Annotated in this window: 43 protein-coding genes and 1 pseudogene; 14 read left to right on the forward strand and 30 right to left on the reverse strand. The window is 69.7% G+C overall.

All coding sequences use genetic code 11. From position 1 onward, the window contains the following. From RN901_RS06390 to RN901_RS06420, 7 genes and pseudogenes are all read left to right on the forward strand, one after another. Positions 1–312 (forward strand): annotated as a pseudogene (locus RN901_RS06390) (hypothetical protein); the annotation flags it as partial. Next, positions 309–1,754 carry an amidophosphoribosyltransferase gene (gene purF, locus RN901_RS06395; protein WP_310757118.1) on the forward strand — a complete coding sequence of 482 codons (1,446 nt, stop codon included), beginning with the start codon at positions 309–311 and terminating at the stop codon, positions 1,752–1,754. The pseudogene RN901_RS06390 and the gene purF, both read left to right, overlap by 4 nt. Continuing rightward, on the forward strand, positions 1,754–3,334 hold the full coding sequence (locus tag RN901_RS06400) for a bifunctional UDP-sugar hydrolase/5'-nucleotidase (RefSeq protein WP_310757120.1): 1,581 nt from the start codon (positions 1,754–1,756) through the stop codon (positions 3,332–3,334). The genes purF and RN901_RS06400 overlap by 1 nt, the downstream gene beginning before the upstream one ends. 156 nt (positions 3,335–3,490) lie before the next feature. Beyond that, positions 3,491–4,585 (forward strand): efflux RND transporter periplasmic adaptor subunit, encoded by a 1,095-nt coding sequence (locus tag RN901_RS06405; protein WP_310757122.1) that lies wholly within the window; start codon positions 3,491–3,493, stop codon positions 4,583–4,585. A gap of 45 nt (positions 4,586–4,630) precedes the next feature. Beyond that, complete coding sequence (locus tag RN901_RS06410; protein ID WP_310757124.1) at positions 4,631–5,863, forward strand: ABC transporter permease; 1,233 nt, start codon at positions 4,631–4,633, stop codon at positions 5,861–5,863. Positions 5,864–5,866: 3 nt separating this feature from the next. Then, positions 5,867–7,111, forward strand: a complete 1,245-nt coding sequence (locus tag RN901_RS06415) for an ABC transporter permease (protein WP_310757126.1) — start codon at positions 5,867–5,869, stop codon at positions 7,109–7,111. 187 nt (positions 7,112–7,298) lie between these two features. Beyond that, entirely contained in the window at positions 7,299–10,112 is a 2,814-nt protein-coding gene (locus tag RN901_RS06420; protein WP_310757128.1) for a carboxypeptidase regulatory-like domain-containing protein, read from the forward strand. A gap of 114 nt (positions 10,113–10,226) precedes the next feature. Here RN901_RS06420 and fbp read toward each other — a convergent pair whose 3' ends face one another. The 8 genes from fbp to alr all read right to left on the reverse strand — a co-directional run bounded on the left by fbp (position 10,227) and on the right by alr (position 19,572). Beyond that, positions 10,227–11,228 (reverse strand): class 1 fructose-bisphosphatase, encoded by a 1,002-nt coding sequence (fbp, locus tag RN901_RS06425; protein WP_310757130.1) that lies wholly within the window; start codon positions 11,226–11,228, stop codon positions 10,227–10,229. An 89-nt stretch (positions 11,229–11,317) separates the two neighbouring features. After that, positions 11,318–13,687 (reverse strand): DNA internalization-related competence protein ComEC/Rec2, encoded by a 2,370-nt coding sequence (locus RN901_RS06430; RefSeq protein WP_310757132.1) that lies wholly within the window; start codon positions 13,685–13,687, stop codon positions 11,318–11,320. Between the two features lie 116 nt (positions 13,688–13,803). Continuing rightward, on the reverse strand, positions 13,804–14,157 hold the full coding sequence (locus RN901_RS06435; RefSeq protein ID WP_310757134.1) for a hypothetical protein: 354 nt from the start codon (positions 14,155–14,157) through the stop codon (positions 13,804–13,806). Next, positions 14,151–15,530, reverse strand: coding sequence for a tRNA (N6-isopentenyl adenosine(37)-C2)-methylthiotransferase MiaB (gene miaB / locus RN901_RS06440; RefSeq protein WP_310757136.1), 1,380 nt, complete (start codon positions 15,528–15,530; stop codon positions 14,151–14,153). The genes RN901_RS06435 and miaB overlap by 7 nt, the downstream gene beginning before the upstream one ends. A gap of 7 nt (positions 15,531–15,537) precedes the next feature. Then, on the reverse strand, positions 15,538–16,728 hold the full coding sequence (locus tag RN901_RS06445; RefSeq protein ID WP_310757138.1) for a hypothetical protein: 1,191 nt from the start codon (positions 16,726–16,728) through the stop codon (positions 15,538–15,540). After that, entirely contained in the window at positions 16,728–17,960 is a 1,233-nt protein-coding gene (locus tag RN901_RS06450; RefSeq protein ID WP_310757140.1) for a hypothetical protein, read from the reverse strand. The genes RN901_RS06445 and RN901_RS06450 overlap by 1 nt, the downstream gene beginning before the upstream one ends. Beyond that, on the reverse strand, positions 17,957–18,403 hold the full coding sequence (cdd, locus tag RN901_RS06455; protein ID WP_310757142.1) for a cytidine deaminase: 447 nt from the start codon (positions 18,401–18,403) through the stop codon (positions 17,957–17,959). Before cdd ends, RN901_RS06450 begins: the two co-directional genes overlap by 4 nt. Continuing rightward, positions 18,400–19,572: an alanine racemase gene (gene alr, locus RN901_RS06460; protein WP_310757144.1), complete on the reverse strand. Its 1,173-nt coding sequence runs from the start codon at positions 19,570–19,572 to the stop codon at positions 18,400–18,402. The genes cdd and alr overlap by 4 nt, the downstream gene beginning before the upstream one ends. A 59-nt stretch (positions 19,573–19,631) precedes the next feature. Here alr and mazG point away from each other — a divergent pair, with 59 nt between their 5' ends. Beyond that, on the forward strand, positions 19,632–20,480 hold the full coding sequence (gene mazG / locus RN901_RS06465) for a nucleoside triphosphate pyrophosphohydrolase (RefSeq protein ID WP_310757146.1): 849 nt from the start codon (positions 19,632–19,634) through the stop codon (positions 20,478–20,480). 14 nt (positions 20,481–20,494) lie between these two features. Here the strand turns inward: mazG and RN901_RS06470 are convergent, their stop codons facing one another. The 10 genes from RN901_RS06470 to RN901_RS06515 all read right to left on the reverse strand — a co-directional run bounded on the left by RN901_RS06470 (position 20,495) and on the right by RN901_RS06515 (position 29,384). Next, positions 20,495–21,214: a gamma-glutamylcyclotransferase family protein gene (locus RN901_RS06470; protein WP_310757148.1), complete on the reverse strand. Its 720-nt coding sequence runs from the start codon at positions 21,212–21,214 to the stop codon at positions 20,495–20,497. Next, on the reverse strand, positions 21,211–22,125 hold the full coding sequence (locus RN901_RS06475; RefSeq protein WP_310757150.1) for an alpha/beta hydrolase: 915 nt from the start codon (positions 22,123–22,125) through the stop codon (positions 21,211–21,213). Before RN901_RS06475 ends, RN901_RS06470 begins: the two co-directional genes overlap by 4 nt. 41 nt (positions 22,126–22,166) lie before the next feature. Further along, positions 22,167–22,637 carry an MOSC domain-containing protein gene (locus tag RN901_RS06480; RefSeq protein ID WP_310757152.1) on the reverse strand — a complete coding sequence of 157 codons (471 nt, stop codon included), beginning with the start codon at positions 22,635–22,637 and terminating at the stop codon, positions 22,167–22,169. Beyond that, positions 22,630–23,304 carry a hypothetical protein gene (locus tag RN901_RS06485; protein WP_310757154.1) on the reverse strand — a complete coding sequence of 225 codons (675 nt, stop codon included), beginning with the start codon at positions 23,302–23,304 and terminating at the stop codon, positions 22,630–22,632. Before RN901_RS06485 ends, RN901_RS06480 begins: the two co-directional genes overlap by 8 nt. Before the next feature lie 75 nt (positions 23,305–23,379). Then, positions 23,380–24,219 (reverse strand): metallophosphoesterase, encoded by an 840-nt coding sequence (locus RN901_RS06490; RefSeq protein WP_310757156.1) that lies wholly within the window; start codon positions 24,217–24,219, stop codon positions 23,380–23,382. A 35-nt stretch (positions 24,220–24,254) separates the two neighbouring features. Continuing rightward, a complete protein-coding gene (locus RN901_RS06495) occupies positions 24,255–26,048 on the reverse strand; it encodes a DUF885 domain-containing protein (protein WP_310757158.1) in 1,794 nt (597 codons plus the stop codon). Then, positions 26,045–26,704 carry a hypothetical protein gene (locus RN901_RS06500; protein WP_310757159.1) on the reverse strand — a complete coding sequence of 220 codons (660 nt, stop codon included), beginning with the start codon at positions 26,702–26,704 and terminating at the stop codon, positions 26,045–26,047. Before RN901_RS06500 ends, RN901_RS06495 begins: the two co-directional genes overlap by 4 nt. Beyond that, a complete protein-coding gene (locus RN901_RS06505) occupies positions 26,701–27,651 on the reverse strand; it encodes a pyridoxal-phosphate dependent enzyme (protein ID WP_310757161.1) in 951 nt (316 codons plus the stop codon). Before RN901_RS06505 ends, RN901_RS06500 begins: the two co-directional genes overlap by 4 nt. After that, on the reverse strand, positions 27,648–28,850 hold the full coding sequence (locus RN901_RS06510; protein WP_310757164.1) for an aminotransferase class I/II-fold pyridoxal phosphate-dependent enzyme: 1,203 nt from the start codon (positions 28,848–28,850) through the stop codon (positions 27,648–27,650). The genes RN901_RS06505 and RN901_RS06510 overlap by 4 nt, the downstream gene beginning before the upstream one ends. Before the next feature lie 54 nt (positions 28,851–28,904). Then, entirely contained in the window at positions 28,905–29,384 is a 480-nt protein-coding gene (locus tag RN901_RS06515) for a DUF4440 domain-containing protein (RefSeq protein ID WP_310757166.1), read from the reverse strand. 149 nt (positions 29,385–29,533) lie between these two features. Here RN901_RS06515 and RN901_RS06520 point away from each other — a divergent pair, with 149 nt between their 5' ends. After that, complete coding sequence (locus tag RN901_RS06520) at positions 29,534–30,166, forward strand: DUF2911 domain-containing protein (RefSeq protein WP_310757168.1); 633 nt, start codon at positions 29,534–29,536, stop codon at positions 30,164–30,166. A gap of 91 nt (positions 30,167–30,257) precedes the next feature. Here the strand turns inward: RN901_RS06520 and RN901_RS06525 are convergent, their stop codons facing one another. Continuing rightward, on the reverse strand, positions 30,258–32,357 hold the full coding sequence (locus RN901_RS06525) for a S9 family peptidase (protein ID WP_310757169.1): 2,100 nt from the start codon (positions 32,355–32,357) through the stop codon (positions 30,258–30,260). A gap of 167 nt (positions 32,358–32,524) precedes the next feature. Between RN901_RS06525 and RN901_RS06530 the strand changes: the two genes are divergently transcribed. After that, positions 32,525–33,034 carry a hypothetical protein gene (locus RN901_RS06530; protein WP_310757171.1) on the forward strand — a complete coding sequence of 170 codons (510 nt, stop codon included), beginning with the start codon at positions 32,525–32,527 and terminating at the stop codon, positions 33,032–33,034. A gap of 70 nt (positions 33,035–33,104) precedes the next feature. On the opposite strand, the gene RN901_RS06535 is transcribed toward RN901_RS06530, so the two are convergent. The 5 genes from RN901_RS06535 to RN901_RS06555 form a co-directional block, all read right to left on the reverse strand. Continuing rightward, positions 33,105–33,314 (reverse strand): cold shock domain-containing protein, encoded by a 210-nt coding sequence (locus RN901_RS06535; protein WP_310757173.1) that lies wholly within the window; start codon positions 33,312–33,314, stop codon positions 33,105–33,107. 264 nt (positions 33,315–33,578) lie between these two features. Further along, entirely contained in the window at positions 33,579–34,079 is a 501-nt protein-coding gene (locus RN901_RS06540) for an N-acetyltransferase family protein (protein WP_345782359.1), read from the reverse strand. A gap of 14 nt (positions 34,080–34,093) precedes the next feature. After that, positions 34,094–34,654: a TlpA disulfide reductase family protein gene (locus RN901_RS06545; protein WP_310757175.1), complete on the reverse strand. Its 561-nt coding sequence runs from the start codon at positions 34,652–34,654 to the stop codon at positions 34,094–34,096. Continuing rightward, a complete protein-coding gene (locus RN901_RS06550) occupies positions 34,651–35,319 on the reverse strand; it encodes a hypothetical protein (RefSeq protein WP_310757177.1) in 669 nt (222 codons plus the stop codon). The genes RN901_RS06545 and RN901_RS06550 overlap by 4 nt, the downstream gene beginning before the upstream one ends. Further along, the gene (locus RN901_RS06555) at positions 35,316–36,761 is read right to left on the reverse strand and encodes a M24 family metallopeptidase (RefSeq protein ID WP_310757179.1); all 1,446 of its coding nucleotides are present in this window, start codon (positions 36,759–36,761) and stop codon (positions 35,316–35,318) included. Before RN901_RS06555 ends, RN901_RS06550 begins: the two co-directional genes overlap by 4 nt. A 141-nt stretch (positions 36,762–36,902) precedes the next feature. On the opposite strand from RN901_RS06555, the gene RN901_RS06560 reads away from it, so the two are divergent. Next, positions 36,903–37,169, forward strand: a complete 267-nt coding sequence (locus tag RN901_RS06560) for a hypothetical protein (protein WP_310757181.1) — start codon at positions 36,903–36,905, stop codon at positions 37,167–37,169. A gap of 6 nt (positions 37,170–37,175) precedes the next feature. On the opposite strand, the gene RN901_RS06565 is transcribed toward RN901_RS06560, so the two are convergent. The 6 genes from RN901_RS06565 to RN901_RS06590 are packed head-to-tail and all read right to left on the reverse strand — an operon-like array spanning position 37,176 to position 43,955. Then, the gene (locus RN901_RS06565) at positions 37,176–37,580 is read right to left on the reverse strand and encodes a DUF1761 domain-containing protein (RefSeq protein WP_310757183.1); all 405 of its coding nucleotides are present in this window, start codon (positions 37,578–37,580) and stop codon (positions 37,176–37,178) included. Between the two features lie 3 nt (positions 37,581–37,583). Continuing rightward, positions 37,584–39,560: a CocE/NonD family hydrolase gene (locus tag RN901_RS06570; RefSeq protein WP_310757185.1), complete on the reverse strand. Its 1,977-nt coding sequence runs from the start codon at positions 39,558–39,560 to the stop codon at positions 37,584–37,586. Next, positions 39,557–40,960: an MmgE/PrpD family protein gene (locus RN901_RS06575; RefSeq protein ID WP_310757187.1), complete on the reverse strand. Its 1,404-nt coding sequence runs from the start codon at positions 40,958–40,960 to the stop codon at positions 39,557–39,559. The genes RN901_RS06570 and RN901_RS06575 overlap by 4 nt, the downstream gene beginning before the upstream one ends. Further along, positions 40,957–42,519 (reverse strand): tripartite tricarboxylate transporter permease, encoded by a 1,563-nt coding sequence (locus tag RN901_RS06580; RefSeq protein WP_310757188.1) that lies wholly within the window; start codon positions 42,517–42,519, stop codon positions 40,957–40,959. The genes RN901_RS06575 and RN901_RS06580 overlap by 4 nt, the downstream gene beginning before the upstream one ends. Positions 42,520–42,529: 10 nt before the next feature. Next, entirely contained in the window at positions 42,530–43,027 is a 498-nt protein-coding gene (locus RN901_RS06585) for a tripartite tricarboxylate transporter TctB family protein (protein WP_310757190.1), read from the reverse strand. Beyond that, positions 43,020–43,955: a tripartite tricarboxylate transporter substrate binding protein gene (locus tag RN901_RS06590; RefSeq protein WP_310757200.1), complete on the reverse strand. Its 936-nt coding sequence runs from the start codon at positions 43,953–43,955 to the stop codon at positions 43,020–43,022. Before RN901_RS06590 ends, RN901_RS06585 begins: the two co-directional genes overlap by 8 nt. Positions 43,956–44,099: 144 nt before the next feature. Between RN901_RS06590 and RN901_RS06595 the strand changes: the two genes are divergently transcribed. The 3 genes from RN901_RS06595 to RN901_RS06605 all read left to right on the forward strand — a co-directional run. Beyond that, on the forward strand, positions 44,100–44,954 hold the full coding sequence (locus tag RN901_RS06595) for an MBL fold metallo-hydrolase (protein ID WP_310757192.1): 855 nt from the start codon (positions 44,100–44,102) through the stop codon (positions 44,952–44,954). Between the two features lie 13 nt (positions 44,955–44,967). Continuing rightward, positions 44,968–45,708 carry an MBL fold metallo-hydrolase gene (locus RN901_RS06600; RefSeq protein WP_310757194.1) on the forward strand — a complete coding sequence of 247 codons (741 nt, stop codon included), beginning with the start codon at positions 44,968–44,970 and terminating at the stop codon, positions 45,706–45,708. Positions 45,709–47,173: 1,465 nt separating this feature from the next. Then, a partial coding sequence (locus tag RN901_RS06605) for a hypothetical protein (protein ID WP_310757196.1) occupies positions 47,174–48,063 on the forward strand: 890 nt, incomplete at its 3' end.

Consider the following 48,063-nt stretch of genomic DNA (forward strand, 5'->3'; position numbering starts at 1 on the left):
CCGCTCGGCTGCACGGTCGATCTCGACGCGGCGCCCGCCGGGGCGGACGTGTCGGCCGCGGCGCGCTGGTTCGGCGAGTCGCACTCGCGCGTCGTGCTGACGTGCCGGCCCGGCGCGGGCGAGCGGATCGCCGCGCACGGCCAGCGTCACGGCGTGCCCGTGGCGCGCGCAGGCACCGTGGACGGGCCGGACAGCCCGTGCCGGCTGACCGGCGCCGGCCATGCGATCGCCCCGCCGGCCGCCGAGTTGGCGCGGATCTACGAGGAGGCGATCCCGCGCCGCATGAGCGAGGAGGCGGGAATCACGTCATGAGGAGACTCCCGACGAGTGGCGCCCGGGGCGCGGGGCGCGGGGCGTTCGAGCTGGACAAGCCGCGCGAGGAGTGCGGCATCGTGGCGGTCAGCGGCTCGGACGCCGCCGCCGAGCTCGCGTTTCTGTCGATGTACGCGCTCCAGCACCGCGGACAGGAGTCCGCCGGCATCGTCACGGTCGACGGGTCCGGCATGTCGAGGGTCCACAAGGGCATGGGCCTCGTGGCGGACGTCTTCGACGACGACGTGCTCGCCACCCTCGAGGGATCGCTCTCCGTCGGGCACGTCCGCTATTCGACGGCGGGCGGATCCAGCCTCCGCAACGCGCAGCCGCTCCTCGTGCAGTACGAGGACAAGCCGCTCGCGCTCGCGCACAACGGCAACCTCACGAACGCGAACCAGCTCAAGCGCTCGCTCGCCCGCGACGGTTCGATCTTCCAGACGGATGCGGACTCGGAGGTCATCGTCCACCTCATCGCCCGCTCGCGGCACCGCGACCTGGACGGCAAGATCGACGACGCGCTCTCGCAACTGGTCGGCGCCTTCTCCCTCCTCCTCTGCATCGGCGACACGGTATACGCGACTCGCGATGCGCGAGGCTTCCGGCCCATGGTGATGGGCAGGCGGGGCGAAGCCGTCGTCTTCGCATCCGAAACGTGCGCGCTCGACATCATCGGGGCCGCCTACGTGCGCGACGTGGAACCGGGCGAGGTGCTGAAGGTCCGCGACGGCCACGTGGAATCGCTCCGGCCGTTGCCTCCGGCCGAGCCCAGCGCCTGCCTGTTCGAACTCGTGTACTTCGCGCGTCCCGATTCGCGCGTGTGGGGGTGCAGCGTGGACGAGGCGAGGCGGGCGTTCGGCCGCCAGCTCGCCCACGAGCACCCGGCGGAGGCCGATTGCGTGTTCGCGGTGCCCGACTCGTCGAACTCGGCGGCGCTCGGGTACTCGGAGGTCAGCGGCCTCCCGTTCGAACTCGCGCTCATCCGCAACCACTACGTGGGACGAACCTTTATCCATCCGACGCAGACGGGGCGCGATTTCAAGGTGAGGGTGAAGTACAACCCCGTGCGCGAACTCGTCGACGGCAAGCGCATCGTCGTCGTGGACGACTCGCTCGTCCGGGGTACGACGAGCAGCGGCCTCGTCCGGCTCCTCCGGGACTCGGGGGCGCGGGAGGTGCATTTCCGGGTCGCGTCCCCGCCGGTGCGTTCCCCCTGCTACTACGGCATCGACATGCCGACGAAAGAGGAACTCATCGGCTCCAGCCATACGGTCGAGGAGATCCGGCAACACCTGAAGGTCGAATCGCTCGGCTACCTCAGCATGGAGGGCATGCGCGACGCGGTCACGGATCACGGTCCCTTCTGCGACGCCTGTTGGACCGGCAACTACGCCGCGCCGCTCGTCGACATGGAACGATCGCAGGCGTTGCAGACGGTCTGATGCCGCGCCATCCCGCCGCCCGTTCCAGGTCTGCCCTCGCGGCCCTTCTCTGCGCGGGCATCGCGGCTGTCGCGGCGTGCGCTCCCGCGGACCCGACGGCGTGCGCGCTGATCTTCTCCACGAACGACGCGCACGGACGGCTGCTGCCCGCCGCGCAGAGCTGGTCGGACGGACGCCCGGTCGGCGGATCCGCCGCGCTCGCCGCCTACGTCTCGCGGGAGCGCTCCGCGACGCCCGAGTGTCCCCTCTTCGTCGTCTCCGGCGGCGACATCATGCAGGGCACGCCGATCTCGAACTTCACGGATGGGCGCTCGATGATCGAGGCGATGAACGGGATCGGCTACGATGCCGTCTCGATCGGGAACCACGAGTTCGACTGGGGCGTCGACGTCCTCATGGAGCGCGTGGCCGATGCGGACTTCGCCATGCTCGGCGCGAACATCTACCTCAAGGACACCGACCGGCACCCCGAGTGGGTCCGGCCCTGGACGATCGTCGAGAGGGACGGCGTGCGGGTCGGCTTCATCGGCGCGACGACGACGTCCACGCCGGTCGTCGCCCGGCCCTCCCTCGTCGCGGACTTCGACTTCCGGCCGATCTCGGATGCGCTCGACCGCTACATCCCGGAGGTGCGGGCCGCCGGCGTGGACTTCGTGGTCGCGGTCATGCACGAAGGCGCCTTCTGCGACATCGGTGCGGAGGATGAGCCGGGGGGCGCGTGCCGGGGCCCGGCCCTGGACGCACTGACCGTGACGACGGAACGCTTCGACTACGCGGTCACGGGACATACGCACTCGCGCGTGGAGACCGAGATTCAGGGCGTTCCCGTCATCCAGTCGTACTCGAACACGACGGCGTACGGACTCGGACGCATCGACCGGAGCGTGGAAGGGGCCGTAAGCGCGCAACGCCTCGGCATTCGACAGGCGTGGGCGGACGAGGTCGCGGCGGACCCGGACGTCGAGCGGCTGGTCGCCGCCTACAGCGCCGAGATCGCGGCCATCGTCGACCGCGTCATCGTGGACCTCCCCGAGGCGCTGTCCGCCCCGCGGGACGGCGACTTCCCGCTCGGCCGAATCGTGGCGGACGCGCAGCGACAGGCGAGCGGGGCCGATGTCGCCCTCATGAACAACGGCGGCATCCGCCGGTCCCTCCCGGCCGGACCGATCACCTTCGCCGATCTCTTCGAACTCCAGCCCTTCAACAACATGCTGGTCCGCCACACGATGACCGGCGCGCAGCTTCTGCGGACGCTCGAGCACTCCGCCCGGGACGGTGACGTCGACCTGCACGCGAGCGGCATCACCGTCCGCTACGACCCGGACGCCCCGCTGGGTGAGCGGATTCTCGACGTGACGCTCGACGACGGATCGCCGCTCAGGCCGGAGGGCCGTTACGTCGTGACGGCCAACGATTTCATCGCGACCGGGGGCGGTGGCTACACCGTGTTCGCCGAAGCCGAAGTCATCGACCCCCTGGAAGTCGCGGATCTGGAGGCGCTCGTCGCCTACCTGGAGGCACAACCGCAACCCCTGCCCATCCCGCGCGCCCCCCGCTGGATCGAATCCCGCACGCCCTAGCCCGTTAGCCGTCCGCCATCCCCTCCGACAGGGCGGCGGCGGACGAAACCAAACGCCGGTCGCTCCGTAGGCCCACCCGTAGGGCCGTCCCCGCTCCGCGGCCGGCTGGGCGGACGGCCGACCTGTTTCAATCCCGGCGGAGGAGCGCGGGTTCGCATGAAGCGAGGCACGAAGATACTGGCCTCCACAGTCCTGATCGGCGGGCTGGGAGCGACGGCGTTCGCGGTGTCGAGCGCCGGCGGCAGCGAAGATGGCGAGACCGGCACCGTCGCCGTGGAGCGCGGCGAGATCGTGGACCGGGCGCTCGCCGTGGGACGCATCGAGCCGTTGGTCGAAGTGAGCGTGAAGTCGCAACTAGCGGGCGTCGTGCGGCAGATGTTCAAGGAGCCCGGCGAGTACGTCCAGCGCGGCCAGCCCCTCCTCGAGGTCCAGCCCAACCCCACGCCGATCGAACTCGTGGAGGCGCGGCGCAACGTGGAACTGCGGGAGATCGAACTCCAGCAGCTCGAGCGGCAGCGCGACCGGCTCACCGCGCTGCGCGGCCGCGGATTCGTGTCCGAGGAGGAATACGAGACCGTGGCCCGCCAGCATGACGAGGCTGCGCTCCAGGTCCAGATCGCGACCGAGCGGCTGGCCCTCCTCTCCGAGGGCCGCGTGACGATCGGCGACGAGGCCGTCGAGACAGTCATCACCTCCCCGATCCAGGGGTTCATCCTCGAGAAGATGGTGGAAATCGGGGATCCCGTCGTCCCGCTGACGACGTTCCAGGAAGGGACCGCCCTCATGACGATGGCGGAGATGGACGAACTGCTCTTCCGCGGCACGGTGGACGAGATCGACGTGGGGCGGCTGACCGAGGGCATGCCGGTGGAGATCACGATCGGTGCGCTCCCGGACGCGCGCATCGAAGGACGACTGTCGAAGATCTCGCTCAAGGGCCGCGACGAGGAAAACGCCACCCTCTTCCCGGTCGAGATCGCGGTGCTTCCGCTGGACGGCGCGGCGCTGCGGGCGGGTTATTCCGCCAACGCGCACGTGATCATCGAGCGCCGTTCGGACGTGCTCGTCATCCCCGAGCGCCTGGTCCGGTTCGAGGACGAGCGCACGCTCGTCACGGTCCGGCTGGGACCCGAGGAGACGGAGGAACGCGAGATCCGCACCGGGCTGAGCGACGGGATCAGCGTCGAGGTGCTGGACGGCCTGGCGGAGGGCGAGCGCGTGCTGGAGCCCCCGCGGCGCGAGATCACCTAGTGCACGACGTCAGCCGCCGGTGACGGTGCGCGAGGCCGGCGCCCGGTGAGGTTGCTCGACGCTGCGCGGCAGTTGTGGGCCGATCTCTCGGCCCAGCGCGTCAGGACCACGCTCACAGTGCTCGGCATCACCTGGGGCACCGTAGCGGTCGTCGTGCTGCTCGCCTTCTCCGTCGGGCTCGAACGGCAGACGATCAAACGGTTCCACGGACTCGGCGACCGGATCGTCATCCTCTTCGGCGGACGCACGACGATGCCTCACGCGGGGTTCAGGGAGGGGCGGTCGATCCGGCTGCGAGAGGCGGACGCGGAGATGCTCGCCCGGCGGATCCCCGACATCACGATGATCAGCCCGGAGTACTCGACGCGGGCGGCGCCGGTCCGCTACGGCCGCAACGGCGTGAACCCGAACATCACCGGGATCTACCCCATCTACGGCGAGATGCGGAATATCATCCCCCTCCCCGGCGGCCGCTTCATCAACGAGCGCGACCAGCGGGAGCGGCGACGCGTCGTGTTTCTCGGAGACGAGGTCGCCCGCGTCCTGTTCGGGGACGCCGACCCCGTCGGCGAGCAGGTCCGGATCGGAGATTCGCCCTTCACCGTGATCGGCGTGCTCCAGCCCAAGGTTCAGAACTCGTCCTACAACTCGAGGGACGAGGACCGCGTGTTCATCCCGGCCGGCACGCACGCGGCCCTGTTCGGCTCGCGCTTCGTCTCCAACCTCGTCTACCGGACCGCGGACGCGTCGCGGACGGAGGACGTGGAGGCGCGGGTCTACGAGGTCCTTGGAGCGAAGTACCGCTTCAACCCCGCGGACGACGATGCGCTGGCCGTATGGGACACGGCCGAGTGGGAACGGATGTTCGGGTTCCTCTTCCTCGGGTTCAAGATCTTCTTCGCGATCGTCGGCAGCTTCACGCTCAGCGTGGGCGGGATCGGGGTCGCGAACATCATGTACATCGTGGTGCGCGAGCGGACGAACGAGATCGGGATCAAGCGCTCGCTCGGCGCCACCCGGCGATCCATCCTGTGGCAGTTCCTCACCGAGAGCATGCTCATCGTCGTCGTGGGCGCGGCGCTCGGCGTCGTCGTCTCCCTCGGAGTCGTGAAGGTCATGTCGCTGGTCCCGATGCAGGAGTTCGTCGGGACGCCGACAATCTCGCTGCAGGTGGCCGGGGTGACCCTTGCGCTCCTCGCGTTCATCGCGATGCTGGCCGGGTTCTTCCCCGCCCGCCGCGCGGCGGCGCTCGACCCCGTCGAATGTCTCCGGGACTGACCCATGTGGAAGATCCTCCTCGAAGAGTTCCTCGGCGACCTGCGGGCCCAGAAGACGCGCGCTTTCCTCACGATCTTCGCCGTGGTGTGGGGGACGATCTCGATCGTCCTCCTGCTCGCCTTCGGGCAGGGGCTTCGAAACCAGTTCTCCGTGGGGCTGCTCAACGCCGGCGAACGCATCTTCATGGTCTACGGCGGCCAGACGAGCATGGAGCACGAGGGGCTGTCGAAGGGACGGCGGATCCGGCTGCGGGAGGAAGATCTCGACCTGCTGTTGCGCGCGGTGCCGGAGTTCGAGATGGGCAGTCCCTCCTACGGCCGGGGCCGGACGCACCTGAAGGTGGAGGAGAGCCAGACGACGACGTACATGGAGGGCGTGAACCCGGTCTTCTCCGAGTTGCGGCGCATGTTCCCCGCCCCCGGCGGCCGGTTCATCAACCAGCGCGACATCGACGAGAAGCGGCGCGTGCTCTTCCTCGGAGACGGGATCGCCGGACGCCTGTTCGGCGACGCGCCGCCGGTGGGGCGCACGGTGACGCTGGACGGGCTTCCGTTCCGCGTCATCGGCGTGATGGAGTCGAAGTTCCAGGACTCGAGCAACAACGGACCGGACGAGGACCGCGCCGTGATCCCGGCCTCCACGTTCCGGAGCATCTACGGCCAGGAGTTCGTGAACCACCTGCTCCTGCGGCCTCGCGACGTGAAGGACGCGGCGGTGGCCAAGCGGGAGTTGTACCGGGTGCTCGGCGGCCGCTACCGGTTCGCCGCGGCGGACGAGCGGGCGCTCGCGATCTGGGACTTCATCGAGGATGAGAAGATCGTGGGCCAGATCGGGCTCGGGATTCAGATTTTCCTCGGACTGGTGGGCGCGTTCACCCTGATCGTGGCCGGAGTCGGAGTCGCGAACATCATGTACGTCGTGGTGCGGGAACGGACGCGGGAGATCGGCGTCAAGCTCGCCGTCGGCGCGCGGAAACGGCACATCGTGAGCCAGTTCCTCTTCGAAGCGATCCTCATCGCCGTCGGCGGGGGTCTCGCGGGGCTCGGCATCGCCGCGCTCCTCGTGACGGGCATCGACGCGCTGCCGATCGATGATCCCGCGCTGCAATACATCGTGAATCCGAAGCTCTCCGCCCCCATCGCCGCTGTGTGCGCGGGGATCCTCATGGCGATCGGCCTGGTGGCCGGCATCCTCCCGGCCCGCAGGGCCGCCCGCCTCGACCCGGTGGAGTCGCTGAGGTACGAATAGACGCCCGTTTTTCCGTTTGCGAACCGTTACGCGGAAGCCCGGTCGTGGTTACATTTGTTCGCAACGCTTCGGAGGGTCGCGGGAGTACCCTTCGGCAGCGATGTGTCCGGCGCTCGCGCCTCAGCCACGAGTCATGCAAAGCACCGATAAACCGCATGCAACGCACCCATGAATCGGAGGATAGCAGATGTCACGCGGAATTCGTCTGAAGGCGCTCTGCGCCGCGCTCTTTGTCCTCTCCGCCGCCGGTCTGGCGGCACAGGAGACCGCGACCGTCACGGGCCGGGTGACCGATGACCTGGGGGCCGGCGTCGCCGGTGCGCAGGTGGTCGTCACGCACGACCTGACCGGGGTTCAGACGGGAGCGCTGTCGGGCGGCGACGGCGCGTACCAGGTGGAGGGCGTTCGTCCCGGCGGGCCGTACACCGTCACGGTGACCCTGATCGGATACGGACGCGAGTCCGAGACCGAAGTCTCGCTGGCGGCCGGCCAGTCGCTGGCGCTGGACTTCAGCCTGAGCCAGGAGGCGATCGCCCTCGATGCCCTCGAGGTCTTCGCCACCCGGGCGCAGGACAGGCAGACGCCGGTGGCGTTCACCAACGTGAGCAAGACGCAGATCCAGAACCAGTTGGGCTCCAGGGACCTTCCGCTGGTGCTGAACGTGACCCCCAGCGTCTACGCGACCCAGCAGGGGGGCGGCGCCGGCGACGCGCGCATCAACGTGCGCGGCTTCAACCAGCGCAACACCGCCGTGATGATCAACGGCGTGCCCGTCAACGACATGGAGAACGGGTGGGTCTACTGGTCCAACTGGGACGGCCTGGGCGATGCCGCGACCAGCATCCAGCTCCAGCGCGGCCTCTCGGCGGTCAACCTGGCCACGCCGTCGATCGGTGGCACGATCAACGTCATCACCGACCCCGCGGCCGAGGGTGCGGGTCTCACGTACAAGCAGGAGTTCGGGCTCGGCAGCCTGAACGACGACGGCGGCTGGGGGCTCGGCGGCAACATGCTGAAGGAGACCGTGGTCGTGAACACGGGTCCCATGGGAGCGTTCGCCGCCACGGGTTCCGTCGTTCGCAAGACCGGGGGCGGGATGTACAGGGGCTTCACGGGAGGCGACGCCACGTGGACCGACGCCTGGGCCTACTACCTGGCCACGTCGTTCCAGGTGAACTCCAACAACCGGCTCGAGGCCTACGCGGTCGGTGCGCCGCAGCGACACGGCCAGAACATCTACAAGCTCAACCTGGCCAGCCTCGACCCGGACTACGCGCGCACGCTCGACGGATTCGACGCCGGGGCGTTCGAAAAGTTCCCCGAGGTGGGCAGGGGCCGGAGCCCCAACGTGGCCCCGGTGAGCAGCAGCTATGGCGGGAGCCAGTACAACAGCACGGGCCCGGACTCGGGACGGAGAGGCCGCTTCAGCGACAGCTTTCTCAACGAGCGCGAGAACTACTTCCACAAGCCGCAGGTCAACCTGAACTGGTACTCCTACTTCGGGGATGGACTGAGCCTGACCACCGTGGGGTATTTCTCCGGCGGCGCCGGAGGAGGTACGGGTACCATCGGGTCGTTGAGATGGAACTTCGATTACGGCCAGCGCATCCCGGACTGGGATGCCACCATCGCGAGGAATCGGGATGAAGCCGACGGATCCCGGGGCATCCTTCGCAACTCGGTGAACAACCAGTCGACCTGGGGCGCCATCTCCAAGCTCCGGAAGACCTTCGACGGGGGCCTGACCACCGAGATCGGCGTCGACTGGCGCACGGCCAACATCGCGCACTACCGGGAGGTGCGCGACCTGCTGGGCGGCACCCATTTCGAGTGCTCCGGCAGAAACCGCTGCACCCCCTCCGACTTCTGGTCCGAAGCGGAGCACAACCGCAATCTCGGCGACAAGATCCACTATCACAACGAGAACACGGTGGACTGGCTGGGCGCCTACGCACAGGCCGAGAAGACCTCCCGCGGGGGGTCACTCTACGGCATGGTCGGATGGGCCCAGAATTCCTACACCTTCGTGGACTTCTTCAAGTCCGACCCTCGCGGCGGAAACCTCCAACTCGAGAGCGGCAATCTCAGGGGCTATCAGATCAAGGGTGGCGCGGTTCGCAATCTCAGCGCCGAGTGGTCCGTGTTCGGGAACGCGGGCGTCGTTTCCAAGGTGCCGATCTTCGACGGCGTGATCGACGACAACAACGGCACGCTTCACGACGATCCGCAGAACGAGGATTTCCTCTCGTTCGAGGTGGGAACACAGTTTCGTTCCACCACCCGCCAGGTCTCGCTGGACGTCAACCTCTACCACACCACCTGGAAGAATCGGACCCAGAGGGGCTTCGTCCGGGACCTGGGCGGCATCGAGGGCGTGGATGGGCTGGTGACCCTGCTGGGGGTGGACGCGCGGCACATGGGCATCGAAGCCGAGGGGGCCTGGCAGCCGAGCAACTTCGTGCGCTTCGACGGCGCGCTCTCGGTCGGCAACTGGACGTATCTGGAGGACGCCACCGGCTTCTACCGCGCCGACGACCGAACCACCGAGTCGGTGTACGTCGACTTCTACATCGAAGGCCTCAAGGTGGCCGACGCGCCTCAGCGGCAACTGGCCCTCAGCGCGTCGGTCTATCCGTCGGACGGCGCCCACGTGTCGCTGGTGGGCAAGTTCTTCGGCAACCACTACGCGGCGTTCAATCACCTGAACCGCAGCGATCCGGCCGAGAGGGGCATCCAGTCCTGGCAGCCCCCGGGCTATTCGGTCCTCGACCTGCACCTCTCGTATGCGCTCGGCGACATCATCCCGATCGCCGGTGGGGCGGGCGTGCGCGTCTTCGCCAACGTGTACAACCTCCTCGACGCGACCTACATCCAGGATGCCACCGACGCCTCGCAGTTCAACAGCTACTTCGAGGACGGCGACGTTCACGATGCGGACTCGGCCGAGGTCTTCCTCGGCTATCCGCGGAACCTGAACGTGGGGTTCCAGGTCACCTTCTAGGGGAGGCGATCCGGGATACCCACGGATTCCGGGAACGGCATCGCGGAAACAAACGGCCCCGCTGGCGGATGCCGGCGGGGCCGATCGCTATGGGGGGCGGTCCCGCCGTCGGGATCAGTCCTCGGCCAGGTAGCGCCCCGCCATCTCCACGAGGTCGGAAGCGCCCAGGAAGGTCGGCACGCGGTGGTGCAGGCCCTCGGGCTCGATGTCGAGGATGCGCCGCCGGCCATCGGTGGCCCGGCCGCCCGCCTGCTCGCAGATCATGGCCATCGGGGCGACCTCGTACAGCAGGCGCAGCTTCCCCTCCGGCTTGGCGACGGTCCCCGGGTACATGAAGATCCCGCCGCGCAGGAGCGTGCGGTGGAAGTCCGCGACCATGGACCCGACATAGCGCGCCGAAAATGACGGCGCGTCGGGGGGAGGCTGCCGGAGGCGCTCCACGAGCCGCTGCTGACCCGGCGTCCACTTGTCGAAATAGGCTTCGTTGATGCTGTAGATGTTCTTGCCGGGCGAGGGGATGCGCAGGTTCCGGTACGAGAGGAGGAACTCGCCGATCCCGGGGTCGAGCGTGAAGCCGTGGACGCCCGCCCCGGTCGTGAAGACGAGCATGGTGGAGGAGCCGTAGAGGACGTAGCCCGCCGCGACCTGTTCGGATCCCGGCTGAAGCAGGTCGCGCCTCCGCACCTTGGTCCCGTCGCTCCGCTTGCGGTAGACGGAGAAGATGGTCCCCACGGAGATGTTCACGTCGATGTTCGAACTTCCGTCGAGCGGGTCGAACGCGATGATGTACGGTCCGGGGTCGCGCGATTCGGGGACATGGACGAACCCCTCCTCTTCCTCGGACACCATGCCGCTCAGGCTGCCGCAGCGCCGCAACAGGTTCAGCAGGACGTCGTTCGCGTAGTCGTCCAGCTTCTGCACTTCCTCGCCGTGCACGTTCGTGCTCCCGATCACGCCGAGGATGTCGATGAGGCCGGCGCGGTTCACGGCTGCGGAGATGACCTTCGCGGCGAGGCTGATCTGGAGCAGGATGTCGGTGAGCGCGCCCGTGGCCTGAGGGTATTCGCGCTCCTGTTCGGCGATGAAGTGCTCTACGGTGACGATGGATCCGGTCAAGGTGGCTCCGCGGAAGTCGGGGGGTGGGCCAGCAGTCGCGGGGCTTTTGCCACGGACGGCTAGAGCTTACGGAGGGGCGGTTTTTCGCGTCAAGGCGCGTCCGCGATCCTCCAGCCGCGTGCGTCGATCTCGACGCACAGGGGGCCGTCGAGATCCGTCCGCCACACCCGCGGCACCCGGGCGGAGTCGAGTCGCGCCAGCGTCACGGCGTGCGGGTGTCCGTGCCGGTTCCGAATCCCTGCCGAAATCACCGCGATGTCCGGTTGCGTCGCCTCCAGCCATTCAAGGGAACTGGAGGTCCGGCTGCCGTGGTGGCCGAGCTTGAGGAGGTCCGTCTCCGGTCCGCGCGGCGCAAGGCGTTCCAGGATCTCGCGCTCCACCTCGATGCCGGCGTCGCCGGTGTTCACGTAGCGGAAGTCGCCGACTGTGAGACGGAAGGAGAGGGAGCCCTCGTTCGCGTCCGAGCCGGCCGGGCCCTCAGGCCAGAGAATCTCGAGTTCGACATCGTCGATGCGGAGGCGGTCGCCGGCGCGCGGCGCGTGCCAGGAGGCGCCTTCCTCCTGAAGCCGTTCGAGGAAGGCGAGGTAGGAGGCGCTGGGTTCCGGGACGCCGGGATCGAACACCCGGCGGACCCGGAGGGCCTCGAACACCGCCGCGGCGCCGCCGTAGTGGTCGAGGTGGGGATGGGAGATGGCGAGCAGCTCCACGGTGCGGGCGCCCTTGCCGCGCAGGAAAGGCACGACGACGCGGTCTCCCGCGTCGGCCATCGGCGGGCCGGATGCCGTGCCGGCCGTTCGGAAAGCCGAGCCCGGGCCCGCGTCGAAGACGAGCCATCGGCCGGCGCCGGTCCGCACGACGGCGGCGTCGCCCTGCCCCACGGCGAGCGTGCAGACGAGCGCCGTGTCACGGTGGAGGCCGGCCCGGAGCGGGGGCCAGGCGACCGCGAGTGCGAGCACGGCGCCGACCGAGAGGACGCCGAGGCCGCGTCGGGCGCGCCTCCGATCGAGGGCGAGGGCGACGAGCGCGGCCGCGACCGCCCACGCGCGGGGGCCGAGTCCGGGGCCCGTCCAGCTCAGAGGGAGCCCCGCGAAGAAGGCCGCGATGGCCGCGAGGCCCGCGAGCGCGACGTCCGCGGCACCGGCGAACAGGACCCAGAGACCCCACGGCAGGACCAGCGTGAGCGCGAGCGCGGGAAGCGCGAGACTCACGACCCCGCCCGCCACCACGCTCGCCGGGATCGAGGCGACGACGATGCGGTCGAAGTGGAAGGCCGCGATGGGCGCGGTAACGAGGAAGGCGCCGCAACTCACGGCAAGCGCCCGCCCGATCCCGCGCAGGTGTCGGGAGGGCAAACGCGGCAACGGCGCGCGGCCCCCGAGCACGACGCCCGTGAAACCGGCGAACGAGAGCTGAAAGCCCACGTCCGTCACGATGAGCGGGTCGGCCAGGATGGCGAGCGTCGCCGCGAGCGCCGCAAGGTCGCTGAGGCGGGCGGGGCGCGCCCGGCGGAAAGCGAGCGCCCAGCCCCAGAACATCAGCGCCGCCCGCACGGCCGAGGGCGGCGCGCCGATGAGGCACACGTACGCGCTCGTGCAGCAGGCGGCGTAGAGCAGCCGGCGCGGACCGCGCACGCGAAGGCCGATGAGCCAGGCAAGCGAAGCCCCGATCAGGCCGACGTGGAGCCCGGAGATCGCGAGCAGGTGGATGATCCCGGCCCCGACGAACGCCTCTCTCGTCGCAGGGTCGAGCGTGCTGCGGTCGGCGAGCAGCAGGGCCTTGCCGATCGCCCGGTGTTCGGGGGCGAGCCGGGCATCGAGCCGGGCGAGCAGCCCGGCGCGCCATTCGATGATCCGGCGGCCGAGACCGCGCGGGCCCACGGCGTTCGCCGGCACACCCAGCGGCTCCAGCGTCGCGCCGCCGATCCAGCCCACCGTGGCGGGCGGACGGGGCAGCCGCGGCCGTCCCGCTTCCGGGTCCGTCCCGCCCGCCGCGCGCCATGTGCCCCGGGCAAGCACCGCCGCGCCCGCCTCTCGCCCCGCTCCGGGCCGCACAAAGGCGCGCACCGCGTCCAGGCGGCAGATCCGCCCCCCCGAGACGATGTGGACGTCGCGGATCGACACCCGGACCGGGCCGGCGCCCCCGCCCGCCTGCCGCTCCGGCACCGGGTCGCCGAGCGTGCCGACCGCCGCGACCGGCGCGCCCACCTCCAGCGTGGTCACGCAGGCCCCCCGCGCCGCCGCGCCGCTCGGCAGACCCGCGAGCAACCCGGCCACGGCGGCGAGTGCGACGGAGAGGCCGACCGTCGCGCGTGGCGGGACGCCGCCGGCTCGGACGGAGCGGGCCCGGCCGCGGACCCGCAGGGCGGCCCGGCCGACGATCACGCAAACGAGTCCCGCCGCGATCGCCGCGGGAGCGTGGAGAGCGACGGCGTCGGCAGGGGCGAGTGCGAGCCCGGCCACATCCCCGGCGGCGAGCGCGAGGGCCGTCAGAAGCAGGGGCGACAGGGAGCGGGACGTCGATCAGCCTCCGGGCGCAGAGTACAACCCCTACGCTCGGAGAGGGCATCAACCGTCCGTCAAAGGAGGGGACTCGGCTCCGATCGTTCCGACGGGCTCGAGGGCCCGGGCGGGGCCGGGGGTTCCGACGCGGCCGGGGACTCCGACGCGGCCGGCGGCTCGAACGCGAGGCGCGCCGACGCCGCCCGGCTGGCCAGGCGCCGGGCCCGCAGCTCGGCCCGCCACGCGAGCAGGCCCGAGAGGCCCATCCCCCCGAGGATGCAGGCGAAGACGACGAGGGGGAGCGGGGCGCGGATGCGGAGGAAAGGCAGCACGACGTTTACGAGTTCACTCCCGTTCCTCACCGAAAACCAGAACGCCGCGAGGATGACGACGACGAAGGCGAGGAGCCGCATCACGAAACGCATCAGCATGGCTGTCCCATGAAGGTCGCGCCCGTCGTCCCCGTCAGCCGCACCTGCGCGTACGTACCGATCCGGCAGGGGTCTCCGGGGAAGGCGACGACCTTGTTCTGCTCCGTCCTGCCGAGCACATCGCCCTGCGAGCGCGCGGAGCGCTCGATCAGGACTTCGCGCCGCGAACCCACCTCCGACTCGTTGATCTCGCGCTGGATCGCGCGATGCTCGCCGATCAGTCGTTCCAGCCGCTCCGAACCCACTTCGTCCGGCACGAAATCCGCGTCCGGGAAGCGCGTAGCCGGCGTCCCTTCCCGCAGCGAGTATTTGTACAGATAGGCATCGTCGAACCGCACGTCCCGCATCAGGTCCAGCGTGGCCTCGAAATCCGCCTCCATCTCCCCCGGGAAACCCACGATCACGTCCGTGGAGAGCGCGATGCCGGGTACCTCGCGGCGCGCGGCGTCGACCTTCTCGAGGAATCCCTCGCTCGTGTAGCGCCGGACCATGCGCTTGAGAATGCGATCGGAGCCCGATTGCACGGGCAGGTGGAGCTGGCGGCAGACCGTCGGCTCCCCCGCCATCACGTCGAGCAGTTCGGGCGTCACATCGTTGGGATGGGGAGAGGTGAATCGCACGCGGCGGATGCCGTCCACGCGGCTTACGGCCCGCAGCAGCGTCGCGAAGTTCCAGTCTCCGGACTCGTACGAGTTCACGGTCTGCCCGAGGAGCACGACTTCGGTGAACCCCTCCTCCACGGCGCGCCGGGTCTCGGCGAGGACCGCCTCGGGCGTCCGGTTCTTCTCGGGTCCCCGCACGTAGGGAACGATGCAGAAGGTGCAGCGGTGATCGCAGCCGCGCTGGACCGTGATCCAGGCGCTCACGCCTTCCCGCCTCACGCTGTCCACGCCCTCGTAGTTCTCTTCCGCGTCGAGTCCGAGCAGCGTCTGTCCGCGCTCGATCGCGTTCGCCCGGATCGAACCGATGAGTTCCGGCAGGGCGCGGTACGCATCCGGCCCGGCCACTACGTCCACGCCCGCCGCCTCCTCGATGAGCCGTGGGCCCAGCCGCTGCGCCATGCACCCCGTCACCCCCAGCACGAGGCCGGAATGCCGCTTGCGGTGACGCTGCAGTTCGCCGATCCGGCCTCGAACGCGCTGTTCCGCGTGCTCGCGAATCGCGCAGGTGTTCACGAGGATGACATCGGCGCGCTCGGGCGCGTCCACGCTCACGAAGCCTTCGTCGACGAGCAGCCCCTCCATCAACTCGGTGTCGTTGATGTTCATCTGACACCCGTAGGTCTCGATGTAGACCCGCCGCCCGAGCGGGCGGGGGTCGCGGGGGCGATCCGCGGCGGGCGCCTTCAGCGTGACGAGCTTCGGCCTCTCCATGGGTGGCTCAACGCTGCCGGAGGGAGAAGGAGAGCGTGACGCGCCGGAAGCTCTCCGCGAAGCCGGCCGTCGCGACGTCGCCCCGCGATCCGCTCTCGACGGCAAGATCGAATACGGCGAGTCCATCCTGGAACTCCCAGCCGAAGCCACCCGTCAAGGCGGACTCTTCGAGCGCTTCCGCACCCGGGCTGAAGGGGAGCCCCGTCCTCCGCCAGCCGGCCCGAAGCGGCAGCCTCCCGCCGAGCAGGGAGAGCGCGCCGTATTCGATCCCGCCGCCCAGCCAGGTGGTGTCGTGGGATTGGAACGGGGAGCCGGCCGCTTCGTCGCGCGACCCCACGGCGGACCACCCGGCCCGGCCGCCACCGGCGGTGACGAGGAGGTGGTCCGTCACGCGCACGCTACCGCCGAGTTCGATCGAGGTCGGCAGATCGAACTCCGCCTCGGGTTCATCCGCCGCTTCGGGGGTCGCGTACAGCGTCCCTCCCGTCCCGAGCGCAACGCCCGCCACGACCCGGTCGCCCAGCCGGATCGACCCACCCCCCTTGAAGCGCCAGGCTCGCCACGACAGCTCCCTCGCCCCTACGATGCCGCCGAGCGCGGGAGCCCCTCCGATCGGATCATCGAACTGACGGAAGAACGACTGCCGCAGCGATCCGGTGAGCCGCTGCGCGGAGATCCCGAGACCCAGCGGCCCGAGGCGACGCGCGAGCGACGCATCGATCGCGCTGATCCCGCCGTTGTGCTCCCGAGTCTCCTCGTACGGAACCATGCCATCGTTCAGCCGCAGCGTGTCCTGCAGGATGTTGGACCAGTCCTGGTCGAACTCGCCGCCGAAGGCCAGGCTGAAGGCCCAATCGTTGTAGGGGACGAGCGCGCGGATCGTCGTGAAACGTCCTCGTCCCGTGTCGAGCGACCTGCTCTCACCCTCCAGCGTCACGCCCTCGCTGGCCAGCGAGACGGAGAACCCGGGTTCGGCGTGAAGGAGGAGGTCGGCCGGGTTCGTGAGGCTGTACGATCCGCCGAGCAGGCTGCCCGCCCCGCCGAGCGCCGCCGAGCGGCCATCCACGGGCGCGACCGGATATCCGAGTCCGACGGCCGTGATCGGTGTCTGCGCGAAAACGGCCACGGGCGACGCCGCCAGCGCGGCGAGGACGAACCCGGCCCGAACCCATCCCCGGAACCCTCGGACGGCCCGCATCACGGCACCGTGAAGGCGGGCGCGGAACTGAAGACGATGCGGATCCTCGGCTGGAATTCCGGTGGCGATTCGGCGGAACCGAACTCCCAGTAGCCCAGCGCCTGCGCATCGGGATCCGCCCGGAGGCCGATCCGGAGCCGCCGCAGCGAATCCCGCACGGCCCCTGCCATCAGGACCGTGATGTCGAGGCGAACCGGCTCACCCTCGCGGAGTCTGGCGGGATCGAGCGTCGTGGTGAGCAGGTCCCCGCTCCCGATCGGAGTCTTTTCGCCAACCTCGAACGGGTCCCCGAGGAGACTCACCTTTCGGGCCTCGATCGTGCGCTCCGCCGCGTACAGGTCGGGCTCGGCCAGCGGGTGCAGGATGATTTCGGCCTGGCTTACCGTGGCCCCCTCGAGCCCCGCTTCCCCGACGATGCCGGGGGGGACGAACTCGAAGTAGATGCGCGAGGCGGGGAGACCGCCGACGCGAAGCTCCGTGCCCGTCGGAGGCTGTGGCGGATCCAAAATGAACGCGCGTTCGTCCCAGAACTGGGACTGCGGCACCGGGATGGTGCGCCCGACGAGCGTCGGGTCGTACCGGAGGGCCATCTGCGTCACCCGGAGTTTCGTTTCGGGGCCGTCCAGCACGATCGCGAAGCCGTTGCCCCCGGCGGTCCGCCGCCACGCCTTCATCAGCGAGTCCTCCGCCACGGCCGGCGTCATGAGAAGCGTATCCGACACCGCCTCCAGCACCCCCGACGCGATCTCGACCCCGAGGCTGCCCCCGGGCTCCGTCCACGGGACCCCGGCCGCCGCCTCCTGCCACGTCGCGTCATGAGGCTCGAAACGCTCCCCCAGTTCGACGAGCCTGACCGTGATGGGAAAGTCCGTGAACTCGGAGCGGATCGTGTCGAAGCCGAGCACGAACTCCACCTCCTCGAACTTCGCGGCCGGCAGCGTGTCGACGAATGTCCGGATCGTGTCGGGGACGTGGAAGCGCGCGAGCCCGCGACTCGACACGTCGGTCCCGGCCGTGACGTACACGAACGGTGCGGTGGAGGGCCGGGCGAAGCCGGTCAGGGTCGTATCCCGCCAGGACGGCAGATCGGAAACGGAGATGGTGACGTCCCGCGTATCCACGCCGGCGCCCGGCACCTTCTCGGAGCCCAGGGAGAGCGGATCCTCCGCGCAGGCGCCCAGCATGACCGGGAGGATCATCGTGACGAGCGCCGCGAGTCCCCGTCCGTTCACGGCCCCGTCTCCGCCGGCGCGGCCATCCGTTCCAGCGAGAAGTTCGCCGGCAACAGGTCCCGCAACCGCCACACGGCGGACTCCCCGTTCGTTCCGATGCTCATGACCTCGAGTTTCCGGCCGAACTCGGCGAGCGCCTGGCGACACATCCCGCACGGCGGGGCCGGGACGGCGCCGCTCGTCACGATCGCGATGCGGGAGAAGGCGCGTGCTCCCGAGGCGACCGCGTGCCCCAGCGCGACCCGCTCGGCGCACGTCCCCACGGGATACGAGGCGTTCTCCACGTTGCACCCGGCGAAGACCCGGCCGTCATCGGCCTCGAGCACCGCGCCGACGAGGAAACGGGAGTACGGAGCGTACGCGCGCTCGCGGGCGACCCTCGCCCGGGCGGCGAGATCTTCCCATGAGCGCGGCTCTCCGGCTGTCACTCGAGTCTCGGTCATCGGCTCCCATCCGCAGCGTCGGCCCATCCGCCCACGTAGTGTCGCGGCAGGCGGCGTCCGATCGCCGTCAGCACCTCGTATTCGATCGTCCCGGCGGTCTCCGCGAAATCCGCCAGCCCGACCTCTTTCCCTCCGTCACGGCCCAGCAGCGTGGCCACGTCCGCAGCTTCGACACCCGGCGCGCCGGAAACGTCCACCGACGTCACGTCCATGCAGACACCGCCCCGGATCGGCACCTGGACTCCGCGGATGAGCGCTCGTCCCTGGTTCGACAGACGCCACGGCAACCCGTCCGCGTAACCGATCCCCAGAGTCGCGAGACGTTCGGCACGTTTCGTCGTGTAGGTAGCCCCGTAGCTGACCGTCGAGCCCGGCGCCAGGTCACGGACTTCCAGCACCCTCGCGCGTACCCGCGCCACACTCTCCGGGTCCGCCGGCGCCCCCGGGGCGCCCGCCCCCCGCCGTCCCCCGTACAGGTAGATCCCCGGTCTGACGAGCCCCAGATGATACTGCGGATCCGCCATCACCGCATCGCTGTTCGCCGCATGCAGGAAGGGGATCTCGACGCCGGCCTCCTCCAGGACCGCTGCGGCCTGCAGCAAGCGAGCCAACTGAAGGGATGTCGCGGCCGGATCCGTTCCGGCGGAATGGAAATGGGTGTAGACGCTCGCCAGCGAGACGCCGCCGCGTGAGAGGATCGACGCGACCTCGGGCGTCCACGCCGCGGCCTCGTCCGCCGGGAGGCCCGCGCGACCCATACCGGTGTCGATCTCGAGGTGGGCGGGGATCTGCGCCGACGCCGCCCGCGCGCCGGCCTCGAGCTTCTCGAGCGACGCCAGGCTCAGCGCCGCGCTCTCGAGCCGCGCCTCGAGAAGCTGGGCGATCTCGGTGGCGGCCGAGGGGGCGAAGACGACGATGCGGCGCTCGATCCCGCCCCGCCGGAGTTCGGCGCCTTCCGGCGGCGTCGCGACCCCGAACGCGTAGGGCTCCAGCCGGTCCAGGACGCGGGCGACCTCGATCGCGCCGAGGCCGTACGCGTCCGCCTTGACCATCGGGACGAAGCGGGCGGGGGCCACGTGCTTCGCCACGCGCCGGGCGTTCCGCGAGAGCGCCGCCAGATCGACCTCGAGCCACGCTCGGTAGGGGGGGTCTTCGCGGCTGGGGGTCAAGCGTCGCCGGGGGTTCGGGGAAGGTTCGCGTCCTGCCACGGGATGATACTTTCGCCGTCATGCAAGAGCCAACCGCCGCCGGCCTGGAGCGTCTCCACGCGGAAGCCGGGCGCGACGGGGATGATGCCGTCGCCCGCGTCCTCGCGCTCGTCCGCTTCCTGCGCGTCCGCTGTCCCTGGGACGCGAAGCAGACGCCGCAGACGCTGCGTCCCTATCTCCTGGAGGAGGCGCACGAAGTCGCGGACGCGATCCGGGCGGGGGACGATGGCGACCTGTCGGGAGAACTGGGCGACCTGCTCCTGAACGTCGCCTTCCAGATCGTGCTCGCCGAAGAGCGCGGCGCCTTCGGGGCCGCCGATGTCGTCGAAGCGCTGGAGGCGAAGATGGAGGCCCGCCACCCGCACGTGTACGGCGATGCCGACGCCCCGCCCGACTGGGAGTCCCTCAAGGCCGCGGAACGCGAGTCACCGGACGATCCCTTCCACGGGGTCTCGACCGGGCTCGACCCTCTCAGCCGCGCGGCCCGCGTGCAGGAGCGGATGGCCGGGTTCGGGTTCGACTGGCCCGATCTCGCGGGTCCCGTGGAGAAGGTGCGCGAAGAGACGGCGGAACTCGAGCACGCGGCGGCCGAAGACGCGTCGGAGTCTCCCGGGTCGGCCGCCCCGCCCCGGATCGGGGAGGCGAGCCCGGAGGTCGCCGCGGAGGTGGGCGATCTGCTCTTCGCGGTGGTGAACGCCTCGCGGTGGGCCGGCGTTCACCCGGCCAACGCGCTTCTCGGCGCGGTCGAGAAATTCGAGCGCCGCTGCCGGCGCATGATCGAACTCGCGGAGAGCCGCGGCCTCGAATGGAAGGGCGCGGACCTCGAGACGCTCGACGCCGTTTGGGAGGAGGTGAAGGCCGACGAATAGCGGCCTGGCGCGGCTCAGGCGGGGCCGCTCTCGCGATCCGACGCGCGGGCCGGGCCGGCGAGGTCCGTGAGTTCATAGATGTTACAGACCCGCCACACGGTCTCGCTTCCGGCTCCCGTCCCCGACTTCATCTCGATGGGGGCGAGGATCCTCCGATACGCTTCGCCCTCGAAGGCGTCGAGCCGGTCCCAGGCCTCGGGGAGCGCGAGACTCTCGAACACCTTCACCGCGACGCGGTCGCCGGAAGTTCCGGGGACGAACCCGGGATAACCCTGTCGCGCGGCCCAGCCCCGGTCGTGAAGCGTGCCCTCCACCGTCCCTTCCACCCAGCGCCCGACGAGCGACGCCACGTGATGATGGTTGTTCTCGCCGGGGAGGAGGGACCCGTACGCGGCCAGGCGACGCTCCGGATGGTCGAGCAGGGCCTCGATCAGCCGTTCGAGGATCGGTTCGAGATACCCGCGCAGCGCCTCGGCGCCGGTTTCCGCGCCCGGTTCGGCCAGAAGCGCCTCGAGTTCCGCCAGCGCCCCGGCCGCGCCCGGCCGGCGATCCTCGCCCGGCCGGCGGTCCTCGCCCGGCAGGACGGCGGCAAGCTCTTCGAACCCCGAAAGCATGGCGCCGAGGCGGGCGGAGCTGCGTTCGGACGCGAGCCGCGCTTCATTGAGGCGGGAGAGGACACCTCTCAGGGCGGCCGGGTCGCGGACCGGGCCCGGCGCCGGGCCGTCCGCGGTCACGGTCCTTCCCGCGGCCGCCGCTGAAGAAATTCCCGCACGCCGTCCCAGAACGGCGCCGGCTTCTCGATGAACGGAAAATGTCCCGATCCATCGATCCGAATCAGGCGACTGTCAGGCAGCGCCTCGTTCATCGCCTCCACCATCTCGGTGGGGATCGGATCCTGCGCGCCGTGCACGATGAGCACCGGAATTTCGATCTCGCCGAGAAGGTCCCAGAAGTCGAGCCCCTGGAGCGGAGTCATGAGCAGGCTCGCGACGAGCTGCCCCTGGCGCGCCGTCCGCTCGTGCAGGGAGAGGCGAAGCAGGCTGTCCGCCACGCTTCCGTCCGCGAACGTCCCGCGGAAGACGTGGAAAAAGACCTGGCTGATGGCCTCCGCCTCCCGCGCCGCGAACTCCGGCGTCCCCCGAATCGAGTCGATGGCCGCGAGGTCGACCGAATCCCTCCTGGCCAACTGGTTCTCATCGGTCTGCTCGCGAAACCGGCTGCCCGGCTCGACGGGGGCGACGAGGATGAGCGCCTCCAACCGCTCGGGGCGCTCCGTGGCGTAGAGGAGGGCCGGAATCGCTCCCCACGAGTGCGCGAGCAGCGTAATCTTCTCGCGTTGCGCGACGTGTTCCCGGATCCGGTCGATGTCCGTGAGGTAGCGCTCCATCGAGAGGCTCGCCGCGTTCACCACGGCCCTGGACGCCCCCAGGCCCCGCTGATCGTAGAAGATGGCCTGGTTCGTCTCCGCCAGCGGTCCGAACCATGGACGAAGGTAGGAGTGGTCCAGGCCCGGCCCGCCGTGCACGACGACGACCGGCTCTCCGACCCCGACCGTCTGGTAGAAGAGTTCCGCCTCGAAGACGGAGAGTGAGCCCGCCCGGGTCGGGGGGGCCGCTTCGGAGGCCGGAGCGCCACACCCGACCACGAGAGCCGCGAGGACGGCGTGGCGGCGCGCGGGGCCGGCGGTCAGGATTCCCAGGCCACCGCGTCGCCGAGGGCGAGGGGGCCGCCCTCGAGCACCATTCCGTACGCGCCGCCGCGCCAGTCGGGCGCCAGCGCCGCCTTGAGCCCGGGCGCCGCGTCCTCCATGCGCCCGCAGGGCAGCGTCTCGCCGCGAATGCGGATGCGACAGCCCGCGATCCGCAGCACCCGGTCCGCGGTCTCGCAGAAGTCTACGCCGCGCACGAGCAGGTTGGCCCGGCGGGCATCCGGGGCCAGATCGACACCGACCTCCCGCGTCGCCGTCTCCCAGGCGTCCGCGTCGAGGAGCGTCACCTGCCGGTAGCCGCCGAGGTCGGCGTTCCCCTCCAGGCCCTTTCCCGCGACGAGGGTCGCTTCCGGGACCGACTCCATGGGGCCGCTCCGTGCCGACTTGAGCCAGATCGCCTCGAGCCGCGCCGATCCGGAGCCGGCCGGCCCGGCCGTGGACTCAGCCATCGGTCACCTCCAGCGAGGAAAAGTGCAGGTTGAGGCCGTGGTTGACCCTCAGTCCCACAACGCCGTCGACGTGCTGGCCCGTTCTCGCCGTCCGGAACACCTCCTGCTCGTTCACGCCGAAGACCACCTCTTCGCCCCCGGCCTCCACGAAGAGGACGTTCTTCGCTGTCGCCGCGCCCTCGCCCCGCGCCGCCCAGGCGACGACCGCCTCGTGCTTCGTCCACTCGAGGAGCGTGGAGGTCTCGTCGCCGTCCCGGCGCTTCACGATCACGCTCCCGTCCGCCCGGATGAGAAGGTAGGTGTAGGCCTGACCGTCTCCCTGGAGGTCCGCGCCGCCGATGAAGACGCCGAACCCTTCGTTCCGGCCTTCGGGGTCGAACAGGAAGACGGTCGACTCGACGCGAAAATCGCCGTCCGCCCGGGTCTCGGGGTCGTAGAAGATGCCGGCCGGTCCCGTGGTGACGTGCCAGCCGGGCGGCATCTCCTGGAGGGCCTCCACACCGTCTCCTCCGTGGTCGGTGCGGGTGAGCCAGCCGTCGGGCGGCGGCAGCTTGTCTTCCTGGGCGGCGGCGGCGAGGGGAAGCAGGACCAGGCTTGCGATGGCCAGGGGCCACGCGGCGCCCGGGAAACGCCCCCCGCGGGCGCGCGGGTTCGAATGAGACGGCATGTTCGGTGTCACTCCGATTTCAGGTCCGGTTCGAGGTTCCAACCGCGGGCTGGCAGCCCGTGGGCGGCATGATAGTCACTCCGGCGGCGACTCGCAGGATTCGCAGCGCGTGAGCCGGAGCGCGACGACTTCGGGCGGCACGAGGAAGCGCACGCCGAGCCGGCTCGTCCCCACGCCGGTCGTGACGAAGAGGTGTCGTCCGTCCTCCACCACGTGACCCGCCGCGTATCGGTCGCCGAAGCGGGAGGGGGTGATCCCGGGGCCCACGAACGGGATGATCACCTGCCCGCCGTGCGTGTGACCGGCCAGCGTCAGGGAGGCCCGCGCCGGCACCTCCGGGAAGATGTCCGGATTGTGCGTCACGACGATCACGGGCTCGCCGGGCCGGACCCCATCGAGCGCGGCCTCGACCGACGGATGGCCCGTCCAGAAGTCCGCCACGCCCGCGATCCAGACGTCGTTACCCCGCACCCGCGCCCGCCGGCCCCGGTTGTCGAGCACGTTGATCCCGACGCCGGAGAGCGCCTCTTCCACGCGCTCGGCCGACAGCCAGCGGTCGTGGTTGCCGAGCACTGCGAACACGCCGTAGCGGGCGTCGAGAGCGGCGAGGTCCTCGGCGATCTCCTCCGGCGGCACGAATCGGCCGCCCATGACGTTGTCGATCGTGAGATCGCCGGCGATGAGCACGAGATCCGGGAGCGTCTCGTTCACCCGCCGCACGACGCGGCGCAGGTTGTCCCGTCCGTTTCGGGGCGAGCCCACGTGCAGGTCGGCGATGAGCGCGATGCGGGTTTCCTCCCCCTCGGGCCATCCCGGCACCTCGAGGTCGGCCCGGTTGAGGACCAGTCGGCCCGGTTCCCACCAGAACGCCCACGCGGCGAGCAGGGCCGCGGTCGCGAGGAGGATGAGGAGCATCCAGCCCGTCCAGCCGGGGCGCGGTCGCCGCAGCGCTAGGATCCGTCGCCCCCGGGCGCGCTCCGGTCGATCCACTCGTCGACCTGGCGCTCGAGCACGACCATGGGCACGGATCCGTTCCGCAGTACGACATCGTGGAAGCGGCGGATGTCGAAATCGTCTCCGAGCGCATCCTCCGCCCGGGCCCGCAGTTCGAGCAGTTTGCGCTTCCCCATCTGGTAGGCGAGCGCCTGCCCCGGCAGGTCCGTGGAATAGCGCAGCGACTCCGTCGCGATCTGGGTCTCCGATTCGAGCGTGTTCTCGCGCATGAACCGGCGCGCCTCCTCTCTCGTCCAGTCGAAGTAGTTCATCCCCGGATCCACCACGAGCCGGGTCGCGAGGAAGCTCTCCAGGATATAGAAGCCGTACTCGCTGTGCAGGTCCTCGTATACGCCCGCCTCGAACCCCAGAAACGACGCGTAGGAGCCCCAGCCCTCCGTGTAGGCCGTGTACGAGGTGTTTCGCCGATAGTCCGGCAGCGTCTCGCTCTCGCGCTGGCCCGCGATCTGGAAGTGGTGGCCGGAGATCAGCTCGTGGAGCGCGATCGACGCGAGCCCGAGCCAACTCCGCTGATCCAGGTTCGAGCCGTTGTAGTAGTAGATGCCGGTCGGTTCGGCCGCCGTGGGCGCGGAGTAGTAGCCGTACGTCATCGCCGGCTCGAGTTCGGGCGCCAGGCGCCGCGCATCCCACGGGGCTTCGGGGACGCCGAGGAAGTAGTCGTCGATGCGCTCGAGCATCCGGGTGGACGCGGCCAGCAGCCGCTCGCGCACCTCTTCGTGGGACGTCGGGAAGTAGCGCGGGTCCGTCTTCAGGTGCTCGTGGAATTCCTCCGCGCTCCCCTCCCAGCCGAGGCGGTCGCGGATCTCCGCCATGCGCGCGCGAAACTCGGCGAGGAGTTCGTACCCGGCCGCCTGCACTTCCTCCGGCGAGACGTCCATCGTCGTGTGGAGGCGGGTCAGGTAGAGGTAGTACTCGCGACCCTCCGGATACTGCGAGAGGCCGACCCCGGCCGGGGCGCGCGCCGCGTACGGTCCCTCGAGGAAGGCGGCGAGTTCCTCGAGCGCCGGGTTGATGGAATCGCGGACGACCTCGCCGATGCGGGCCCTCGCTTCCGCCAGGCGGCCGGGGTCCAACCCGGAGGCGCGATCCGCGGGAAGCGCGAAGGGGCCGCCCTCCGCTTCCCCCGCCGTGGCCCGCACGAGTTGGACGACCGGCGCGAGGTTCTGGCTCGACACGATGAAGTCGCGCTCGAACTGCCCCCGCACGTAGTCCTCGAGGCCGCGCACGTGGGACGGCACCTGCTCCACCAGCGCCACGAACCGGTCGAGGTCCTCCTCATCCTCGAGCGGGAGGAGCGGGAAGATCTGGCTGTACCCGCGGAGAACGCTCGAGTACGGCGTCAGGACGCTCCGGAGCCAGAAGTACCGGTGCCCCTCGACGGCCATCTCCGCCTGCCAGACCAGGGTCTCCAGCGTGACGCGCTCATCGGGCGACAGCGCCCCCGCGTCGATGGCGAGGGCGCGCTCGAGTTGCCGCTGGAAGAACGCGGCCCGTTCCTCCGCCGCCTCGTAGCCGAGTTGGGGGAGCCGCTCCACGTCCAGCCCCTCCCGCAGGCGGATCATGGGGTTCGTCTCCAGATCCCGGACCCACGCCGAGTCGAGCAGCGCCGCCAGTTGCGCCGAGGCACCCGCGGACCGGCCCTCTCCCCCGCGCTCGTCGACGGGGGCACCGCAAGAGACCGTCCAAATGATCAGGAAGGTCGAGACGATGAGTGGGGGCCGGACTCTCATCGAACCCGATCCTCCCTGACCAGCGCCGTGCTGTCCGTCTCCCCCTCCGGCTCCTCCTCGCGGGGGCCGAAGCGGACGAGGAGTCCGCCGATGGCCGAGGTGAGGATCCAGCAGAGCACGGACAACAGGAACCCCTCAACCTCGAACGCGGCCGAGAGGATCAGTGTCGACACGAACCAGAGGGTGAAGTTCTGGAGCTGAAAGTCGAGCTGGCTGCCGCGCTTCATGGCCTGCATGGCGCGCAGCATGAGGTAGATCATCGTGGCGCCGGATGCCGCGATGGCGCCCCCGAGCGAGCTCGCAAAGATGAACCCGAAGGCCGCGCCGACGGCCCCGCCCGCGATGATGCGTCCGGGAGAGGGGGAGGCCGGGTGTCCGGCGCTCGCCCCGGGGACCGCCGGAGTTTGCGGTGCGGGAACGGGCACCGGCACCTCTCCCGCTATCAGTTCCGCGATCGCGGTTCTCGTCGCGCGCGGGTCGATCCCCGCCTCGCCGGCGATGCGCTCCAACTCTTCGACGGTCATCGAATCGCCGCGGGCGTCGATTTCGGCGGCCCGCTTCAGGATCTGCGAGACCTGGGCGGCGGTGAGCGTCGCGGGAGGGTGGTTGTGGGCGGGCGGTTTGCCTGAGGCGGACGGCTCGGTCATGTCGCTCATGGCACGTCGCCCGCGAGAATGGTGGCCAGGCTGGACGGATCCAGATTCCCTCCTGACACGACGCAGACAATCTTGTCCCCCTTCACCGCGCCCGACAGGGCGGCCGCGACGGAGGAGGCGCCCGCCCCCTCGGCGACCACGCGGTTGCGGGTGGCGAGCAATCGGATCGCCTCCGCGGTGTCTTCGAGCGTGATCTCGACGGAGCCGGCGAGGAGATCCCGCGCCAGTTCCCACATTGCGGGTTCCACGTGCGGGCCCCCGATACCGTCGACGAACGAGGGCGTGTAGGAGATCGAGACGGCCCGGCCCGCGCGCAGCGACTCCGCGAGCGGGGCCTGACCCGCGACCTCGGACGCGAAGACGGGAACGTGCGGCGCGACGGCCCGCACGCCGGCGGCGATCCCGCACGCGAGTCCGCCTCCCCCGAAGGGGACGACGACCGCGTCCACGTCGGGGAGGTCCTCGATCAGTTCGAGCGCGATGGTTCCGTTCCCCGCCATCACGTCGCGGTCCATGAAGGCGTGGACGAAACGTCCGCCCATCCCGTCGAAGCGCTGCGTGCGGAACACCTCGAACCAGGAGGCGACGGAGGTCTTGACGGCGGTCGCGCCGAGCCGGGCGATCGCGTCCAGCTTGAGCCGCGGCGCCGTCTCCGGGACGACGACCGAGCACGGGACGCCGAGGCGCCGCGCGTTCCAGGCGACGCCCTGCGCCATGTTGCCCGCGCTCGCCGTCCATACTCCCGCCGCCAGCTCCGCGGGCGGGATCAGGCCGATCGCGTTCGCGGAACCCCGGATCTTGAACGAGCCGATCGGCTGCAGGTTTTCGAGCTTGAGCCAGATCTCCGGTCCCTCGTCGACGCCGAGGCGGACGAGCGGCGAGCGGAGCGCCGCCGCGTAGACCCGGTCCCGCGCCGCCTCGATCTCCGGCAGGCCGGGAGGCTTCACGCGGTGAGGCCCGCGACCGCCCGCGGCAGGTTCGCCAGCGCCCGGTCGAGGTCGGCCGCGAGATCCTCCGTCGCTTCCAGTCCGGTGGAGAAGCGGATGAGGGCGTCCCGGATGCCCGCCTTCGCCCGCTCCTCGGCGGACATGCCCGCGTGGACGGCCGCTGCGGGCCGCACGACCAGCGACTCCGGGCCCCCGAGGCTGGCCGCGACCATCGGGATCTCCAGCGCGGAGATGAAGGCATCGGCCGCGTCGACGCCGCCCTCGAGCTCGAATGACAGCATCCCTCCGAAGCCGTCGAACAGGCGCGCCGCCCGCTCGTGCTGGGCGTGGCTCGTCAGTCCCGGATAGTGCACGACGGACACGGCCGGGTGCGCCTCGAGCCGCGCCGCCAGCCGCCCGGCCGACGCGTTCTGTTCGCGGACGCGCACGCTCAATGTCTTCAGCCCGCGCTCGAGCAGGAACGCCGCGTGTGGGTCGAGGGATCCGCCGAGATGGTCCTGCATCACCTTCACGCGGCGCACGAGGTCCGCCGGCCCGGCCACGCTCCCGGCCACGATGTCGCTGTGGCCGTTCATGTACTTCGTGCAGCTCTCGAGGACGAGATCGAAGCCGATTTCCGCCGGCCTGAAGTTGATGGGGCTCGCGAACGTGTTGTCGATCAGGGTCAGGAGCCCGTGCTCGCGCGCGAACGCCACGACGGCCTCCAGATCCGCAACCTGCACGAGCGGATTCGTGAGGGTCTCCACGTACATGGCGCGCGTGGTCGGCGTCAGCGAGGCCGCCCAGCTCGACGGATCCTGAGGGTCGATTACCGTGTGCCCGATCCGGAACCGCGGCAGGTCCTGCTGCAGGAAGGCGGCCGTGCCGCCGTACAGGGTGTCCTGCACGAGCACATGGTCGCCGGCGGACAGCAGCGTGAGCAGTGACCCCGAGATCGCCGCCATCCCGCTGCCGAGGACGAGGGCCGCTTCCGTCGCCTCCAGCGCCGCAATGCGCTCCCCGAGCACGCGATGGTTCGGCGTCGTGCTGAGCCGGATGTACCCGATGTCGTGGTAGTCCTCGCCGTGAAGCTCGTAGTTCGCCGTCTGGTAGATCGGCGTGACGACGGCCCCCTCGGGCCTCGGCTCCTGCTCGCCTGCGTGCACGGCGTCGGTGGACGCCGCCCTTCCCGTTCCCGCTGTTCTCGCCGTTCCCATCATTCGTCCGTATCTCCTGGAGTTATCCGAGGGCCGGAAGCGCTTTGGACCGGGGCGTCAGTCCCACATGACGCGGTGGATACGCCACCCGGTTTCGAGCCGCTTCCACACCTCGAGAAATTTTCCGCCGAGTTCGACATCGTCGGGGCCGCGCACCCGGTACATCCCGTTCGCGAACGCCAGGTCGCCGTCCACTTCGATGTCCTCGATCGTGAACCGGGCCTCGCGCAGCGGAACGGAACCGGCGAGTGCGCGAACGATGGCTTCGTGCCCCCGAACCGCCGGCTCTCCGGACGGCAGTCGCACCGCGTCCGGGGTGAAGACGTCGGCGACGGCGTCGCCCGGCGCTCCCGCGATCAGCGAAGCTTCCCAACGCCGCGTGACGCGTTCGATCTCCGCTCGCACCGCCTCGACGGCGACCGCCCCTCCGGTCTCTCCCGCCTCCGGCGTCCGGCCTCCACACGCCGCAGCCGCCACCAGGCCGCCCGCCGCAAGGATGAACCGGAACGTTCCGCTTGCGGGCCGTGTTCTCTTCATGGGTCGATATTGTATCGGAGCCCGCGTGCCGCGGCGACGCGCCCGGCTTTCGGGTTCGCGCGCGCCACCATAGGATGCCCGTCGCTGTTGAGAATTGTTCGCGCATCGCCGGCCGGCGATGCCGCGCTTGAACCTGCTTGGAGGTACGAATGAAGAAGATGTTCCGCGCCATCCCCTGCCTTGCCCTCGCCCTCGGCGTTGCCCTTGCCTTCGCCACGGCCGCGGAGGCCCAGGACCGGCGCATGAGCCCGCGCGGAGAGGCCGCCACCCAGGTCGGAGGCTCGTTCAACGAGGAAGGCGGCTACGAGGGCGGCTCCTGGGTCGTCGTGACGTACGGCCGCCCCATCCTGCGCGGCCGCGACCTGTTCGGCTCGGGCGCCGAGTATGGCCAGCAGTTCCTGCGCGGGGCGCCGCTGTGGCGCGTCGGCGCCGACCAGTCCACCCGTTTCATGACCGAGGTGGACCTCATGTTCGGCGGCGAGCGCCTGCCGGCCGGCGAGTACAGCGTGTTCGCGGAACTCACCGAGGCCGAGTGGACGCTGATCTTCTCGAACTGGGGCGCGAAGGACAATTTCCGTGAGGAGAACCCGGACGCGCTCTGGGGGTCCTACGGCTACACGCCGGATCGCGATGTGCTGCGCACGACCATGGCTGTGGACGCGATCATGATGTCGGCCGACCAGCTCACGATCTCGTTCATGAACATGACGCAGGAAGGCGGCGTGTTCACGATCTGGTGGGACGATCAGGTCGCGACCGTCCCCTTCGAGGTCGCCCGCTGACCACTCCTTGAGACCCGGAGATTGTTGAATATCGGACGCCTGGAGTTCGATATTCAACAGTCCTCCGGTCAGAACCCTCCGCTATCTCGATTCAAGACGTTGTCGCGGCATAGCGGCGGAACCACTCCAGGGTCGACAGCATCTTTCCGATGTGATGGCTCGGGCGGCGGCGGATGCCGTGCGGCTCGCCGGGGAAGCGTACGAGCGACGTCTCCACCCCGAGCAGCTTCAGCGCCTTGAAGTACTGCTCGGACTCGGACATCGGCGTGCGCCAGTCCTCCTCGCCCGTCACGATCCGCGTCGGCGTCGTCACGTTTTCCACCACGCTCAGGAGCGAGCGCGACTCGTAGTGCTCCACGTGGTCCCACGGGAAGCCGGGGAACCAGTAGTTGACGCCGTAGGCGGCCATGTCGGCCGTGAGCACGAAGCTGTACCAGTTGATGACGGGATACCACGAGACCGCGGCGCGGAAGCGGTCCGTCCGGCCCACGAGCCAGGCCGTGAGGACGCCGCCTCCGCTCCCACCCACGACGTAGAGCTGCTCTTCGTCCACATACCCTTCGTCGATGACCGCGTCGACGCCGGACATGAGGTCGTAGAAGTCGTCGCCGGGGTAGGCGTGGTGGATCAGGTTCCCGAACTCCTCGCCGTAGCTCGTGCTCCCGCGCGGGTTCGTGTAGAGGACGACGTAGCCCTGCGCCGCCATGAGCTGCTTCTCGAGGTCGAAGCGGACCCCGTAGTTCGAGAACGGGCCGCCGTGGATCTCGAGGATGAGCGGATACCGCCGCGACGGATCGAAGCCCGGCGGTTTGATGATCCAGCCCTGGATCGGCCGCCCATCGTGCGAGGACTCGTACCAGATCTCCTCGACCTCGCCGATCTCCCGCTTGGCCATCAGGTCGTCGTTGATGCCCGTGAGCACGCGGACATCGCTTCCGGGGCGACCTGTTGCGACTTCGGAGATCACGGCGGGCGTCGTGTAGTTCATCGCGAAGCTGCCGTCGTCGGCCACGGAGTACGTCGCTCCGGCATAGGCGCGGCCGACCCCGCCGACGTTGTCGGTCAGCACCCGGTGGCCGCTCCCGTCGTCGTCGAGGCGGAAGAGAGCGAGCTTCGTCATCCCCTCGTCGTCGTACAGCGCGTACAGGCCGGACCCGTCGGGCGTCCACGTGGCCCCGTACACCTCGCGGTCGAGTCCGTCGGAGAGGGAACGCGGGTCGCTCCCGTCCCGGTTCATCACGTAGAGCCGTGTGAGCTGGTAGCCCTGGAAGCGGTCGTCCATGCCGAAGTAGGCGATGTGGCGGCCATCCGGTGAGACGATCGGCCCGTCATCCGGGCCCCGGCGATCCGTGAGCTGCGTGGTCGTGCCGTCGGCGACGGAGACCTCGAACACCTCCGTATCCGCCACGAAGACGCTCTCCGTGTCCCCGCCCCGCGGGTCGCGTGACATGACGAGGCCCGTGCCGTCGGGCGTCCAGGAGAAGTGCGTCCCGCCGATCCCGTTGCCGGCCCAGTGGTTGTCGCCGCTCGTGATCTGGCGGGCCGTCCCCCCTTCGGACGGAACCACGAAGACGTGCACGAACCCGTGCGGGAGATCGCCCAACTGGTCGAAGCGATACACGAGTCGCTCGACGACCTGAGCGGGTTCGGCCCACTCCGCGCCTTCCGGCGGCGTCGGCATCCCCCCGATCGTCGGCGCCGGCTTCGGCACCAGCTTCCCGAACGCGATCTGGGTCCCGTCCGGCGACCACTCGAAGGACCGGGGCGGCTCGGTCACGTTCGTGATGACCGACGTCTCGCCCGAATCCATCCAGCGGACGTGAATCTGCGCGCTGCCGCTGCGGTTCGAGACGAAGGCGAGCCGCGTTCCGTCGGGCGACCAGCGGGGCGAACTGTCCGAGAAGTCCCCCGAGGTGAGCGGCCGGTGGCCCGACCCGTCGGAGCCTACGGTCCAGAGGTTCGAGAAGCGGCCGTCCGTCATGATGTCGGCGCGCTGGCGGACGTAGACGATCCGGCGGCCGTCGGGCGAGATCTGCGGGTCGCCCGCGATCTCGACCTCGAAGATGTCCTCCATGCGAAGCGGGCCGGATTCGGCCCCCGCCTGCGCAACCGCCGGCGCGGCGACGCACAGAAGGGCTGTGGCGGCAAGAAACGAAAGGGAGATTCGGGCACTGCGGAACGGGGCGATCATCGGACGCTCTCCGTGGCTGGGACGCGGGCTGCGCTGACACCTTCGGATCATAGACACGAAGGGGTGGAGCGGAACAGCAGTCACCCGACCGCAGAATGTGACCGGACAGCGGTTCGCGCCGTCTTTCGAGGTAGGCCTGGTGGATCTCACTCCATGCAGGACCTTGCATGAAAAGGAGAAACGCCGTGTACGTGATCACCCGTCGACACTGGTGTATCGGCATCGTGCTTCTCGGTCTGGCCGCATGCGGTGACGACAGCGATGGCGTCACTCCAGTGGATCCGGACCAACCATCGATTTCGGGTACGTGGAACGCGGTGCTTCCGGCAGGACGGCTGACGCTCGAGCTGCGCGAGGGCCCCCCCGGGGTCGTGACCGGCAGTTACAGCATGCCGGTCAACATCGGATTTGCCGTATCGGGTCCGATAGGGAGTGGCGATCACCGCCATCCCGACGTGCTCCTTCGCTGGTCGGCCCGACTCCCGGAGGCTTCCGGCGTCGATCTCGTTTCGGAGTGCACGATTGAAGGAACCGCAGGGGCCAACGGGATCTGGATCACAGGGCAGATCGTCTGCACCGAAGCTGAAGCGGTGCTGGAATCGCAACGCGGGCCGGTCACCGTCATCATCGGAGGCATCAACGCGCCGATCACGCTGAGCCGCCTTCGAATAAGCTGAAAAAGAAAGGGCCGCCCGTCGCCGGGCGGCCCTTTCCGAACTCACCGTTCGCCTGATGGCGGTCGGCAAATCACGCGACGCGGGTCACGTTCTCCGCGGCCGGGCCCTTCGTCCCGTCCGTAACGTCGAACTCGACGGCCTCGCCCTCCTTCAGAGTGCGAAAGCCGTCCGCCTGAATCGCCGTGTGGTGTACGAAGCAGTCCTTACCACCCTCTTCCGGGGTAATGAACCCGAAGCCCTTCTGGTCGTTGAACCACTTCACGGTACCTCTCGTACGCATTTCCTACTCCTTCGTTAGTCATGTCGGAGTTCGGGAAACCCGTCGCTGCCGACCGCTGACCTGTTCGACGCGGTCTCCCCCGCGCCAGGGTCGTGGCACCCGCCACGCAGAAAACTAAAGAAAAAGGGGCGACCCGTTGTTGAGAGGCCCCCCCGATCCTGCGATCCTGCCTTCTCAGTTCGACCGTGCCCGGTACCGCGGACGCCGTCCGAACGCGCGCAATGATCGCCTGCCGGACCTCAAACGTCAAGGGGCGCACCGACGTCAGGCAGTTTCGGTCCCCACGAGAGGGCTGCGCCGTTCGAGCAGAAGCACGTCGCGCCACCGCCCGTCGAGCCTCCCCAACCGCTCCCGTCGCCCCACGCGGCGGAAGCCGGCTCGTTCGTGGATGCGCAGACTTGCGACGTTCTCCGGAAAGATCCCCGCCTGCAGGGTCCAGAGCCCGGCCCGCTCGGACGATTCGACGAGCGCGGTCAGGAGCCTGAGGCCGATTCCGTCCCCGCGCGCGTCGCCGTCGACGTAGACGCTCACCTCCGCCACGCCGCCGTACACGCAGCGTCCGGAGACCGGAGCCAGGGCCGCCCACCCGACGACGCGCCCCTCCCGCTCCGCCACGAGCCGACAGCTATCAAGGTGACTCGCGTCCCACGACTCCCAGCCGGGCGCTTCCGTTTCGAAGGTCGCGTCCCCCGTCTCGATCCCTTCCTCGTAGATCCTTCGCACCGCATCCCAGTCCTCGTGACTGAGCGGGCGGATCTCGAGGATGGCCGGGGCGCGGGCTACTGTGCCTCCGAGAGAACCCTCTCGACGAGCGCCGTCGTTTCCGGTTCGAAGGGATGGAAGCGGCCGCCCCAGTACCCCCGAATCAGGCCCTCCGCGTCCACCAGCAGCGTGTGCGGCACGCCGGGATAGAGGCTGAGCGCCTGCGTGAGTCCGGGACCATCGCCGAGGAAGTTGGGATAGGTGATGTCGAACTCCTCCAGGAATCCCTCGACGAGCGCAACATCGCCCTCATCGATGGAGATCCCGACCACCTCGAAGGGGTCCGCCGCGTACTTCGCGTGCATCTGCTGCAACTCCGGCATCTCGTCGCGGCAGGGGATGCACCAGGTCGCCCACAGGTTCAGGACGACCACCTGGCCGCGGAACTGGCCGAGGTCCGCCGGCCGGCCGTCCAGGTGCGTCACCTCGAGCGGTGGGAGGGGGCGGTACGAGGCCGGGGCGCTTTCCGCCGGCTCGGGGGTCCGCGCAGCGGCCTCCGCCGCTCCCTCGCGCTCACCCCCGCGGCACCCGGCCGCGACAGCCGCAAGGGCCAGCGCCCCGAGCACGGCGCGCCTCATCGGTTCGACTCCAACTTGTCCATCGCGTTCTTCATCTCCCGTTCAAAATCCAGGTTCGTGGGCGTGGGGAAGACGCCGGGCGGCCGAGCATACGGCTGGTCCGTGATGACGACCTCCGGCTCCGTCGTGAGCGGCACATCTTCGGCGACGGCCTCGAAGGAGAGGTCATCCACCCACAGTTCTCCGTCGCCCGTGAGCATCGCCCCGATGAGGATCGTAACGCCTTCCGGCGGGATGTCCACCACGATGTCGCGCGTCTCCCAATCCTGCGTTCCCTCGACGCGCCGGTCCTCGCTGTTGTCCAGGGCGAGCATCGCGTACTTCCCCTCGAGGATGCCGTCCACCCGCACCCAGAGGCCGCCGGAATCGACGTCGTCGGCCCGCAGGTATCCGCGGAGACGCATCCGCTTTCCGCGGTAGGCGGTGGCGTCGACGAGCTGGACGCTCGCGGCCCACTGGCTGCGGCGCCGGTTGCCCCGCGCCTCGAGCCGCATGCTCGAAGACCCGGCATGGGCCACCTCGGGGTCGAGCCTGAGGCGATAGTCCGCGGCGTCCTGTCCCACGAGGACCCACGCGTCCGGAATCTGCGCGGCGAGGTCGCCGCCGGTCGCCGGGGCCAGGGCTCCAAGCGCCAGGATCGCCCCCGTCGCGAGTCTTCGGATCATCGCGGGATGAGCCAGAAATCGACCTGGCGGCCGTCGATGTACCACGTGCGCTCGCCGTCGAAGAACGCGTCCTCCTCGAGCATGATGCGCACCGGCTGTCCGCCCCATTCCGGAACCGGGACGGCCGCGTTGAGTTCGATCGAGTGCGCCGTGTTCGGGAAGAGCGGATAGTCGCCGCGCCCCGGCACGCCGCCCTGATTGTCCCAGAGACCGATCGTCGGTCCGGCGCCGTGGCCGTGGAAGCCGATCGGGTGCGTGTAGATCGTCGCATTGATCCCCTCGGCCTTCGCCTGCTCCAGCGCGCCGGCGAGGATCTCGTTTCCCGAACGCCCCGCGGCGAAGTTCTCGGTGAGGATGTCCTGGAGGCGGTTCCCGACGGCGAGCGCGCGGACGAGACCCGCGGGGGCGGCGTCCTCCCCCGGCTTCAGGACGTAGGCATGCTGTTGCGTGTCGGTGTTCAGGCGCAGGTACTTGATCCCGAAGTCCACGTGCAGCAGATCACCCGGACGGATCACGTTCTCGTCCGGAGGCGCGGAGAAGTCCCCCTCCCCTTCCCTCGCGCCGCCCGCCTGCTCATGGCGCTGCACGGAGACGCTCGGCTGGAACCAGGTCGCGAGCTTGAGTTCGAGGATCCGTTCGCGGTACCACCACACGACATCCTCGGTCGTCGTCACGCCGGGCTGAATCACCTTCGCGCTGAAGCCTTCGGCGATGATCCGGTGCGCGATCCGCACGATCTGGGGATAGACCTCCATCTCCTCGGGCGTCCGCGTCTCCAGCCATCCGATCGCGAGGCGCTCGGTCCCGGCCACCCGCTCGCGGTACTTCGCCGGGAGCGCGGCCATCAGCGCGTCGTACTCCGTCCCGGTGAGCCCGTCCGCGAGCGCGAAGGTCGAGGAACGGTTCACGGCGATGCGCTGCGGGTCGCGCTCGGCGATGACCTCCGCCACCCGCCCCCACTGGTCCGGCTCGCTGTCCGGGTCCCACGCGCGCGGGAAGGGGCCGATGTCGTACCGCGCCACCGCGAGCCGTTCCAGCGGCTGCCCCGGTCCCCGGTCGTGGAGGATGAGGACGGTGCGCCGCCGCGCCGCCATGTACGTGGAGGGCAGCATCGTCTCGATGACCGGATCCTCGTTGTATTCGCGGGCGGCGACGATCCAGAGGTCGACCCCCTCGCGGCGCATGATCTCGGGCGCCACTGTCTCGAGCCGCCCTTCCAGCCAGCGGTCGATGACGGCGGCCCGCTCCCGCAGCGGGAGGATGACGGGCATCGCCCCATCCGTCCGCTGGGCGTCCGCGAACCCGCCGTCCGGCGGCGTGGCCGACTGAGCCGCCGCGTGCGACGGACCGAGAGCCGCGGACAGGACGAGCAGGAGACCGGCGGAGAGGAGACCGGCGGACTGCACTCCGGGGCCCGGGAAGCGTGGTGTCGAAACGCGCATTTCGAATCTCCGTTGGAATGTCGAACGGCCTGAACCTACCGATTCCCCCGCACGCGGGAGAGGGCTCGGCGGGGCAGTGGCGGAAACGGTCCACGGCCCGCCATCGTAGGATCTTCCAGCGCCGGACCGGACGGATGCCTGATGAGGGATGCCCCGATGAAGGACATGGACTCGGATCTCCTGCCGGAACTCTACTCCCGGCAGGAACTGGACAAGGCCCGCCGGCGACACCGGATCGTCGGACGCATCGAGGGGATCGCGGCCGTCGTCGTCGCGGGCACGATTTTCAATTTCCTGGGCTGGATACCGACGGTCCTCGTGCTCGGCGTCGCCGGCTACCTCATCTACCGCTTCGTCCTCAAGCCCCGGAAATCGTCGAGATCGCCCGGGGCGTCCGAGGAGACCTGACGCGGGTCAGGGCCAGACGGCGAGAACGACCGCCTGCCCGATGAGGGCGACGGCGTTGAAGCCCAGGCTCAGGAAGAAGATCCCGGGCTTGCGGTTCTCGTAGGCCACGCCCTGGTACCCGACGTTGAGAACGAATCCGATCGTGACCAGCAGCCCCACGTGGACCCCGATCATGGCGCCGGAGCCGCCCATCACGGCGAGGAGCTGCGCCAGGACGTAGGCGGTGACGAGCGAGAGGACGAAACTCGCCCCATGCGTCTTCACCGGGTTGAAGTCCTTCTGGATCTCCTCCGCGGTGGTCTCCATGAGCGAGAGCCACTGCTTGCCGAAGATCGGGCCGTACCACAGAAAGCCGACGACCATCGGAACGACTCCGGCGACCAGGACGGCGAGCCAGTTGACGTCTTGCACGGTCTATCTCCTTTGGAGCGGGAGGCGGATCGCCGACGGGCGGTCGGCGGCGTGATGAACGGTGTTCTCGGCCGGGACCATGCGCGTGTGGCGCCCGAGCGGTTCGCCCGTATTGGGGTTCACGTCGAAGCGGGGATAGTTGGAACTCGAGATCTCGAGCCGGATTCGATGGCCGGCCCGGAACAGGTTCGCCGTCGGGAAGAGCCGGATCTCCATTTCATAGACGTCTCCGGGCGTCATCAACGTCTCGCGCTCGCGGGAATCCCGATAGCGGGCGCGAAGAATTCCGTCCGTGATATTGAGGTCGAATCCTTCCGGATAGTCGTCGTTCGGGGGATAGACGTCGACGAGCTTGGCGGTGAAGTCGGTGTCCGGGGCGCTGGACGAGGTCCACAACGTGACGGTAACCGGGCCGATGACCTCCAGATCCTCCGCCAAGGGTCCGGTCTCGAACACGAGCACGTCGGGCCGGTCGGCGGTGCGCCGGCCGTCGACCTCGGAGGCGAAGAAGCCGTTCTCGGAACCGCCCTCGAGCGACCGGAAGGCGCGCTCGCGCTGGTCGTAGCCGCCCCGCTTCAGCGCGCCGGAGAAGGCCCCGCCGATCGTGGGCACCGGGTGCTCGGGATCGTACGTATAGGCGGTCGATCCCCCATCGCGGCCCGGTGGATCGCGCGTAAGTCCGCCGCCCGCGCGGAGATAGAAGGGCGTCGCTTCGGTATCCTCCAGCGGCCACGTCTGCGCGGTGCGCCACTCGCCGCCGTGGAAGAGGCGTCCGTTCTCGTCCCGGCGGCCGTCGCCGCCTCCCATGACGAAGATCGTGACCGGGCCGGCCGCCTCGCCCGCCAGCCGGTCGTCGCTCTCGAACAGGTCGGTCGCACGCTGCCCCCGGAGGTGCCGGTCGAACCAGCGCAGGTGAAACTCGCGCGAGAAATCCTCCACCGCGGCCTCGGCCCCGAACTCGATGTCGCCGGCATGGGAACGGCTGTTCCCGCCGTGCGTCCACGGGCCCATGAGGAGCGTCATGGGCGACGACTTCCGACGCGAGAGTTCGACGAAGCTCTGGATCGTGCCCGGGGCGTAGGAGTCGTACCAGCCGCCCACGTGCAGCATCGGGATGTCCGACGTCTGGTCGTAGTACTCGACCCAGTTGCGGCCGATGCCGCGATAATAGTCGTCATAGTCGCCGTGGTTCTGCATCGTGAGGTAGTAGTCCTCGAAATTCGGCGCGACGGAGAGCGGGTTCTCGCCCTTTCGGAAGGGCGTGTCGGGGAACCAGTCCGATGGCGGCTCCTCGGCGAGCCGGAGGCGGATCTCCGGGTCGTCCGCGACCGCCGCGAGCTGCAGGTGGGCCCAGCCGAGTTGCTGGCCGAGTTCGAGCGCGCCGTGGTTGCGGACCTTGTGCGTCCAGGCGTCGGAGAGCCCCCCCATTGTGAGCACGAGCGTCCTGAGGCCCGGCGGGTTCAGCTTGGCGGCGTCGGCCTGCGTGTGCGCGCCGTAGGAGGTGCCCCACATGCCCACGGAGGGCTCCGCGTAGTCGAGCCCCGTGATCCACTCGATGGTGTCGTAGCCGTCGGGCGCGTCGAACTCGTGGTACTTCTGGAAGGTGCCCTCCGAGGCGTAGAGCCCGCGCGTGTCCTGCAGGACGACAATGTAGCCGTGCGTCGTGAACCAGCGCGCCTGGTCCACGAGTCCGCGCGAGGTCTTGTCGTACGGGGTCCGGTGGAGGAGGACCGGAAACGGGCCATCGACGGGCTCGTATTCGCGCGAGGGGCGGTAGACGTCGGTCGCGAGGCGGATCCCGTCGCGCATCTCAACCATGAGGTCCGTCTCCACCTGGAGGGCGTCGTAAGGGCCGCGCCCCGCGGCGTCCGCCGCCGCATCCAGGACCGCTTCCGTCGCATCGCCGGAGCGGGTCGCATCGCCGCAGGCCGCGAGCCACGGCGCTCCCAGCAGGGCGAAGGCAGCGACGGCGCGCCTCATGCCGCGACTCCCGCCCGGGCCGTCGAGAGGGCGTCCACGAGGTCGTCGATGTGCGCGAGTTCGTCCACGCGTTCGAGCCGGTCCAGCGCGCCGTCGATCTGCGCGTCGTCCATCACGAGGCTCGCGCAGTCGCGGAACTTGTCACGCAGTTCGTCCCGGGTGAGCGGCCGCTCCGGCCCGCCCGGATACGTGTCCGCCTCCGTGTGAAGCTCGGTCCCGTCGCGGAGCCGCACGTCGATCGCGCTCCGCATGCGGTCGTACCCGCGGGCGTCGATCTCTTCGTCGAACCGGACCGTCACGCGGCGCATCATGTCCGCCGCCTCGTCGGAGAGCACGAAGTCGTCGTGGAACTCGCGGATCCCGGCCCGCCGCCGCAGGACGATGCTCGAGAGGACGAAGGGGATGCAGAACTTCGCCTCGAGCTCGTTGCGGGGCACGGGATACCGGAGGGGGTTCAGGATGTTGTGTCCGGCGCGGAACGTGATGTGCGCGACGTCGTCCGGTGCGAGGTCGTGCTCCGTGACGAGTTCGAGCATGGCGGCCATGCTGGGGTGGCCGAGGCTCCCCGACGGGAACGGCTTCACGGAGACGCCGGGGTCGAGCAGCGTGTAGGGGGAGCCCAGCGCGCCGACCAGCCGCTCGGGCTCGAAGCCGCCGCCGAAGACGCGGAAGAAGCCCCACGGCGCTTCCAGCGCATCGTGCCCGGCGGTGAAGCCGCGGGCGGCGAGGTCGACCGCCAGGATGCCGTTTTCCGCGGCCCGGCCCGCGTGGAGCGGCTTCGTCATCGTGCCGAACCCGAGCCGGATCCCCGACGAGAGGCTGGCGGCGATCCCGAGCGCCATCGCGAGGTCGTCCGCCCGCAGGCCGGCGAGTTTCGCGGCCGTGGCGCAGGCGCCGAGCGTGCCGATCGTCGCCGTCGAGTGGAAGCCCTCCATGTAGTGCCGCGGGTCGATCGCCTCGGCGATCTTGCACTCCACTTCGAACCCGACGAGGAAGGCCTCCAGGAACTCGGCACCCGTGGCCCCTTCCCTCTCCGCCATGGCGTATCCCGCCGCGAGAGGCGCGACCGTCGGGTGCGTGAGGAGGCCGAAGATCCGGTCGGGCGCGTTCGAGAGCTGCGTGTCGTCGAAGTCCATCGCGTGGCCCGCCGTTCCGTTGGCGCGCGCCGCGAGCGAGGCCGGTGCGCGCGCATCCGGCGGACCGATGATCGTCGCCTGCGCGTTCCCGCCCTGAACCGTGATCTGCTCCTGGACGATGCGGGAACAGGAATCCGTCGACCCGGCGAGGATCACGCCGGTCCCGTCGGTGACGCAGCGCCGTCCCTCGGACAGCAGCCGCCCCGGAAAGTCGTCTATCGTCGTCTCGAGTATGAAGTCGATGACCGCACGCGTTGCGCTCACTCGTGTTCCTCTTGTTGGGGTTCGTTGTCGTGTGCGTCGGATTCGTCGTGTGTGTCGGGCCCGGGTCCGGGTTCGGGCGCTCGTGTCCTCCCGGAGATCAGGCGGCTGCGGACCGCCGGGGCCGCGAAGCTCACCGCCGCGAGCAGGATCAGAACCAGGCTGATCGGGCTCTCAAGGAAGATCGAGTGCGACCCCGAGGACAGGCTCAACGCCCGCCGATAGTTCGTCTCGATCATCGGACCGAGGATGAGGCCGAGCACCGCCGGCGCGAGCGGGTATCCGCCCCGCAGCATAGCGAAGCCGACGAGCCCGAAGAAGAGGGCGGCCCACGCATCCGCCGCGTTGCCGCGGAGGGAGAACGTGCCCACGAGCGAGATCGCGACGACGAGCGGCATCAGGATCGACGGCCGCAGCCGGACCACCCGCGTCCAGAGGGGGATCCCGAGGCGCCCCACGGCCAGCATGAGCAGCACCGCCACCACGAATCCCGCGTACAGCGCGTAGACGAGTTCGGAGCGCTCGGTCATGAGCAGCGGGCCGGGCGCCACGCCCTGCACCGTGAGGCCTCCGAGGAGGACCGCGGCGCTGGCGGAACCGGGGATCCCGAGAGCGAGCAGCGGGATCATCGCCGCCCCCACGCAGGAGTTGTTCGCGGCCTCCGGCGCCGCGATGCCGGCCGGCAGGCCCGTCCCGAACCGCTCCGGCGTCTTCGAGACCCGCCGCTCCTCGTTCCACGCCACGATGGAAGCGATCGTCGCCCCGGCCCCGGGGATGGCCCCGATCAGACCCCCGATGGCGGATCCCCGCAGAATCGTGCGCCACAGTCCGAACAGTTCGCGAGCCTTCGGGAGGGCGCCGGCGATGCCATCCCCGGGAGGCGTCGACCGACGACGGCCCGTCACCGCCTCCAGCGCCTCCGCGATCGCGAAGAAGCCGATCAGCATCGGGACGAGCCCGAGGCCGTCCATGAGCGCGTTGGTGCCGAACGTGAGCCGGGGGGCTCCCGTGAGCACGTCGAGCCCGACGATGAAGAAGAGGAGCCCGAGGAGCGCGCTCACGATCCCCTTGAACGGATCCTTGCCCACCAGATTCGCGACGATGGAGAGGCCGAACACGCCGAGTCCGAAGTACTCCGCCGGCCCGAAGGCGATCGCCGCCCGCGAGAGCGGCCCCAGCGCGAGGACGAGGAGGATGGTGCCGAGGAGCCCGCCGCTCATGCTGGAGAAAAGGGAGATCCCGAGGGCGCGTCCCGCCTCGCCGCGCCGCGTCATGGCGTATCCGTCGAAGGTCGTGGCGAGGGCCGGCGAACTCCCCGGCACGCCGATCGCGATTGCGGTGATCGAACCGCCGTACTCCGCCGCCATGTAGATCGAAACCATCATCAGGAGCGCCGGCGTCGGGTCGAGGGCGAAGGTGACAGGGAGGACGAGCGCGAGTCCCACCGTCGAACTCAGCCCCGGCATCGCGCCCGCGAACACGCCGAGCAGGCTCCCCGCGAGGAGCGCCGCGAGGTTCCCCGGCTGGAGCGCCGTCAGCAGGCCATCGAGAAACGCGGACATGGCCGGCGGATCAGAACCCGGAGGGGAGCGGCACGCCGAGCGCCACGATGAACACGAGATAGATGAAGGCGGCGAAGGCGAGCGGCACGGAGATGAGCGCGAGCCGCGAGCGCTCGCCCGTCAGCCACATGAGCCCGGCGACGAGGAGCGGAACCGACGCCACGGTCCCGAGCCGGGGCCAGACGAGGAGGAAGACGGCGATCCACGCCGCTCCCAGCCCCAGGCGGGCGCCGCGGCCGGCTCCCGAGCCGGTCTTCGCGTTCCCGCGGGAACGTCCGGCATCCGACTCCGGCGGCTGTCGCGCGGCCCGGATCGCGAGCCAGGCCGCGCAGCCCATGAGCAGCACGGCGAGCAGCCGGGGGAAGAAGGCCGGACCCGGCGCCCCCTCGGCCAGCGATCCCGGGTAGGAGCGCGAGTCCAGCAGCACCCCCGCCGCCACGACGGCGAGCAACCCGGCCTCCGCGAGCAGGCGCAGCCGCGCGGCCCCGCCCGCGGAGGAACTACTCATCCAGAATTCCCAGCCGCCGCAGCATGTCCCGGCTCGTCGCCACCTCCTCGGCCATCCAGGCGCCGAACGCGTCCGCGTCCGCCATCGTCGCGTATTCCAGCGCCGCCCGCTCCATGTATTCGCGGAACTCCGAGTCCTCGATCGCGGCCATCAGCCGGGCGCGCAGGTCCGCGCGTAGCGCCGGATCCAGCCCCGGCGGTCCCACGACGCCGCGCCAGTGGACCGGAGTCAGGTCGTATCCCTGCTCCGCATAGCTCCGCGTGTCCGGGAGCGCCTCGACGGGAAGCGCCACCCCCAGCACCCGCATCGTCCCCGCCCTCAGGTGCTCGCGCACGATGTTGTAGTTCGTGTGCGCCGCATCCGTGTGCCCGCCGAGCGCCGCCACCACGGCGTCCGCCGACCCCTCGTACGCGATCCAGCGCACATCCGGGTCCCCCGCCGCCGCCCTCAGGCGGGCGAAGCCCAGGAAATGGGCCGACGCCGCTCCGAACCCCGACACCGAGACCTCGCCGGGCCGGGCGTGCGCGGCCTCGAACAGGTCGCCGAGCGTGTGGAAGGGACTGTCGTCCCGCACCGCGATCAGGAAGGGGTCGATCTGGATGCGGAGGATGGGCGTGAAGTCCTCGGGCGAGAACGGAATCCGCCCCGTCGCCATGTTCACGGTGCCGCTCGCCGTGAAGACGCCGAGCACATGCGGGTCGCCCGCACGTCCCTGCATGTACTGCATGCCGGCGGCACCCGCTCCGCCCTGCCTGGTCATGACGGTGACGCGCCGGCCCTCGAAGTGCGGCGGCGCGGCCTCGGCCAGGGCCCGCGAGAGGAGGTCCGTCGGTCCGCCCGGCGTCGCCCACGAGACGATCTCAATGGGCCGGCTCGGAAACGCCGCCTCCTCCCCGGCCGACGAGCAACCGACCGCGGCGACCGACATCACGGCTAGGCCCGCCCATCTCCTGGCATTCATGGAGGGAATGTGACGTCTTCGTCCGGGACAGGCCACGGGGAGGCCGGAGGCCGGCGGGCGCGGATCTCCCGGGCTGGTGGCGGCGGGCGGGCGTTCGGTAGACTGCCCCGCATGAGCGAGCTCGAAGGCGAGAGGATGACCGTGGCGGCGGGCCGTGGCTGGCGGCGTGACGTGTGGCCGGGGGTCCACTGGATCCAGGAGTGCGGCGGGCACCGGGCCGGGATCGCGCAAGCGGTGCTGGAGAGCGGCGCAGAGTGGTACAAGCCCGGGAACGAGCTTCACATCCCGCAGAACGCCTACCTGCTGACCGGCGAGCGGACGCTGCTCTGGGACACGCTCTCTCCGGCCTCCGGCCACATCCTTCTCCCGGCGCTCGAGGAACTGCTCGGGGAGCGGCCGCTCGACTACCTCGCCCTCTCGCACCCCGACGTGCCCCACGCGGGGAATACGATGCAGGTGCTGCGGCGCTATCCGGACTGCCGCCTCGTGGCGCCGGCGACCGGCGAGACGCACGCCCTGTACCACCTGGACGACGCGATGAAGGTGGGGCCCGAGGACCAGATCGATCTCGGCGGACTCCGGGTCCGCTTCCCGGAGGCGACCTTCCTCGACGCCGCGATTCACACGTGGATGAGCGAGGAGACGACCCGCACGCTCTTCACGGTCGACTGGATGGGATTCCCGCATCAGAGCGGCGAATGCCTGCGGCGGACGGACGAGATCGACACGGCGGTGGACGTCGGGCGCCTCGAGGAGTTCCACAGCCGGGTCATGTTCTGGTACCAGTACGTGGTTCCGGAAAAGGTGACCGCGGCGACCGACGCGCTCGCGGCCCACTTTGACGGCTACGGGTTCGCGCCGGCGCACGGACTCCCGATCCCGGGGGAGGACGCGGCCCCGTACTACGAGCGCCTGAACGAGGTCGTGCGGCGGGTGGCGGCGGGCGGGCGCGGGGGCGTCCTGTGAGCGGGGGCGTCCCGTGAGCGCGATCGGCCTGGGCGGCGGGGTCTCCTGGGTCCACGAGTGCTTCCCGGAGACCGACGCCCACATCCACGTCTCCGTCTACCTGGTCGAGGCGCCGGAGGGGGCGATCCTCATGGACTCCGGCTCCTTCCATCACCGCCAGCGCCTTTCGGACCGGATCGGCGACGCCACCGCGGGGCGGGGCGTCGACGCCGTCATCCTGTCCCACTCCGACTATCCCCACTCGGGGAACATCCCCGCCTTCCGCCGGGACTGGGGCGACTTCGAGATCGTCGCCTCCTGCGGCGACCCCGACCTCCAGGGCCTCCCGTACGCGCGGCGCACGAAGATCGGAGACGTGACCGAGGTGCTGGGCCGGCGCTTCATCGTCCTCGACCCTCCGCTCGCCGACCGAAATCACACGACGTGGGTCTACGACGAAGCCTCGCGCACTCTCTTCGTGGCGGACGGCTTCGGGACGCTCCACGCCCCCGGCGCCTGCGACATCGACTGGGGCCGGATCCCGGAGGACGGACGCGCGGAGGGCGTGCACGAGTTCCACGCCCAGACGCTCCCGTGGCTGCGCTATGCGGACCCCGAGCGCGTCATGGGTGCGCTGCATGCCATGCTGGAACGGCACCCCCCGGCCTGGATCGCCCCGATCCACGGCCCCCCGATCGCCGAGGCGGACGTGGACCGCTACATGGCCGACCTGAGCGACGCCCTAACCCGCATCACGGAACGCCACCGCCTCTGACGACGCTCGCCGGGCGACCGCGCAGATTCGGGAAGCGTGGCGCGCCGGTCAGGCCGGGGAGGGCGAGGACCTCGTGATGGCCGAAGGGACGCGTGGGGGGGTCGCAGGCGAGTTTTGGGGCTCCGGTACGGGGACGCCGTTCTTCAGCATCGTCTCAATGAACAGGCGTTGCGCTTCTCGCAATTCGGCTCGGGCCTCGGCCTCCGTCCGCCCCTGCGCAATACAGCCCTCCAATTCCACGACGCGCGCAACGTGGAAGGCGCCGTGACGGCGCTCGTCGCGTGTGACTTCGATCGTGTACGGCAGCGCCATGTACCGGTCAGCTTCGCTCATTGCAGTGTCTCCATGACGTCCGGATGCCGGGGATGATAGAAGACCGTGTGATTGCCCCCCTCGCGGCTCTCGAACCCGTGGACCGCATAGTAACGTACGATGTCGCGCCTCCGACAAGTGCCTCTTGAGTGTTTCAATCGCTCCCGGAGCTTTTTCCGGCGGGTCAAGAGTCGCCCAGACCGGCTTTCAGCGGTCGATCAACTCTTCAAGGTCGCCCTCGGAGGCGGCGCCGACGATTCGCGCGTGCTCCGACAGGAATGTCGGAGTGGCGGTGATCCGCCAGCGGTCGGCGAGCGCGGCGTCGCGGGCGAGGCGCTCGGTCGTCGCGGGGGAGTTCAGGCAGCGGACGAGAAGCGTTCCCGCGGACTGCTCGGATTGTTGTCATAAACCGCTTTCGATAAACGATTTACCGGCATATCGACGGCATTCGTCCCACCAATATTTCTGCCGGGAAGAACTGGATTCCACTGGCCCTTGGTGGAGGCCACCGGACGTAAGCGTTCGGTCAAGCCGTGGTCTCGAATCCCTGACGGGTTCACCCCAGATGGCGGTCGATCCACCGACGAGCGGCCCTCTCCACCTCCATCAGGACGGTGGGGGAAGCGGAGATTAGGACCCATGGTGTCGGAACGATGTGGTCTGTTCGGCAGCCGCGCAAAGGCGTTCGCGGCTGGCAAGCACCCTCGGCTGGGCTTGCCGGGGATGGGTCCAGCCGCCGCACTGGCGGCTCAACGGTGACACCGCCGAAGAGCGGGTGGATCGCCTTCATAAAGGTGCCGACCTACCGTTCCTCCACGGCGTGACCGAACGGTCGAAGCATGGCTTGCTCGGGGAGAGGCTGTAACCGTCACCCGCTCTTTCGTCCCAAGGCTCTCGCTGCAGAAAAATCTTGTCGCGTCGTCGGGGCAGACATGCAAGCCCAGGACCGTTTTCTCCCCTCGGGCTTGCATCGAGCGACCCACTCGCACACCATCCGCCGCCAGTAGGCTGGTCGCCCCGCTCCACGTCCCGCGGGCGACTTCGGCCTTGCTCGAGTACGCGGCGAACCGACCGGGCTCGCCCCGCAAGCGTTGGTCTCGCATCCGGTGCATGTTCACCGGAGATTCCCAACCCCATTTCTCGAAGAGGATTCATGAAACGGTTTCTATTCGCTGTCATCGCTCTTGCCATCGGCCTCGTGTCCTGCGGGGAGACGGGCGATCCCCTATCCCCGAGCCTCGCGTCGGTGCCGGTCGCCGTTGAATCGGGCGCGGCGCTGAAGAGCGAGGTCGAGGAGCTTCCGCCGGGCGAGGAGGTGGCGGCCCGCATCCTGAAGCCGGGCTGCGTGATTCACTATCGTATCTCATCGGACCTGTACGTGGTGCAGTGGTTCAAGATCGCGCACAGCGAGGCGGCGAAGAAGGGTTCGGAGGGTCTTCAGGTCATCGTCCACGAAGTCAACGTGAGCGTGACCCGACCCACCGAGGAAGGGGAGGAGGACGGCGAGACGGAGACGCTGCCCGCCAAGCTCGACATCCGAGCTGTTTGCAAGGCACCCGCCACGGAACTGGGCGAGTCGGAGAACCAGGACTGGATGAAGGCTCACTTGGGCAACAAGGGTCTCGACTTCTCCACCGCGTCGGAAGACGAATCGGCCTCGCGCGGCCCGTTGGCCGAGGCCGCGCACTTGGCATGGTCCGGTATCCTCGGGCTCGGGAAGCAGTTGCTCCCGGCCCCGCTGAGTGCGCAGGAAGAGGGCGAAACGTGCGCCACTTGGGCCTACACCGGCAGTGCCGGCATCATCTGCACGCGTTGGTCGATCGAGATCACCTGCCCGTTTGGATTCGACTACGAGCCCTCGTCCGGGCAATGCCGAAACAACGGGTTTGGCGGCGGAGTGTCCCCCGGCCCGGGCGGCGGTGGTGGCGGAGGAGGATCCAGCCCCGGCGGTGGTGGCGGCAATGGGGGCGGCGGCCAGGGAGAAGGCGAGGGCGAAGGAGAAGGAGAAGGCGAGGGAGAAGGCGAGGGAGAAGGCGAGGGAGA

It is taken from the genome of Candidatus Palauibacter soopunensis (assembly GCF_947581735.1).
In the GTDB taxonomy this organism is placed as follows: domain Bacteria; phylum Gemmatimonadota; class Gemmatimonadetes; order Palauibacterales; family Palauibacteraceae; genus Palauibacter; species Palauibacter soopunensis.

What these genes read in the sequence shown, in the direction of transcription:
- RN901_RS06515 (WP_310757166.1), bottom strand. Translation starts at nt 29,384, where the DNA reads ATGAAGAGAACACGGCCCGCAAGCGGAACGTTCCGGTTCATCCTTGCG.
- RN901_RS06580 (WP_310757188.1), bottom strand. Translation starts at nt 42,519, where the DNA reads ATGTCCGCGTTTCTCGATGGCCTGCTGACGGCGCTCCAGCCGGGGAAC.
- RN901_RS06525 (WP_310757169.1), bottom strand. Translation starts at nt 32,357, where the DNA reads ATGATCGCCCCGTTCCGCAGTGCCCGAATCTCCCTTTCGTTTCTTGCC.
- RN901_RS06585 (WP_310757190.1), bottom strand. Translation starts at nt 43,027, where the DNA reads ATGAGTAGTTCCTCCGCGGGCGGGGCCGCGCGGCTGCGCCTGCTCGCG.
- RN901_RS06570 (WP_310757185.1), bottom strand. Translation starts at nt 39,560, where the DNA reads ATGAGGCGCGCCGTCGCTGCCTTCGCCCTGCTGGGAGCGCCGTGGCTC.
- RN901_RS06485 (WP_310757154.1), bottom strand. Translation starts at nt 23,304, where the DNA reads ATGCCGTCTCATTCGAACCCGCGCGCCCGCGGGGGGCGTTTCCCGGGC.
- RN901_RS06550 (WP_310757177.1), bottom strand. Translation starts at nt 35,319, where the DNA reads ATGATCCGAAGACTCGCGACGGGGGCGATCCTGGCGCTTGGAGCCCTG.
- RN901_RS06520 (WP_310757168.1), top strand. Translation starts at nt 29,534, where the DNA reads ATGAAGAAGATGTTCCGCGCCATCCCCTGCCTTGCCCTCGCCCTCGGC.
- RN901_RS06405 (WP_310757122.1), top strand. Translation starts at nt 3,491, where the DNA reads ATGAAGCGAGGCACGAAGATACTGGCCTCCACAGTCCTGATCGGCGGG.
- RN901_RS06535 (WP_310757173.1), bottom strand. Translation starts at nt 33,314, where the DNA reads ATGCGTACGAGAGGTACCGTGAAGTGGTTCAACGACCAGAAGGGCTTC.
- RN901_RS06530 (WP_310757171.1), top strand. Translation starts at nt 32,525, where the DNA reads ATGAAAAGGAGAAACGCCGTGTACGTGATCACCCGTCGACACTGGTGT.
- mazG (WP_310757146.1), top strand. Translation starts at nt 19,632, where the DNA reads ATGCAAGAGCCAACCGCCGCCGGCCTGGAGCGTCTCCACGCGGAAGCC.
- RN901_RS06500 (WP_310757159.1), bottom strand. Translation starts at nt 26,704, where the DNA reads ATGAGCGACATGACCGAGCCGTCCGCCTCAGGCAAACCGCCCGCCCAC.
- RN901_RS06590 (WP_310757200.1), bottom strand. Translation starts at nt 43,955, where the DNA reads ATGTCGGTCGCCGCGGTCGGTTGCTCGTCGGCCGGGGAGGAGGCGGCG.
- RN901_RS06555 (WP_310757179.1), bottom strand. Translation starts at nt 36,761, where the DNA reads ATGCGCGTTTCGACACCACGCTTCCCGGGCCCCGGAGTGCAGTCCGCC.
- RN901_RS06595 (WP_310757192.1), top strand. Translation starts at nt 44,100, where the DNA reads ATGAGCGAGCTCGAAGGCGAGAGGATGACCGTGGCGGCGGGCCGTGGC.
- RN901_RS06510 (WP_310757164.1), bottom strand. Translation starts at nt 28,850, where the DNA reads ATGATGGGAACGGCGAGAACAGCGGGAACGGGAAGGGCGGCGTCCACC.
- RN901_RS06420 (WP_310757128.1), top strand. Translation starts at nt 7,299, where the DNA reads ATGTCACGCGGAATTCGTCTGAAGGCGCTCTGCGCCGCGCTCTTTGTC.
- purF (WP_310757118.1), top strand. Translation starts at nt 309, where the DNA reads ATGAGGAGACTCCCGACGAGTGGCGCCCGGGGCGCGGGGCGCGGGGCG.
- RN901_RS06490 (WP_310757156.1), bottom strand. Translation starts at nt 24,219, where the DNA reads ATGCTCCTCATCCTCCTCGCGACCGCGGCCCTGCTCGCCGCGTGGGCG.
- RN901_RS06560 (WP_310757181.1), top strand. Translation starts at nt 36,903, where the DNA reads ATGAGGGATGCCCCGATGAAGGACATGGACTCGGATCTCCTGCCGGAA.
- RN901_RS06400 (WP_310757120.1), top strand. Translation starts at nt 1,754, where the DNA reads ATGCCGCGCCATCCCGCCGCCCGTTCCAGGTCTGCCCTCGCGGCCCTT.
- miaB (WP_310757136.1), bottom strand. Translation starts at nt 15,530, where the DNA reads ATGGAGAGGCCGAAGCTCGTCACGCTGAAGGCGCCCGCCGCGGATCGC.
- cdd (WP_310757142.1), bottom strand. Translation starts at nt 18,403, where the DNA reads ATGACCGAGACTCGAGTGACAGCCGGAGAGCCGCGCTCATGGGAAGAT.
- RN901_RS06415 (WP_310757126.1), top strand. Translation starts at nt 5,867, where the DNA reads ATGTGGAAGATCCTCCTCGAAGAGTTCCTCGGCGACCTGCGGGCCCAG.
- RN901_RS06495 (WP_310757158.1), bottom strand. Translation starts at nt 26,048, where the DNA reads ATGAGAGTCCGGCCCCCACTCATCGTCTCGACCTTCCTGATCATTTGG.
- RN901_RS06435 (WP_310757134.1), bottom strand. Translation starts at nt 14,157, where the DNA reads ATGCTGATGCGTTTCGTGATGCGGCTCCTCGCCTTCGTCGTCGTCATC.
- RN901_RS06480 (WP_310757152.1), bottom strand. Translation starts at nt 22,637, where the DNA reads ATGGCTGAGTCCACGGCCGGGCCGGCCGGCTCCGGATCGGCGCGGCTC.
- RN901_RS06545 (WP_310757175.1), bottom strand. Translation starts at nt 34,654, where the DNA reads ATGAGGCGCGCCGTGCTCGGGGCGCTGGCCCTTGCGGCTGTCGCGGCC.
- RN901_RS06445 (WP_310757138.1), bottom strand. Translation starts at nt 16,728, where the DNA reads ATGCGGGCCGTCCGAGGGTTCCGGGGATGGGTTCGGGCCGGGTTCGTC.